The sequence below is a fragment of the Faecalibacillus sp. MSK20_93 genome (assembly GCF_020589945.1).
Lineage (GTDB): Bacteria > Bacillota_I > Bacilli_A > Erysipelotrichales > Coprobacillaceae > Faecalibacillus > Faecalibacillus intestinalis.
The window spans coordinates 1-57,671 of record NZ_JAJDKA010000011.1; the positions used below are offsets into that span (position 1 = coordinate 1).

The 57,671-nt window shown below is 28.2% G+C and carries 58 protein-coding genes and 1 other annotated feature (1 of these 59 running past the window's edge); of the genes, 10 read left to right on the plus strand and 48 right to left on the minus strand.

What is annotated here, in order from left to right; translation table 11 throughout:
- Positions 1-318 precede the first annotated feature (318 nt).
- On the plus strand, positions 319-1,956 hold the full coding sequence (locus LJD34_RS05020; RefSeq protein ID WP_227359321.1) for an aryl-sulfate sulfotransferase: 1,638 nt from the start codon (positions 319-321) through the stop codon (positions 1,954-1,956).
- Positions 1,957-1,985: 29 nt separating this feature from the next.
- Here LJD34_RS05020 and LJD34_RS05025 read toward each other — a convergent pair whose 3' ends face one another.
- From LJD34_RS05025 to LJD34_RS05035, 3 genes are all read right to left on the minus strand, one after another.
- Complete coding sequence (locus LJD34_RS05025; RefSeq protein WP_143712318.1) at positions 1,986-2,690, minus strand: hypothetical protein; 705 nt, start codon at positions 2,688-2,690, stop codon at positions 1,986-1,988.
- A gap of 22 nt (positions 2,691-2,712) precedes the next feature.
- Positions 2,713-3,471, minus strand: a complete 759-nt coding sequence (locus LJD34_RS05030) for a hypothetical protein (RefSeq protein WP_175301892.1) — start codon at positions 3,469-3,471, stop codon at positions 2,713-2,715.
- A 230-nt stretch (positions 3,472-3,701) separates the two neighbouring features.
- On the minus strand, positions 3,702-5,243 hold the full coding sequence (locus LJD34_RS05035) for a prolyl oligopeptidase family serine peptidase (RefSeq protein WP_227359322.1): 1,542 nt from the start codon (positions 5,241-5,243) through the stop codon (positions 3,702-3,704).
- 239 nt (positions 5,244-5,482) lie between these two features.
- Between LJD34_RS05035 and LJD34_RS05040 the strand changes: the two genes are divergently transcribed.
- Positions 5,483-6,052: a histidine phosphatase family protein gene (locus tag LJD34_RS05040; RefSeq protein WP_175301893.1), complete on the plus strand. Its 570-nt coding sequence runs from the start codon at positions 5,483-5,485 to the stop codon at positions 6,050-6,052.
- 9 nt (positions 6,053-6,061) lie between these two features.
- Positions 6,062-7,420 carry an MATE family efflux transporter gene (locus LJD34_RS05045; RefSeq protein WP_227359323.1) on the plus strand — a complete coding sequence of 453 codons (1,359 nt, stop codon included), beginning with the start codon at positions 6,062-6,064 and terminating at the stop codon, positions 7,418-7,420.
- A gap of 39 nt (positions 7,421-7,459) precedes the next feature.
- Here LJD34_RS05045 and LJD34_RS05050 read toward each other — a convergent pair whose 3' ends face one another.
- Together LJD34_RS05050 and LJD34_RS05055 are read right to left on the minus strand one after the other, a co-directional pair.
- Positions 7,460-8,926, minus strand: a complete 1,467-nt coding sequence (locus LJD34_RS05050) for a glycoside hydrolase family 1 protein (RefSeq protein WP_318532712.1) — start codon at positions 8,924-8,926, stop codon at positions 7,460-7,462.
- 86 nt (positions 8,927-9,012) lie between these two features.
- Positions 9,013-10,107: an MBL fold metallo-hydrolase gene (locus LJD34_RS05055; protein ID WP_227359325.1), complete on the minus strand. Its 1,095-nt coding sequence runs from the start codon at positions 10,105-10,107 to the stop codon at positions 9,013-9,015.
- 111 nt (positions 10,108-10,218) lie between these two features.
- Between LJD34_RS05055 and LJD34_RS05060 the strand changes: the two genes are divergently transcribed.
- Genes LJD34_RS05060 through LJD34_RS05070 form a run of 3 tightly spaced genes read left to right on the plus strand, consistent with a single transcriptional unit; the run spans position 10,219 to position 11,353 of the window.
- Complete coding sequence (locus LJD34_RS05060; RefSeq protein WP_227359326.1) at positions 10,219-10,662, plus strand: MerR family transcriptional regulator; 444 nt, start codon at positions 10,219-10,221, stop codon at positions 10,660-10,662.
- Complete coding sequence (locus LJD34_RS05065; protein WP_227359327.1) at positions 10,656-10,799, plus strand: hypothetical protein; 144 nt, start codon at positions 10,656-10,658, stop codon at positions 10,797-10,799. The genes LJD34_RS05060 and LJD34_RS05065 overlap by 7 nt, the downstream gene beginning before the upstream one ends.
- Before the next feature lie 50 nt (positions 10,800-10,849).
- A complete protein-coding gene (locus tag LJD34_RS05070) occupies positions 10,850-11,353 on the plus strand; it encodes an alpha/beta fold hydrolase (RefSeq protein WP_227359359.1) in 504 nt (167 codons plus the stop codon).
- On the opposite strand, the gene LJD34_RS05075 is transcribed toward LJD34_RS05070, so the two are convergent.
- The 6 genes from LJD34_RS05075 to LJD34_RS05100 all read right to left on the minus strand — a co-directional run bounded on the left by LJD34_RS05075 (position 11,350) and on the right by LJD34_RS05100 (position 15,778).
- Positions 11,350-12,375, minus strand: coding sequence for a MerR family transcriptional regulator (locus LJD34_RS05075; RefSeq protein ID WP_227359328.1), 1,026 nt, complete (start codon positions 12,373-12,375; stop codon positions 11,350-11,352). The two genes, LJD34_RS05070 and LJD34_RS05075, sit on opposite strands and share 4 nt — an antisense overlap.
- Positions 12,376-12,426: 51 nt before the next feature.
- On the minus strand, positions 12,427-12,687 hold the full coding sequence (locus tag LJD34_RS05080; RefSeq protein WP_032091219.1) for a hypothetical protein: 261 nt from the start codon (positions 12,685-12,687) through the stop codon (positions 12,427-12,429).
- A 105-nt stretch (positions 12,688-12,792) separates the two neighbouring features.
- Positions 12,793-13,974 (minus strand): iron-containing alcohol dehydrogenase, encoded by a 1,182-nt coding sequence (locus tag LJD34_RS05085; protein ID WP_227359329.1) that lies wholly within the window; start codon positions 13,972-13,974, stop codon positions 12,793-12,795.
- Position 13,975: 1 nt separating this feature from the next.
- Positions 13,976-14,488, minus strand: a complete 513-nt coding sequence (locus tag LJD34_RS05090; protein ID WP_227359330.1) for a flavodoxin — start codon at positions 14,486-14,488, stop codon at positions 13,976-13,978.
- Positions 14,481-14,672: an NAD(P)H-dependent oxidoreductase gene (locus LJD34_RS05095; protein ID WP_227359331.1), complete on the minus strand. Its 192-nt coding sequence runs from the start codon at positions 14,670-14,672 to the stop codon at positions 14,481-14,483. The genes LJD34_RS05090 and LJD34_RS05095 overlap by 8 nt, the downstream gene beginning before the upstream one ends.
- Positions 14,673-14,905: 233 nt before the next feature.
- Entirely contained in the window at positions 14,906-15,778 is an 873-nt protein-coding gene (locus LJD34_RS05100) for a LysR family transcriptional regulator (protein ID WP_227359332.1), read from the minus strand.
- 105 nt (positions 15,779-15,883) lie between these two features.
- Between LJD34_RS05100 and LJD34_RS05105 the strand changes: the two genes are divergently transcribed.
- On the plus strand, positions 15,884-16,510 hold the full coding sequence (locus LJD34_RS05105) for a DUF5052 family protein (protein WP_227359333.1): 627 nt from the start codon (positions 15,884-15,886) through the stop codon (positions 16,508-16,510).
- Between the two features lie 19 nt (positions 16,511-16,529).
- On the opposite strand, the gene LJD34_RS05110 is transcribed toward LJD34_RS05105, so the two are convergent.
- Genes LJD34_RS05110 through LJD34_RS05120 form a run of 3 tightly spaced genes read right to left on the minus strand, consistent with a single transcriptional unit; the run spans position 16,530 to position 22,020 of the window.
- Positions 16,530-19,742 carry a DEAD/DEAH box helicase gene (locus LJD34_RS05110; protein ID WP_227359334.1) on the minus strand — a complete coding sequence of 1,071 codons (3,213 nt, stop codon included), beginning with the start codon at positions 19,740-19,742 and terminating at the stop codon, positions 16,530-16,532.
- A complete protein-coding gene (locus tag LJD34_RS05115; protein WP_227359335.1) occupies positions 19,726-21,144 on the minus strand; it encodes an SWIM zinc finger family protein in 1,419 nt (472 codons plus the stop codon). Before LJD34_RS05115 ends, LJD34_RS05110 begins: the two co-directional genes overlap by 17 nt.
- A gap of 57 nt (positions 21,145-21,201) precedes the next feature.
- Positions 21,202-22,020, minus strand: coding sequence for a Cof-type HAD-IIB family hydrolase (locus tag LJD34_RS05120; RefSeq protein ID WP_227359336.1), 819 nt, complete (start codon positions 22,018-22,020; stop codon positions 21,202-21,204).
- Between the two features lie 109 nt (positions 22,021-22,129).
- On the opposite strand from LJD34_RS05120, the gene LJD34_RS05125 reads away from it, so the two are divergent.
- Entirely contained in the window at positions 22,130-22,324 is a 195-nt protein-coding gene (locus tag LJD34_RS05125) for a hypothetical protein (RefSeq protein ID WP_217498486.1), read from the plus strand.
- Between the two features lie 247 nt (positions 22,325-22,571).
- Positions 22,572-22,847 (plus strand): potassium channel family protein, encoded by a 276-nt coding sequence (locus LJD34_RS05130; RefSeq protein WP_227359337.1) that lies wholly within the window; start codon positions 22,572-22,574, stop codon positions 22,845-22,847.
- A gap of 2 nt (positions 22,848-22,849) precedes the next feature.
- On the opposite strand, the gene LJD34_RS05135 is transcribed toward LJD34_RS05130, so the two are convergent.
- The 15 genes from LJD34_RS05135 to LJD34_RS05205 form a co-directional block, all read right to left on the minus strand.
- Entirely contained in the window at positions 22,850-23,554 is a 705-nt protein-coding gene (locus LJD34_RS05135; protein WP_147579754.1) for a hypothetical protein, read from the minus strand.
- Positions 23,555-23,657: 103 nt separating this feature from the next.
- Complete coding sequence (locus LJD34_RS05140) at positions 23,658-24,290, minus strand: hypothetical protein (protein ID WP_227359338.1); 633 nt, start codon at positions 24,288-24,290, stop codon at positions 23,658-23,660.
- Entirely contained in the window at positions 24,280-24,762 is a 483-nt protein-coding gene (locus tag LJD34_RS05145; RefSeq protein WP_227359339.1) for an RNA polymerase sigma factor, read from the minus strand. The genes LJD34_RS05140 and LJD34_RS05145 overlap by 11 nt, the downstream gene beginning before the upstream one ends.
- Positions 24,763-24,853: 91 nt before the next feature.
- The gene (locus LJD34_RS05150; protein ID WP_175301747.1) at positions 24,854-26,422 is read right to left on the minus strand and encodes a sensor histidine kinase; all 1,569 of its coding nucleotides are present in this window, start codon (positions 26,420-26,422) and stop codon (positions 24,854-24,856) included.
- Positions 26,415-27,083, minus strand: a complete 669-nt coding sequence (locus LJD34_RS05155; RefSeq protein WP_175301748.1) for a response regulator transcription factor — start codon at positions 27,081-27,083, stop codon at positions 26,415-26,417. The genes LJD34_RS05150 and LJD34_RS05155 overlap by 8 nt, the downstream gene beginning before the upstream one ends.
- Positions 27,084-27,241: 158 nt before the next feature.
- Positions 27,242-27,634, minus strand: a complete 393-nt coding sequence (locus LJD34_RS05160; RefSeq protein WP_227359340.1) for a metalloprotease family protein — start codon at positions 27,632-27,634, stop codon at positions 27,242-27,244.
- A 26-nt stretch (positions 27,635-27,660) separates the two neighbouring features.
- Complete coding sequence (locus LJD34_RS05165) at positions 27,661-27,834, minus strand: hypothetical protein (protein ID WP_227359341.1); 174 nt, start codon at positions 27,832-27,834, stop codon at positions 27,661-27,663.
- Positions 27,835-27,952: 118 nt separating this feature from the next.
- Positions 27,953-29,071: an aldo/keto reductase gene (locus tag LJD34_RS05170; protein WP_227359342.1), complete on the minus strand. Its 1,119-nt coding sequence runs from the start codon at positions 29,069-29,071 to the stop codon at positions 27,953-27,955.
- Positions 29,072-29,397: 326 nt separating this feature from the next.
- Positions 29,398-29,676, minus strand: a complete 279-nt coding sequence (locus LJD34_RS05175) for an ATP-binding cassette domain-containing protein (protein ID WP_227359343.1) — start codon at positions 29,674-29,676, stop codon at positions 29,398-29,400.
- Between the two features lie 24 nt (positions 29,677-29,700).
- Positions 29,701-30,543 (minus strand): MerR family transcriptional regulator, encoded by an 843-nt coding sequence (locus LJD34_RS05180; protein ID WP_227359344.1) that lies wholly within the window; start codon positions 30,541-30,543, stop codon positions 29,701-29,703.
- A gap of 444 nt (positions 30,544-30,987) precedes the next feature.
- Positions 30,988-32,478 carry a lysine--tRNA ligase gene (lysS, locus tag LJD34_RS05185; protein ID WP_032091192.1) on the minus strand — a complete coding sequence of 497 codons (1,491 nt, stop codon included), beginning with the start codon at positions 32,476-32,478 and terminating at the stop codon, positions 30,988-30,990.
- Between the two features lie 33 nt (positions 32,479-32,511).
- Positions 32,512-32,744, minus strand: a binding site (T-box leader).
- Between the two features lie 90 nt (positions 32,745-32,834).
- A complete protein-coding gene (locus LJD34_RS05190) occupies positions 32,835-33,704 on the minus strand; it encodes an aldo/keto reductase (protein WP_227359345.1) in 870 nt (289 codons plus the stop codon).
- A gap of 117 nt (positions 33,705-33,821) precedes the next feature.
- Positions 33,822-34,178, minus strand: coding sequence for a DUF6465 family protein (locus LJD34_RS05195; protein WP_217498475.1), 357 nt, complete (start codon positions 34,176-34,178; stop codon positions 33,822-33,824).
- A gap of 203 nt (positions 34,179-34,381) precedes the next feature.
- Positions 34,382-35,953: a hypothetical protein gene (locus tag LJD34_RS05200; protein ID WP_032091190.1), complete on the minus strand. Its 1,572-nt coding sequence runs from the start codon at positions 35,951-35,953 to the stop codon at positions 34,382-34,384.
- 1 nt (position 35,954) lies between these two features.
- A complete protein-coding gene (locus LJD34_RS05205; RefSeq protein ID WP_227359346.1) occupies positions 35,955-38,048 on the minus strand; it encodes an efflux RND transporter permease subunit in 2,094 nt (697 codons plus the stop codon).
- Between the two features lie 153 nt (positions 38,049-38,201).
- On the opposite strand from LJD34_RS05205, the gene LJD34_RS05210 reads away from it, so the two are divergent.
- Positions 38,202-38,819, plus strand: a complete 618-nt coding sequence (locus LJD34_RS05210) for a TetR/AcrR family transcriptional regulator (RefSeq protein ID WP_032091188.1) — start codon at positions 38,202-38,204, stop codon at positions 38,817-38,819.
- A gap of 57 nt (positions 38,820-38,876) precedes the next feature.
- Here the strand turns inward: LJD34_RS05210 and dusB are convergent, their stop codons facing one another.
- The 19 genes from dusB to rplI form a co-directional block, all read right to left on the minus strand.
- Positions 38,877-39,854, minus strand: coding sequence for a tRNA dihydrouridine synthase DusB (gene dusB / locus LJD34_RS05215; RefSeq protein WP_032091187.1), 978 nt, complete (start codon positions 39,852-39,854; stop codon positions 38,877-38,879).
- A 141-nt stretch (positions 39,855-39,995) separates the two neighbouring features.
- A complete protein-coding gene (locus LJD34_RS05220; protein ID WP_032091186.1) occupies positions 39,996-40,487 on the minus strand; it encodes a DUF1307 domain-containing protein in 492 nt (163 codons plus the stop codon).
- Positions 40,488-40,523: 36 nt separating this feature from the next.
- Positions 40,524-41,393, minus strand: coding sequence for an Hsp33 family molecular chaperone HslO (hslO, locus tag LJD34_RS05225; RefSeq protein WP_022002389.1), 870 nt, complete (start codon positions 41,391-41,393; stop codon positions 40,524-40,526).
- A 135-nt stretch (positions 41,394-41,528) separates the two neighbouring features.
- On the minus strand, positions 41,529-43,478 hold the full coding sequence (gene ftsH / locus LJD34_RS05230; RefSeq protein WP_227359347.1) for an ATP-dependent zinc metalloprotease FtsH: 1,950 nt from the start codon (positions 43,476-43,478) through the stop codon (positions 41,529-41,531).
- Positions 43,479-43,490: 12 nt separating this feature from the next.
- Positions 43,491-44,024, minus strand: a complete 534-nt coding sequence (hpt, locus tag LJD34_RS05235) for a hypoxanthine phosphoribosyltransferase (RefSeq protein WP_022002391.1) — start codon at positions 44,022-44,024, stop codon at positions 43,491-43,493.
- A 10-nt stretch (positions 44,025-44,034) separates the two neighbouring features.
- Positions 44,035-45,279, minus strand: coding sequence for a tRNA lysidine(34) synthetase TilS (gene tilS / locus LJD34_RS05240; RefSeq protein WP_227359348.1), 1,245 nt, complete (start codon positions 45,277-45,279; stop codon positions 44,035-44,037).
- A gap of 29 nt (positions 45,280-45,308) precedes the next feature.
- A complete protein-coding gene (locus LJD34_RS05245; protein WP_227359349.1) occupies positions 45,309-47,489 on the minus strand; it encodes a SpoIIE family protein phosphatase in 2,181 nt (726 codons plus the stop codon).
- A gap of 153 nt (positions 47,490-47,642) precedes the next feature.
- Positions 47,643-48,140, minus strand: a complete 498-nt coding sequence (locus LJD34_RS05250) for a GNAT family N-acetyltransferase (RefSeq protein WP_227359350.1) — start codon at positions 48,138-48,140, stop codon at positions 47,643-47,645.
- A 1-nt stretch (position 48,141) separates the two neighbouring features.
- A complete protein-coding gene (prmC, locus tag LJD34_RS05255; RefSeq protein WP_227359351.1) occupies positions 48,142-48,999 on the minus strand; it encodes a peptide chain release factor N(5)-glutamine methyltransferase in 858 nt (285 codons plus the stop codon).
- Positions 48,999-50,075 (minus strand): peptide chain release factor 1, encoded by a 1,077-nt coding sequence (prfA, locus tag LJD34_RS05260; protein WP_022002396.1) that lies wholly within the window; start codon positions 50,073-50,075, stop codon positions 48,999-49,001. The genes prmC and prfA overlap by 1 nt, the downstream gene beginning before the upstream one ends.
- An 83-nt stretch (positions 50,076-50,158) precedes the next feature.
- Positions 50,159-50,947 (minus strand): YoaK family protein, encoded by a 789-nt coding sequence (locus LJD34_RS05265; RefSeq protein WP_081919032.1) that lies wholly within the window; start codon positions 50,945-50,947, stop codon positions 50,159-50,161.
- Between the two features lie 83 nt (positions 50,948-51,030).
- Positions 51,031-51,534 carry a hypothetical protein gene (locus LJD34_RS05270; RefSeq protein ID WP_227359352.1) on the minus strand — a complete coding sequence of 168 codons (504 nt, stop codon included), beginning with the start codon at positions 51,532-51,534 and terminating at the stop codon, positions 51,031-51,033.
- A gap of 6 nt (positions 51,535-51,540) precedes the next feature.
- On the minus strand, positions 51,541-52,716 hold the full coding sequence (locus LJD34_RS05275) for a DUF2812 domain-containing protein (RefSeq protein ID WP_227359353.1): 1,176 nt from the start codon (positions 52,714-52,716) through the stop codon (positions 51,541-51,543).
- 14 nt (positions 52,717-52,730) lie between these two features.
- Positions 52,731-53,888, minus strand: a complete 1,158-nt coding sequence (locus LJD34_RS05280; RefSeq protein WP_227359354.1) for a DUF2812 domain-containing protein — start codon at positions 53,886-53,888, stop codon at positions 52,731-52,733.
- 4 nt (positions 53,889-53,892) lie between these two features.
- Positions 53,893-54,201 carry a PadR family transcriptional regulator gene (locus tag LJD34_RS05285; RefSeq protein ID WP_032091177.1) on the minus strand — a complete coding sequence of 103 codons (309 nt, stop codon included), beginning with the start codon at positions 54,199-54,201 and terminating at the stop codon, positions 53,893-53,895.
- Positions 54,202-54,313: 112 nt separating this feature from the next.
- Positions 54,314-55,291, minus strand: coding sequence for an AEC family transporter (locus LJD34_RS05290; protein ID WP_227359355.1), 978 nt, complete (start codon positions 55,289-55,291; stop codon positions 54,314-54,316).
- 192 nt (positions 55,292-55,483) lie between these two features.
- The gene (locus LJD34_RS05295; RefSeq protein ID WP_032091176.1) at positions 55,484-56,098 is read right to left on the minus strand and encodes a thymidine kinase; all 615 of its coding nucleotides are present in this window, start codon (positions 56,096-56,098) and stop codon (positions 55,484-55,486) included.
- 11 nt (positions 56,099-56,109) lie between these two features.
- Entirely contained in the window at positions 56,110-57,483 is a 1,374-nt protein-coding gene (gene dnaB, locus LJD34_RS05300) for a replicative DNA helicase (protein WP_022001325.1), read from the minus strand.
- Positions 57,484-57,494: 11 nt separating this feature from the next.
- Positions 57,495-57,671: the final stretch of a 50S ribosomal protein L9 gene (rplI, locus tag LJD34_RS05305; RefSeq protein ID WP_022001324.1), read on the minus strand. The gene runs 270 nt beyond the window's last position; only the last 177 of its 447 coding nucleotides appear in the window; its start codon lies beyond the right edge, outside the window; the stop codon is at positions 57,495-57,497.

The following is a 57,671-nucleotide window of genomic DNA, read 5'->3' on the forward strand; positions in this document are numbered from 1 at the left end:
CTCTCCATTGTCCTTCTATCTCTTCAGACAACTTTGGTCTGTTTAGCTCTTTTTTTTAAACTTAATTGACGTTGTGTTTTATTCTTTCCTGTTCAGTTTTCAATGTCCTCTCACTCGTCTCTCTCGTCGAGTGCCCATTTATATTACCATCCTCTCTCCCTTTTGTAAAGCTTTTTCTTGTCCTTTTTTTATTTTTTTTAAATTATTATTTATATAAGCCATTTTTTCTTCTATAATCATTACTTTTTTATAATTATTTAAATAAATGCAACATTTTTTACATAATTCACATACATAATGGATGCGGAGGTAAAGATTATGCATAAATTAAAAAAATTAATTTTACTAATATTATCTATTTCTATAACTCCACTCTATCTCATGTTTTCTAACTCTACAGAAATAGAAGCTTCAAGTAATGATAATAATTCAATAAATTACTTAAAATTAAAAAATAAAAGTACATCCCTTTCTACTATTTATAGTGAAAAATATCAAACTCTTATACATAATCAAATTAATAAACAAAAGAAATTAAATAATTATACTTTTCAACATCCTTTATTAATAAGGAATCCATATGGAACAAATACAACAGCTGTTTATATGTATTTTAAAACCACAGAAGAATTACAAGCAAGTTACACAATTCGTTGTAATAATTACGCTGATTTTTCACAAACTTTGAATACTAATACATTAAGCGGTTATACAACAGAACATGAATATCTCTTAATTGGAGCAATTCCTAATCAAACAAATACGATTACAGTTACTCTAACAAATAAACAAGGTAAAGTTGTTGATACCTTATCATGGTCATATAATGCCCCTTCATTACAAGGCGGTGATCAATATCTTACAGTAGAATGCGATGATTCAAATACATCATCCTTATCTAACGGTCTTTATACTGTTCTTGGAAACGATGTTACTGAAGATAGTGAAGAACAAGCTTATATGAGACTTTATGATAATTACGGCATCATTCGTAGTGAAATTCCTATCGTTTCTTATAGAAGTCACCGTATTCTTTTTGAAAACAACACCATGTACTTTAGTATTTCTAGTACAAAAATAGTTGGTATGGAACAAACTGGTTATGTTTCTAAAATTTATGAAACAGGTAATTATAAATTACATCATGATTACATCTTTGATAGCAACAATAATATTCTTGTTCTTGCAAGTGAAAAAGAAGCAAAAACAAGCGAAGATAAAATTATTATGATTGAAAAAGATTCTGGTAACATAACAGAACTTGTAGATCTTATTGATTTATTACCTGATTATTATTCAACAACTTCATTACCTGATGGTGCAGAAGATCTTGATTGGATGCATATCAATTCACTGGCTCTTGTTGATAAAACAAGTTTAATTATTAGTTCAAGAGAAACATCCACAATTATTAAATTAGATAATATCTACTCAAATCCAACAATTGATTACATGATTGGTTCTGATAACTTTTGGCAAGAAAGTGGATATGATTCCTTACTCTTAAATAAAACAAGCGATTTTTCAATGCAATCTGGTCAACATTGTGTCACTTATGTAGATGATAACTCCCTACCTCAAGGTCAATATTATCTCTATCTTTATAATAATAACCTTGCGGTAAGTACAACACGTCCTGATTATGATTGGAAAAGTGATTCAAATTATTCAAATACTTACTATAACTTAAAAAAAGGAACATCTTATTACTATAAATATTTAGTAGATGAAAATAATCGTACTGTTGAACTTGTAAGTAGTATTCCTGTTGCTTATTCAGGATATGTAAGTAGTGTTCAAGAATTAGATGGAAATGTAATTATCGATAGTGGTATCGCAATATCTTGGAGTGAATACAGTCAGGATGGAACTTTATTAAGAACGTTTAAAACAACTGGTGGTAAATTTGTTTATCGCGTCTTTAAATATGATTATCTAGATTATTGGTTTCAATAATTAAAAAGGTGTAGTTTGTGCTACGCCTTTTATATTCCATTTTTATAAAGAATATATTGTACAAGATTTAAAAAGAATACTTGTAACTCATTCATACTTTTATCAAAGCTTTCTTGATTTATATTGTAGTTAAAATAAAGATGATTATCTTTAGGAGCAACTCCTATAAACCCAATTTTAGGTTTTATTTTCACATCTAAATAGTTAGCATTTTGATAAAAAACAGATCTATTTGTACAAAAATCATCATATGTTTCATGTAAACTTACAATAATAACCAAATCATCTTCTTTCAAGTGAAACTGATCAATAATTTCTTCTTCACTTCCAAGATAAACCGGTATCTCACAAGGATATCCTAAATATGTCAACGCTTTTTGACATAGTAACAATGCAAACCTATTTCCATCGCCTAATATAACAATTCTTTTACATACCATGATTTTTTTAAAAATTTGTGTTTGTATGTGAGGAAAATTATTTTTAATAACCTTTTTCATCTTTTTCATATCTACTTCCGCATGCATATATTCTTCGTACATAACATTTTTAAAATAAGAAAACTTATTAATATTAATATTTTTTAAATATCTGACCATCGAAGTCTTAGACACACCCACTTCTTCTATGAATCTATTTAATGTATAATCCTTAATATTACCTTTTAATTCCATTATTTTTTTACTAATTAAATATTCCACACTCTCTTTTGAACTACTATTTTGTATCATCATTATTTTTCCTATAATCATATTTTCATTCCTTTATATATAATTCATAGTATCTCGTTTTAATTAAATCAAATAGAAATAAAAAAACATAATGCATTTCATAATAATCATTATCCGTATCCATAGAAAAGCTGAAATCAATATATTCACTATTTATTTGAGATTTACTAAAAAGTATCTTTGTATTCTTTGTATCTAAAACAACTTCTTGAAATTTTGCATCACAACAGCCTAATAATCTTCCTGTTGCTGTAAAGAGACCAATAAGATCATTATTTTTTGGTACTAAAATTTTTCCATTATTTACTGAACTTAACAAAACCGTTTTATCAAATATTTTCATATCTACTTGAAAATCAAACAATAAATTTAAAAGTGTTGGTGACCCATAAGCTATAAATCTTTCATGTTCATTTATTTGTTTACAAATTTTATCTATTTCATCCATATTAATTAGATGATGTCTTAATTGACTCATAATTTGAATAATTTTATTTTTTTCAAAACTTTCATATCTATCTCTGATTTGTTTTAGTCTTACTATTCTTTCAAAAATAACCTCATCTTTAAACGCTGTATAATTTTTATATCCCAGTTGATTAAGATATGTTTTAAATTTAAGTTTTGATATATTTAAAATTGTTAAAATGTTTTCTAATGTATAGGTTGGTATTTTATTATAGTGTTCAAATATTTTTCTAGATATATATGTATCAATATTATCAAATTCTATATTATTAGATGCTTTTAAAATATATTCTATTTTTAAATTTGTTTTGCTCATAGATAGATCTCCTTATATAATCATACATATTTAATATATCATAAAAAACAATCCAAACAACTTATTTGTCACGTATTACATCGAATGTAACATTAGAAATATTTTATATAAAATTATACTCACTTTTTTATAAAAAAGAAACTTGCGATTAATTGGGTTATTAAAAAATATAAAGAAAAAGTTCAATTTTTTAGAAAACTGAACTTCTTTATGCTTTTTTTATTTTAATATTATTCAGCTGTTTTTTTAATAGCAGTATAAGCACCTGCTGCAAGTAACATCATAATAGCATATGAACTCATCACTGTGTTATCACCTGTTTTAACACTGTTAGTAGTTTTATCAGTTGTTGGTTGTGATGGTTTTTGTGTATTATCTGTTTTATCATCTGTTTTTGTAGATGTATCAGTTACATTGTAATTTGCAGCCCATTTCCAAATACTTGTTCCATCAGCAGATTCTGGATTATTATTTAATGTATAAATCCATGACCAGTGATTACTGAATTCTACAAGAGTTTTTACATCATCTTGATCAAAATCTTCACCAAATTGTAATTTACCTGCTTCAGTTGTATCATATAAAGAAATTTTATATTTACCATCTTTTGTTTCAGTTGTAGTGAAATCAGAATCTAATGCTTGTTCATGTCTTGATTCTACAAGTTCTTGTCCATCAGTTAATGCTTTGAATAAACGTTTTGAACAATCTTCTGTATTAACTGTTCCATCTGTTGCACCTTGAACTAACCAAATAGCTGTTGGAGAATTTTTTAATGATGCTAATTCTTCATCAGTTGGTGTTTCTCCACCACGTTTAGTAGCAACATCTAAAGCTGGACAGTTGATCATTGCAGCTTTAAATAAGTTTGGATATTTGATTAACATACGTGTTGTCATATATCCACCTGCAGAACATCCTGAAACATATACTTTTTTAGGATCGATTCCTTTTTTAGAAATAACTTCTTGAATTTCATTGTATGCTTTTTCTAATAAACCATCTTTTTGTGCATAGTACCATGTATCTGGTGCTTGGAAAGACATAACATGTGCTTTACCAAAAATTTCTTGAGCTTCATCTGTAGCCCATGCAACTGTTCCTCTGTTAGCTAATAATTGAGCAACGTTATTTTGAGAACCTTTATAATCTCCTTCACCATTCCCATGGAACCAAACGATTAATGAATCTGCATCACCTGCATCATAGTATTGGTAATTAATACCATTGTCTACTTTTACAGATGTAAATTTAGCAGTTTCTTCATCTTCAACTGTGTTAGTACATGAATAAACAAAAGTGTCTTCTCCTAAATCTGTTCCATCCATTGCACTTACTTTAACTGGAGTATTTTGAGTAACTGTGTATTCAATATCTACAGGAATATTTCTAGCACCAGTAGCTAAATATGATAATGTTCCAGCAGCTCCATCATTTTCATCAAAATAAATTTCAACTTTTGTTCCCTTTTCTTCTACACGAACAATAGTTCTATCTTGATCTTTATCTCCATATGCTGTTTCATCAGCTGGTCTTTTCCCTTCTGTACTTGTTTTTGCATGTACAGTATATGTATCTTTATCTACTCCTGATACTTTAACATTTCCATAATCTAATACCATTTTATAAATTGCTTGCCCATTATCTTCGATACGTCCATAAAGTTGAGCAACAACTGTTCCAGCAGCTGAAACTGGAACCATACATAATGTTGCTAGTAATGTAAATACAGCAACAAACATCGCAAATGCTTTTTTCATTATTTTCATCATTCTTTTCCTCCCTTTCGCACTTTCATACTATCACCTCCGCTTATTGTAAGCGATTACAATATTATATCTATTGTTTCTTATTTTTTTACTACATATTAATATTTTGTATTTGGTATTTTTTTATGGTACTTTTTAAATCCTATTTTTACTATTATTTTTAATTATAGTAGATTGCTATTTAGGTATTGTACTTTTATAATATTATTGATTAAAGTAAACTTGGGGGGGGGAGATTTATCATGAAAAAAACACTCTATTTAATGAGACATGGACAGACTTTGTTCAATCTACAACATAAAATACAAGGTTGGTGTGATGCACCTCTTACACCTTTAGGAATTAAACAAGCACAAATGGCAAAAGAATACTTTACAAATATTACTCTTGATCACGCTTATGCTTCTACTTCTGAAAGAGCATCGGATACTTTAGAAATCATTACAGATATGCCTTATACAAGATTAAAAGGTTTAAAAGAATGGAATTTTGGTGCTTTTGAAGGAAAAGATGAATGTTTAAATCCTAAACTACCTTATGGGGATTTCTTTAAACAATTCGGTGGTGAAGGTGAACTTGAGCTTAGAGAACGTATGAATAAAACATTAACCGAAATCATGAGCAAGGATGATCATCAAGTAGTTTTAGCAGTTTCTCATGGAGCAGCATGTGCTCAGTTCTATCGTGCATGGGAAGAACATGCAAAAGTAAAGAAAACCGAAAGATTTTATAATTGTTGTATTCAAAAATATGAATATGAGGATGGAATCTTTACACTTGTAGAAATTTTTAATCGAAATATTACAGAATAGGAGAAGAATATGGATTCGATAAAACGTAAATCATTTAATGCAAATGTTGATTTGATTCATGGACCTATCTTTAAATCATTGATCATTTTTGCATTACCACTATTTATATCAAATATCTTCCAACAACTTTATAACACCGTTGATACCATGATTGTTGGAAACTTTTTAGGAGACGCTTCTTTAGCAGCCATTGGATCATGTACCTCTATTTATGACTTGCTTGTAGGTTTTGCCTTAGGTATTGGAAATGGTCTTGCTATTGTTACTGCAAGAAGTTTTGGCTCTAAAGATGAAAAATTATTGAAGAAATCAGTTGCTAGTTCTTTAGTCATTGGTATTGTTGTTTCAATTGGACTAACACTTATTGGTTTAATTTTCTTACAACCACTTCTTCATTTATTAAATACGCCTGCAAACATTATTGATGAAGCTTATAGTTATATTTTCTTTATTGTTTTATTTATTATTGTTATGTTTGCTTATAACTTATGTGCTGGATTAATGAGAGCCATTGGTAATAGTGTTATGCCTCTCGTTTTCTTGGTTGTTTCATCTGTTTTAAATATTATTTTAGATTTAGTATTTATTACTCAATTAAATATGGGAGTTCAAGGTGCTGCAGTCGCAACTGTTATTTCTCAAGGAACTTCCGTTATTTTGTGTATCATTTATATGTTTAAAAAGACACCTTTGTTACTGCCTAAAAAAGAACATTTTGAAGTTGATAAAGATCTTTATAAAGAATTATTAGGACAAGGGTTCTCAATGGGATTTATGAATTGTATTGTTTCTGCTGGTTCTGTCATCTTACAATATGGTATTAATAATTTAGGTTATTTAATTATTGCTGGACATACAGCTGCAAGAAAGCTTTATATGTTCTTTAATATGCCTTTTACAGCAATGGCTCTTGCTATTTCAACTTTTGTTTCTCAAAATAAAGGGGCTAATCAAAAAGATAGAATTAAACAAGCACTTCGTTATGCTTATATCTATGACATTGTTGGTGCTATGATTGTAACTTGTATTATCTTATTATTTGGTTCTTCTTTAGTGAAATTAATATCAGGCTCAAGTAAAGAAGTTGTTTTACATAATGGAACACTTTATCTTACAATTGTTGGTCCTTTCTATGCCGTGCTTGGAATATTGATGCAAACACGTTATGCACTTCAAGGAATTGGTCAAAAACTTCTTCCTTTAATTTCAAGTGTGATTGAATTCTTTGGAAAGATTATCTTTGTTATCTTCTTAATTCCACGTTTTCAATATATGGCTGTTATCTTCTGTGAACCAGTTATCTGGTGTGTAATGACAGTTCAACTTGTTTATTCTTTCTATCATAATCCTTATATTAAAAATAATTAAAAAAATTGGACGGTGCCAAAGCATCGTCCTTTTATTATATTAAATTTCTTCACCATTAGATTCACAAACTTTTTTATACCAATAGAATGAATCTTTTTTGCTTCTAGAGAAATCTCCAGTTCCATCATCATGTCTATCTACATAAATGAATCCATAACGTTTAGCATATTGTCCTGTTCCAGCTGATACTAAATCAATTGGTCCCCATGTTGTATATCCAATTAATGGTACACCATCTTCAATAGATTCTTTCATTGCATGAATATGTCCTTTGAAGTAATCAATACGATAATCATCATGAATTGATCCATCTTCTTCTACTGTATCAAATGCTCCAAAACCATTTTCAACAATCATTAATGGAGTATGTGGATAACGATCATGTAATAAGTTTAATGTATATCTTAATCCATCTGGATCGATTTGCCATCCCCAATCAGATGCTTTTAAGTATGGGTTTTTAGCACCTTTTGACATATTACCTGCTGTTGTTTCTGCATTTTCATCTACTGTTACACAGTTTGACATGTAATATGAGAATGTATAGAAGTCAACTGTACCTTCTTTAATGATTTTTTTATCTTCTTCTGTAATATAAGAAGTATCAATATTATGTTCTTTAAAATATCTGAAGATAAATGATGGATATTCTCCACGTACTTGTACATCTCCACAGAAATTATTTTTAAAGTTATCTTCATCAAATGCAGCTAAGATATCTTTTGGATTTGGTGTTAGTGGATATAATGTTGTATGTGCAATCATGTTACCAATCATGAAATCTGGATTGATCTTATGACCTTCAATAACTGTTCTTGCACTTGCTACAAATTCATTGTGTAATGCTTCAAACATAATTTGTTCATTTGATTTTAATTCATTTAATGGAATTCTACGATCTGCATTAACATCTTCTGGATCCATTAATCCAAGTCCATAAAGGTTACCAATTCCACCTTCACCCATACATGCAATATTTATTTCGTTGAATGTTAACCAATATTTAACTTTGTCTTTATAACGTTTCATACAAGTTGTAGCGTATTTAACGAACATATCAATAACTCTATGATCTGAGAATCCATTATATTTTGTGACAATGTTCCAAGGAATTTCATAGTGACATAAAGTAACTAATGGTTCCATACCATGTTTATGACATTCATCAAATACTTTGTCATAAAAAGCTAAACCTGCTTCATTTGGTTCTTCATCATCCCCATTTGGGAAAATACGTCCCCAGTTAATTGATAATCTGAATACTTTCCATCCCATTTCAGCAAATAAAGCAATATCTTCTTTATAATGATGATAGAAATCTACTGCTTCATGACTAGGATAAAAAGCTTCTGGATCTGTTTTTGGTAAAAATGTTCTTGGTGTATTAACATCCCCACCTAATAACATATCTGGTACTGATAAACCTTTACCATCTTCTAAATAAGCTCCTTCGCATTGGTTGGCAGCTACTGCTCCACCCCATAAAAATCCTTTAGGAAATCCCATTTTCATTACCTCCTTGTTTCCATTTGATTTTTTCTATAAACATTATAAAGGAAAATTATTAAAATTTCTTTCATAATATGAAAAAACTATTCAACATTTTCCCACCAATGTTCTTGATAAGTTTCTATATGACGATAATCGACAATTTCCCCAATCTTTGGTGTCGCCACATTTAAGTTTTCCTTTTGTGATCTTGTGGTAATTTGTTTAATCGGATCATCCCAGGCATGATTACAAATACAAAAAGCACCCCAATGAACAGGAACTGTCCATTTAGCATGTAGGTCTTTCATTGCTTGAATATCATCTTTTGGTAACATATGAATGTTAGACCAAGACTTGTCATATTGTCCATCTTCAATCATTAAGAAATCAATGGCACCAAACTTTTCATAAACTTCTTTGAAATGATTTCCATAACCGGTATCTCCTGTAAAATAAGTTGTATATTTATCATTTTTAAAAACATAACCACTCCACAATGTTGTATTGTTTTTCCAAGGAACACGTCCGGTAAAATGTCTACCTGGTGTTGAAGTAATCGTTAGTCCGTCTATTTTTACTTCATCCCACCAATTCATAACGTGAATTTTCTTTTCATTGACTCCCCAACGAAGAAGATGTTTTTCGACGCCTAAAGGAACACAATACTCTTTAACTTTTTTTTCTATTTGTTTAATTGTTTGATAATCTAAATGATCATAGTGATCATGTGAGATGGCAAGAACATCAATACTTGGCATATTTTCTATATCTATCGGTAACTTAGAAAAACGCTTTGGTCCAATAAAAGGAACTGGCGAACTATAGTTTGAAAAAACAGGATCCAGTAAGACATTCTTTCCTTCTATTTGAAGCAATGAACTTGAATGTCCAAACCAAATCCACTTAAGTTCATCTTTCTTCGCTTTTTCTATTTTCTTCAACTTATAAACAGGTATTTCACCCTTAGGAACTTTTTCTTCATTTTTATATTCACTCTTTTGTCCTGTCATTAATTGAATTTCAGGATTTCCATGAAATATTCCTTTTTTATATAATGAATTTCTCGCTTTATATTCTTTTTGATCTTCATCTGTTACACTTCCACCTAAGCTTGGCCAAAATTCAATAAATAACACAGCCACAATAGCGATACTTACTATCACAATACCTATAATTTTTAATATCTTTTTTATCATTTCTATTTATTCACTTCCTTCTATCATAGATTTGAATATTCATTCATTCCATGTTACATTTATCATAACATCTAAACTTAACTTTAGGTCAAGCATCAAGGAGGAAATCATATGTATTCTATTGGTGAAATCTCAAAAATGTTTCAATTACCTATTTCAACTCTTCGTTATTATGATAAAGAAGGATTATTTCCTCATTTAAAAAGAGTGAATGGTGTAAGACAGTTTAGTGAAAGTGAAATTGAAACATTACGTGTTATTGATTGTTTAAAAAAATCCGGCTTAGAAATTAAAGATATAAAAGAATATATGGCTTTATGTTCTTTAGGAAATACCACGTTAAAACAAAGAAAAGAAATCTTTGAAAAACAAAAGGAAGAAGTTTTACAAGAAATGGAAAAACTTCAAAAAGTCCTTTCTATGCTCAACTATAAATGTAGGTATTATGATCAAGCTATTGAAAAAAATGATGAAGCTTACGTTCAAGCTCTTTCATTTAATCAATTTCCACCACAAATCCAACAATACTATAAACATAGTCATGAGGATTGTTAGAAGTGAAAAAGAAAATACTAATTACCTTATCAATTATTCTCATTCTTTGTGTTGGTGGTTTTGGTTTTTACGTCAATGATTATTATCACGCACAAGGTGATGCTTTAGAAATCTTAAACCATCAAGAAAACAAGTAAATTCTAATCTTATTACTTTAACTCCTCAAAAGACAAGTGATGTAGGTATTATTTTCTATCCTGGAGCTAAAGTAGAAAATACAGCTTATCTTCCTTTACTTGAACAACTAGAAAAGAAAGGTTATAACTGTTATTTAGTTAATATGCCTTTTAAGATGGCTATTTTTAATAAAAATGCTGCTAATAAAATTATTGATAAATATTCAAATATAAAACATTGGTATCTTTGTGGACATTCTATGGGTGGTGCCATGGCTTCTTCTTATGTTTCTAAAAATAAAGATAAAGTTGATGGTTTGATTCTTTTAGGTTCGTATATTTATGGCGATGTTTCCGCTCAAGATACACTTACCATCTATGGCTCTTTAAATACCAGCGTAAAAAAGAAAATAGACTATAAAAAGAATATTGTTGTTATTCAAGGTGGTAACCATGCTAACTTTGGAAACTACGGGCATCAAAAAGGAGATGCCAAAGCGACTATTTCTCGTAAAAGCCAACAAAATCAAACAATTAAAGCAATAGATCAATTTATTAAAAAAAGACTGAATTAATCTTCAGTCTTTTTCATATAGTCATTTAAATGAATACCATTTTTTAAAGCTTCAATGACATGATCTTTATCAATCACATTTTCTACCTTTTCATCTAAAATCATTCCAATAAAACGTGCATCATCATCAATTGTAAAAGGCCAATAGAAGTAGAAGTGATTTCCATCTTTAAATTCAAAACGATAATCAAGAACATACCAATCTCTCGCAATCGGTGTTCCATAACTTTCATAACGATGTTTTAAAAGAAGTTCTACACTTTGAATATCTTCATATTTATATTCATTCATAAACTTAGCTTCTTTTCCAAATAAAACAGAATAAAAATATTTTACATTATCTATATAACCTTTAAATTGATAATAACGAATACGATCATTTAAAAACTCTACTGATTGATTTCTTGTTTGATCAAGTGGTAATCTTAACCATAATTGTGAAAACTGGAAATCAGCTGCAATCAAACCATTTGTAAATACAAATGAAATCACTAATACTGAAAGTACTCTTGTTAAAATATCTTGCTCATTTACAGCACTAAAGAATAAAACAATTAAAAATGTAGGAATAAATTTATATAAGAATTTTCTTAATGCAAGTTTCTTTGTAAGTCTTCTTCCAAGAGATACAATATCTGTTGTTTTTTGATAACCTAATTTATAATTCTTCACTTCTCTTTGGATTTGTTGTAAAGCTGGTAACATTGGTAGATCTTTTCTTACATACATTTCTATATTTTCTTGAATTTCTTCTAAGCTTTTAATTTGTTTTTCTAAATGAATCTGATTGATTTCTAAACATTCTTTAAAATCAAGTTCATTGTTTAAGATTGCTTTTACATCATCAATCGAAATATTTAAATTACGTAAGAACTTTACCATGATGAGTTTTTGTAAATCATCTTGGCTATAACTACGATAACCATTTTCATCTCTTTGTGGTGTAACGATCCCTTCTTTTTCATAATAGAAGATTGTATGCTTTGAAATCCCTAATTCCTTTTCTAATTCGTGTGTTTTCATAAATAACACCCCTTCCTTAACTTTATCTAACACTATAGAGTGGCTTTATAGTCAAGGCTTTTTATCAAATTTTGAATGAATTGTAAGAAATCCTGGTTGATATTTATTTTCTTGAACATAAATCCAATGATTTTTTAAATAGCCATTAATAACTTCTAAAATCTTATCTGTAGGATAACTTTTCCCTTCTTGTCTAAGTTCTAAACCACAACATGTACATCCACCAACACCATGAATCGAATATTCTATATTATTTTGTTTAAGTAATTGATTGATTTCGAGAATCATATTAAAGTGTACAACATTATTCATAGTATCACCTCTTTTATTTATTATAGCATATTCGCTCTTATGTAAAAAAAGAAACACAATGTGTTTCTTAATAAAAAAGGCCTCAGAAATCTGAGGTCTTATCTTTTATAAACACATTTTATAAATATTTAAACAATCTTCTTGGCTTAATGATCGATAAGCTCTTGGTAAAGAATCTTGGCCATAACACGCTTTAACTTTTAATTCATCAAATTTTTCATCTGTAATATTCATTTCACTAAGTGTTGTAGGTAAATGAAGTTCATCTTTGATGAAGTTTTGTAAAGCTTCAATTCCTGCTTTTGCATTAGCCATGTCATTACCTTGATCTTGAATACCCATCACATTTAAACCAAAACGAGCAAAGTCTCCTGCAACAGTTTCATCTTTGTTTAATAAATAAGTCATCCATTTAGGAGTAATGATTGCAAGAACTAAACCATGAGTCATATCATAAGTTGATGAGAATTGTTCAAGCGCATGAAGTTGAGCTTGTGTTTTATATCCTGATGTACAGAAACTATTTAAAGCCCATGAAGCAGCCCATAACATTGTTGCTCTTGCTGAATAGTTTTCTGGTTCTTCCACCGCAATTGGTAATTGTTGGCGAACTGTTCTTAATAATGTTTCTACTACATTGAATTGTAATGGATATTTATCGCTATTTACAAAATAGTTCATATCGAATAAGTGAGCCATGATATCAAATCCACCACAAGCTGTTTGCTTAGGTGAAACACTAAATGTATTTGTAGGATCTAAGAAAGATGCTCTTGGTCTTAAGATATCTCCATTGATTCCACTTTTAACACCTTTTTCTACATTAGCAATGACACATGATTTATCCATTTCACTTCCTGTTGAAGCAATTGTAGGCATAGCAAGTACAGGTAAAGCATCATGCCAAGCTACTTTCTTTTCTACTAAATCCCAAATATTATCTGTATCGGCAAGAGTTAAAGCAGCGATGGCTTTAGAAGCATCAATAGTAGATCCTCCCCCAATCCCTAAAACAGCTGTAATATTGTTTTCTTTACAAATTTTTGCACCTTTATTGACAGTTGTATGTCTTGGATTTGGTTCTACACCAGCAAGTTCATAAACTTCTATATTATTATCTTTTAATTCTTTCATGACTTTATCATAAAGTCCATTTTTTTTAATTGAACCGCCACCATAAACAACAAGGACGCTCTTTCCATATTTTAAAACTTCTTCATGTAAATGACCTAATTGATCTTTGCCAAAATACACTTTTGTTGTGTTATGAAATTGAAAATCATTCATTTTATTTTCCTCCTACCCATCTTTCTAATTGTTGTCTACATTCACCTACATGACTTCCATGAATGCTTAACCCTTTATGAACGATACTGTTTGGACAAAGTTTTTTAAGATTACTTTCACTTCTACCCATACCACTTCCTTCATGTGAACAAATAGGATAAATATGTTTATTTGTAAAGTCATAGCTTTCTAAGAATGTCATAACAATCGTTGGCATTGTTGACCACCAGTTTGGATAACCTAAATAAATCGTATCGTATTCATCAATACTTTCTAATGGATCTAATATTTGTGGACGGGCATTATTTTTAAGTTCTTCACTTGCACGTGATGTACATTCATGATAATCAAAGGGATATGCATCCACTTCTTTAATTTGATAAACATCTGCATCAATCATTGTTGATAATGTTTCAGCAATGACTTGTACATTTCCTTTCTCTAAATTAACAATATTTCCCGAGAAATAATTTTCTTTATTATGTGAAAAATAAACTATTAAACTCTTACTCATTGATCTTTATCTCCTTTGCCATGTTATATGCTTTTTCTAGTGCATATGTTTTTTCAATTATGAATGTACGATCAATTAATAACTTCATTGAACCATTAAATGTGTAAAAATACACAAGTAAAGCAAAGATAATTATGTTTGCTTCTATCATCTTTTTGTACAAATTGTTTTGTTTTTTTGACATACATTACATCCTAAACAAGGTTTAATATTTTGATAGTTGACGTAGACCTTTTCTGTGGTATACCTATTTTCTTCTATGCCTTTTATAAAAGCATTTGCTAGACGTGCGGTATTTCCATTTTTTCTTGCATTAATATAAGAACTTGTGTAGTAGTGTTTTCTTCTTTTTCCACCTATATAATAAAAAAAATTAGGACTTGAAACAATTTCAATTCCTAATCATCTTCATAAGTTTTACTTATTTAAAAGCTCTTTATACATTTTCACAAATTCTTCAATATAATAATTGGTATTTTCTTTAGACCAACATGCAAAATAATTTCTTTGGATTGGTTTTCCTTTATAATGCAAGGTAATTCTTTCAATACCTTCCATTGGTTTGGGTAACCAACCAATTTGGTCAATTGGTAAGTATCCTCTTTGACTTACTACCATTAAACGTGCTTGTTCTAATGAATCCGCATATAAAAAACGTCTTGAAAGATTAAGAGATTTTTCATAGAACTCTCTTTCTGAATCTTCTCTATCTTTAGAAACAACAAGAATACAAGACATATTTTTTAAATCATCCGTTGTAAGAACGTCTTTTTGAGATAGTGGATTCATTGAAGATATTTCTACAAAACATTCGCTATGTTTTAATTCATAATTGTAATAATCTTCATTAAATGTTCTTCTTTGTTCGCTGATTTTAACATCAATATGATGTTGGACTAAAAGTTCGAATAATTCTTCATGCGTACCACTTACCACCGAAATATTAACTTCTGGATAAATACGATTAAATTCAACAATGGCTTGATGAAGTTCACTGGTACTAAAGTTTTTAGGATAACCAATTGTTAGATTCAATTCTTGATCTTCTCCTCTACGAATCGTTTCTTCTTTAAAATCTTCAATTTCATCTAAAATTACTTTTCCATGACGATAAAAGTATTCTCCAGCTGGTGTCAATGAAAATTGTCTTTTATTTCTTTCAAATAAACGAATTCCTAATTCTTTTTCTAAAGCTTTGATTTGTTGAGAAATTGCTGATTGTGAAATAAAGCATTGTTCTGCCGCTTCTGTAAAGCTATGACAATCCACAATAGTGATAAAATATTTCATTTACTTTAGTAGCATGATCTTCACCTCTTTTTTTATTTTACCTTATTTTATTCATTCTTTGTATCAAAATTTGTTATAATTTGTATAAATAGAGGGAGTGAAAAAATGAAAAAGAAAATATTAAGTTTATTAATTATTGGTGTCATGGCACTGAATTTAACAGGATGTGCGATGTTTGAATCAGAAATCAATGATATTAAAGGAAATCTTGTAGGAAATGGCTATACTATTGATACTTTCGATAACTATGGAAAAAGAGTCATGACAACAACTGGAGATAAAATCAATATTCAAGGAAATCCCGTAGAAACAACTTCTTATGATAGTGATGGAAGTATTATTACAGGTTATGAATTATCTTCTGTTATTACTATTACTATTGATGGGCAAGAAATTGAATCTTGTGGAGATACTTGTATCTTTACACAAAAAGGTTTAGAACCAAATGTTGATTTTACCCAAGAAGATATTGAAAGTAATGATAATGGAAAACTTTCAAATAATACATATATTGCGAATATTATCAATAAGTATAAAAATAAGTTTGGTAAATCAAGAGTGGTTGTGATTAAATCTCAATTAGGGCAACCAATTACGGCTTATTCAGGGGATAAGGTTTATTGGACTGTTCCTAAAAAATTACCGAAGATGACAAAATTAATGATTGATGGTAAAGCTCTTTATATTCATCGTGCAAATTATCAAATTATTGATACATCATTACTAAATTAAAAGACGGGGAGCCCGTCTTTTACATTGTGAATAAACTTAAAATATCTTCTTTGGACATTTGTGATAAACCACCACTATTGTTTTCAACAAACATGTCAGCTAATTCCTTTTTGCGTTTTTGTAATTCAATGATCTTTTCTTCAACACTATCTTTCATCACAAGATTAAAGACTTGAACATTATTCTTTTGTCCTATACGATAAGCACGGTCTGTCGCTTGATTTTGAGCAGAAACATTCCACCATGGATCAAAATGAATAACGGCTTCGGCAGATGTTAAGTTCAAACCTGTTCCTCCTGCTTTAAGGGAAATCAAGAATACTGTTGTATCATCTTTTTGGAATCTTGAAACAAGTTCTCTTCTATCTTCTTTATTGGTGCTTCCAGTAAGCATATAATATGTAATTCCTGCTTTTTGACATTCTTCAGCAATTAAATCCAAAACAGAAGTAAAGGATGAAAAGAGTAATACTTTTTGTTTATTTTCTTGCATCGTTTTAATAAGTTCCATACAAGCTTTTAATTTAGAAGAAGGTTGATCAATATTATCATATACAAGACGTGGTTCTAAGCAAAGCTGTCTTAATCTTGTAAGTAGCTTTAAGATTTGCATCTTATCAGAGCCTTCTAAATCGTAAAGTTCTTGTAATTCTTTATTTGCTTTAGCAAGATTAGCTACATAAAGTTTTTCTTCTTCATCATTGAATGGAAGAATGATATTTTGTTCAATTTTATCTGGCAATTCTGTTAAAACTTCTTTTTTATTTCTTCTTAAAATAAATGGTGTAACTAATTTTTTAAGCTGTTTTGTTTTTTCTTCATCATTGTTTTTAACGATGTCATTTTCATATTGTTTTTGGAAATAATGATAATTAAATAAATATTGTGGCATCAAGAAATCAAAGATTGACCATAATTCTGCTAAACTATTTTCAATTGGTGTTCCCGTTAAAGCTAATTTATGTCTTGTTTTTAAGGTTTTAACTGATTGGGCATTTTTGGTTTTTTGGTTTTTGATATATTGTGCTTCATCTAAGATAACATATTCAAATTCAATTTCTTGATAAAGTTCAAAATCTCTACGCATATAATCATAAGAAGTTACATATAATCCTTGTTTAATCTCTTTAATTAATTCACTTCTTATTTGTATATTTCCTGTAATACATGTAACTGGTAATTTATTAGAAAATTTATGGACTTCATCTTCCCAGTTATAAATAAGTGAAGAAGGACAAACTACCAAACTTGGTCGAGGCGTTTCTAATGAATCTAATAACGTAATGATTTGTAAAGTTTTCCCTAACCCCATATCATCTGCCAAAATCCCATTAAATCCATAATCTTTTAAAGTATGAAGCCACACATAACCTTCTTTTTGATAATCTCTTAAAATAGTATTATATTCTTTAGCGATAGGATATTCTTTTTGAGTTGCTGATTTAAAACGATCCAATGTCTCTACAAAAGATTCTTCTCTATCTAGTTCAACATATTCAAAATCATTTTCTTCATCAATAGCAAGCATTCTTTGTTTATTCATCGAGAATTCACCATCATCAATATCTTTGACATCAATATGATAATCATCCATAAATTGACTTAATTCTTCTAAATCTGGTGAATCTAAATAAAGAATTTCTCCATTTTTTAGACGATAGAATTTCTTCTTACGACGGTATTGATTTAAAACCTCTTGTAGTTCTTTCTTTGGTATTTCATGCGAAGAAATATCAAATTTTAAAAGATCATTTTCAATACGGACACCTACATGTAAATTATAAGATATCTTCTTTCCTACTCTTTTTAAAGCTTCTGATACATAAACATCCCCATATTGTTTTAAATAATCTAAACCTTCAAAAATAAATTCATAGGTTGTTTGACTATTTGTATCAAAATAGGCACGATGTTTTTTTGTATCGATGAATGAAGCATAACGTTCAATATATTTTTCTACCAAATCTTGTTGATAAGTTGTCATCAATTGATCATTAAATCCATACACTCTATTTTGATTTTCATCCACATAGACCGGTTGAAAATAAATCATTTGATCATCATCAATATCTCCATAGATTTTAATTTCATCATAAGTTGGTATTTCTTCTTGGCTTTGATCAAAGACTTCAAAATAAGAAAGAATTGGTAATAAGACGTACTTATAGAAATCATGATATTGTTCCTCTAAAACAATCAGTTGTCCTTCATTTTCAATAATACTTTCTAAAAAACGGGCAATATTCCCCTCTTCATCAAGAACGATACGTTCCATATAAAACTTTCCATTATTCATTTCATAGCGATAACCATGTTTATTTCCAATAAACATTTCTTGATTGATACTTACTCTAATGACATAAAAATCTTCTTCTTTATTAATATATAAACGTAGCTCTGGTTCTACTTCACCAAAAGAAAGATTCTCTTTATTGATTTCATAAAGCTCATCAAGTAAACGTTTATCAATAGGGATGTTTCTTTTAATGGGTTCATAGTAATAGTTATAGTCTTCTATATCTTGACTTCTAAAGGAGATTGCTTTTTTCATGAAATCTATTTGTTTTAAGGCGTTTTCTGTAAAATTCTTTTCACTGTGTACAAATTCTAAAGATTTTCCATATTTATAATTTTCTTGATGATTGATTCGATCAATAAATTCTGTAATATTTTTGACTACATACTTCTTTTCATTTCCAACTCTATAGTCAACATTTATCTCATCATCTTGAAGATAAATAAAAGGTGTTAAATCATATTTTTCATTATTAATAGATAGTTGTAGTTCTGTTTGATAATGATTTTTATTAAGATCAATGAGACGTGAGGATGTATGTGCCAGTTGTCTAAGTTGAGCTTTTCTTCTTTGTCTTTGATTTTCTTTTTCAATCTCTTTCATTTTTTCTAATTTTTCACTTTGATACTCAAAAGGAAAATCATTGATTTCTAATTCATTAAGTTTCATAATAACTGCCCCTAAATGACCACACATAGAATCTTGATCATTAAATGGACACGCACATTTATAAGAAACGACTTTATTATCTTTAATTTCTAATGAACATTTTTGTATGTGATTAAAAACTGAAACGACAGCATCAATATGATAAAGATCATCTTTTAAAGTAATATACATACTTTCTACATTATCATAGTGATGATATCTTCTGGCAATCTCTAAGTTATTTTTACTTTTTACAACATTTAAATTAATATTAAATTTCAATTTCATCACCTTCTTCTAAACATTCATCTAACATTTCATGTATTTTCTTTTTTCTTGGATATTCTTTTTTGATCATATCGACAAACTCTATTTTTGATATTTTATCTAAATCAAGAAATAACTCATAAACATAATTTTTAAAATAATAATTTGAATTTCCTTTTTTAATATAATTTTTTAAACATTCAACATAAACCATTAAATACATTTCTAAACTATATTCTTTAATGATTTCTTTTGTTTGTTCAAAAAGTGTCATATTTGGTCTTTGAAGTAAAACATAGATCAAATATTTAACATCTTGACTTTGTTTAAACATTAAAGCTAAATCATAATCATCATAGATAGGTTTAATCGCATCCATAAAATCTAGTAAATAATCTTCAAACTTAATTCCATAAAATTGTTTTAAATCTACGTAATAAACAGGAATATGCGATGAATTATAATAATCTAATTTAGAATAAATATAATTCAAGTAGGCATCTTCATGTTCAGGATCAAGCAATGAATCGAGTTTTGCCTTGGTTTCTTTTTTTCTAATATTTCGTTCATGTTTTTTATAGTAAAGACGAGCAAGTCCTACTTGTTGGTGATCAACATAATAATGTATCATTTCTGTGATATAATCTTCATTGTTATTATAAATTTGAATATCATCTAAATATTTTTTCATATCTAAATGATGATCATTGATAATTTTAAAGTATGTATTTAGTAAAGAAACTTTTCTTTTCGTTAAAAGCATTTCTCTAATAATATCTATTTGATCATTGACATCTAATTTATAGATAATCATCATAATATAGCTAAATGCATTTTCATATCTTTGATATTTCATATTTTCTTTTAACCAGCGCGTTGTAAGTTCTTTATTATGTTCACTTGTAAGTAACTTACTATAACCTTGAAACATGATTTGAAGTATTTCATGACGATAATCGTTAGGATAATTAGAATTTAAAAATTCATCAATGACTTGTTGATAATTGGTAATATGAAAACTTCCTTGTTCATTTAATTGAATAATACGTTTTAAATATTTTTTAAATTCTTGATTGAATTCACGTTTTAACATAAAACTACTATGTGTTCTTCTACGAACATCTTTTAATAAAGCATTGATATCAATATATTGTTGTTCATCTTTAGGAAGTCGATCTTCAATCGCAAAATAAAGTGCCGCTTCATGTTTACAATGATTTCCTTCTTTAGCATAAGGACAATCACACGTAGCTGACATGACATCATAATGTTCATCTAAAGTGATTTTAGTATGATAAGCTTCATTTCCTAAAATAATTCCTGTATAGGTTTGGTTATCATATTGATTTACAGAAAAAACTCTATTTTGTTCAAAATATGTTTTTCCTCTTTTTAATATTGTCTCTGTAAAAAATGATTTCATAGGCTTCCTCTTTTCATATTCACTTCATTATACCAAGAAAGAAAAAAAGCACAAAACTTAATTTGTGCCTAAAATATGTTTATTGATAACTTCTGCAATCGCTCCTCGATTATTTGTTGCCTTGGTAATAATATCACATTCTTTTTTCATTTCTTCAACTGTATTTTGGACACCTACCCCAAGGCCTGCTACTTTGATCATTGATAAATCATTAAAATTATCACCTATTGCAATTGTATCTTTAATATCTACATGTAATAACTCTGCAAGTTTCTTTAAACCTTGTCCTTTATTAACTCCTTGATGATTAAATTCAATATAACGATTCGATGAATAACTTACATCCAAATCACTTGTTATCTCTTTTAAATCATTTTCAATTCCTTTTAAATATTGGTAATCTGTATTCATATATAAGACTTTTACAATTTCTTGACCCTTTAAAAAATCAATATTATCATCAAAAATTTCTGTAACTTCCATTCTTCCTGCCAAATAATCTTTTTCTTCTTGGACATACTTATAAGCATAGACCATATCTTTTGTATAAACATGGATACAAACATCATAATCTAAACCTCTTTTGTAAAGTTCACTCGCTTTTTCAAAAGAAATTCCTTCGAAATGAAGTAACTTACTTCCTTTATTTTCAGTAATGGCTCCACCATTATAAGAAATCACATATTCATTTTCTAAATCATACAATCCTAAATCTTTTAAAGTTCCACCAACGGTATTAAAGCCTCTTCCGGTTGCTGGAACAAACTTCACACCTAACTCTTTTGCTTTTTGAATGGCTTCAATATTCTCTTTAGAAATCGTACGATCATCACTCAACAATGTTTCATCTAAATCACACGCTATAATTTTATACATAGTATCCCTCTTTTCTTACTTTTATCTTATCAAAAAGGAATTAATATTTTCGTAACTTTCATGATATGAAATAAATACTTTCTATGGTATGTTTAATAAGGATGATGTTATGAAAAAACGTATTTATGAAATTATAGAAGTATCTAAAGAAGATGACACAACAAGTCATATTTATGATCTTGTGATGATGTTTACAATATTTATGAGTATTATTCCTCTTGCTTTTAAACAAGAAACAAAGTTATTTACAACACTTGATTTAATTACAGTTATAATTTTTATTATTGATTATTTATTAAGATAGGCTACAGCTGATTTAAAATATGATGATCCTCGCTTTATTTCTTACATAAAATATCCATTTTCATTTATGGCAATTATTGATTTATTATCAATTCTTCCTTCAATCAATTATGATAAATAAAGGATTTAAAGTCCTTAAAACAATTCGTCTTATTCGTACCTTTCGTGTATTAAGAATCTTTAAAAGCTTTCGTTATTCAAAAAATATTCAAATCATTCTTTAGGTTGGAAAAAACTCAAAGAAGGCTTTGATTGCTGTTCTTTATTTAGCTATTGGTTATATTTTTGTTTGTGCCCTTATTATTTTTAATGTTGAACCAGATAGCTTTAATACTTTCTTTGATGTCATCTATTGGGCAACGATTTCTCTTACAACCGTTGGTTATGGCGATATTTATCCTATAACAACTTTGGGAAGAATAATTACAATGGTTTCTTCCTTTATGGGAATTGCGATTGTCGCTTTACCAGCTGGTATTATTACGGCAGGTTATATGAAAGAAATAGAATCAGATAAAATCTGATTCTATTTTAATGAGCTATTTATCATTGGCTTATCATCATCGTTTTTCATAATAAAGAAAGTATACATATGATAAGGACATTCCTTTAATCCAAATAACATTGCATAGATGTTTTCTTCTTCTGTTTCTATTTCCTTATAAGCATCCAAATATTTTTTATAACCTAATACTTTTTCTAAATCTTGGTAGATTTCTAAACTATATCTTCCATCTACAAATTTATGTTCTTGTTTGAGTTTGTTTTGTATATCTTTTAGATAAGCATTTTTCCATTCAAGTATTTTATCAAAATCTACTTCCACCCATTTTCTAATTACTTCATTTTCTACTATATGATCTATTTCTAAACAATAAAGCATTTGAAATAATTGATCTTCAACAAGATTATTTGTATAAGCTTTATGAAAATGAATATTAAGTTCCCCCTCTTTTTCTTCTAAAGCAATTTCTTCTTGTTTTTCCCATTTTTTTAAACATGCATAAATAAGAATAAATTCATCTTGAGGTAGTTCATTTATTAATGAAAGTAAATAGGTTGTATATTGTAAATCCTGTGGCTGTTTATTATTGGGATTTATTTTTTTATAGTTAAGTACATGTTTTTTATGATCTTGATACAAGATCGTTGGAAAATGTGTTTTAGGCCTTTTTTGATAAAAGTAATAAAGAACAATAAGAATCATAGCAAAAACAAATAGTAATTCCATAAGATCATCTCCTTTAATTTATTGTATCAAAAAATGGAGGAAAATGAAGTGACCCTCCTAAGTTTGTCCAACTTTTTCGGTTCACTTCAAAAATCCTCCATTTTTATTTAATTCTTACAAATCGATCTTTAATATCTTTGACCTTTACACCTTGTGTAACTGTCGCATTTTCATCACTATACTGTGATATAGTGCAATCGTCATCTATTTTATCTTCATAACTAATAACAAAATAAATATCTTTTTCACCATTATTGATTACTAAATAACATTCCTTTTCTTTATCAAACATCTTTGTTATATCAATCGCTTTATCTTGATAATAGAATAAACATTTATCTTCTTTTTCATCATAAACAATTTCACTATTATCATTCATACTTTCTGCAAGTTCATCACCACTCATTGGTTCTATTCCTGTAAGTGTTCCTTTTGATCCTGAGTGTGTTCCCATATCAATGACGTTACCATCCTCATCTGTCGTATAGAAATGATAAACATGATCTTCCACTTCTTCATATTGAACCATTCTTTTTTCTCCATGAAACCATACCTCTATCTTACTTTGTATACCCCCTATATCGAAAGCATAAGCTACGGTAAATGTGGAAAGTAATATAATAAATGAAGTGACAAAAGTAATAAGGGATTTAGGTATTCTTTTTTGATTTAAGTTAACTTCTTTTTGATAATGAACATGTTTAAACGCTTGTTTATACGCTTCTTTATTCTTCATCGTTCCAGTTCTCCTTGAGTTGTTTTTTTAATAATTGTCTTGCTCTAGAAAGTCTTACTTTGACATTTCCTTCATTTAATTTTAATTGTTGAGCAATTTCTTTAATTGAATAATCTTCATAATAATATAAGTGAATCACAATACTATACTTTGATGGCAAAGCCATCACTGCTTGAAATAATTCTTCATCCTGTGATCTATCAAATGGAATCGTTGCCATATAATCTTCCATAGATACTTGTTTTCTTTTCCAAAACTTTCTTTGAATATCTTTTGCTTTATTAATAGCTACTTTATATAACCAAGATTCTATATGTTCCTTTGATTCAAAATCTTTTTTATATGTATGATATCTAAGAAAAGTTTCTTGAACAACATCCTCAGCATCATCAGGATTTTTTAACATCGTTAATCCTATCGCAAAAATACGATCTTTATATGTTGCAATCACTTGTTCTGTATCTATCTTCATAACATCCTCCTCAAGAGCTCTTTCACTTATAATACGTTTTATATAGAAAAAAGGTAACAAAAAGTCTATGTATTTCTACATAAACTTTTTATTACTTATTCATCTCTATGATAAAATGAACTTCTTCGTCTTGTACAACTTTACAAGTATAGTTGTGTAAATCTAAAATATTTCTAACAATCGCTAATCCCATTCCTGTAGAATTTGTATCATTTCTGGATACATCTGCTTTATAGAGAGGTTCAAATATATGATTAATATCTTTATTTTCTATTTTTGATCCATCGTTACTTATAATTATTTTTTCTTGTCTATAAACAATATTTATTTTTTTATTTGCATATTTAAAAGCATTGTTGATTAGATTGTCAAAGACAATCATCATCAATTGTTGATCACATGAAATATTGATTTTAGGATCAATATCAATCGTAATGATTTTTGATTCTAAATCATAATGTTTTAATACTTCTTCAATCATTGGCGAAAGATTATAATTTTGTTTATGCAACTGATAAGACTTTGTCGTTCTTGTATATATCAACATTTGATTTAAAAGATTATTCATATGCTTAGATTCATCTTCGATCATTCTTAAGTATTTATGTTGTTTTTCAGGATTAACATTTTCTATCAACATTTCTGTACTATTTAAAATAACTGCGTTTGGTGTCTTCATTTCATGGGCCATTGCATTGATAAATAAGTTTCTTGTTTTATTTAATTCTTCTCTTTCATTTTCAAGATACGTATATATAAAATAAATACATGATAGAATAATTTGTACTAAACTAAACATTAAAATAAATCTATCTTTTAGACTATCTAAAACAATATTTGGGGTATCGATAAACATATTAAGTTTTATACTATTTTCTTTATTTACATAATGAACATATATCTTTGACTTATCAGAAGAAATAGCACATGTTTCTTGTTCTACTTTAATATCTTTTTCTTTTGGATTCTTTTCTAGTGTTTGTTTTGAATTAAAAAACATTAATTCAAAATCACCAAGTCTATTTTGATCGTTTGCTTTTTTATTTTGATATTTATACCATGAATAATAATTCATTGTTCCTTGTGAGTTACCGAGTTTATAAGTCATATGACTATTTTCATCATAAAAGACAATTTGATCTATGATGTATTGATTATCTTTTGAATGAAAACTCATCTTTTTTATAGTACAACCATCTTGATTTTGATTATAAAAGTCTAATAAATTATTTATCTCTTTTTTATTAAAAGATTTTTCTAGATTAAAAAGAGTATACTTATCATTTGTACTATCTTTAAAAAAGATAATAAAGTTTTTATTATTTAATTTATATTTATCTTTTACTTTATATTCAAAAGCTATATTTTGTTTAATATCAAAACCATTACCATCATAAATAGTAGATAGTACATCATGCATATTATTTTCAATATTTTTATCACTTTGCGTTATCATTTTATTCGTAACATCACTTGCTAGTGACCACATAACAGTATCCATTGTATTAAGATTACTCGTGTACATCTGCCTACCTATAATAAAAACAATAATTAACACACTTTCAATTAATAAAAATCTTTTAAATTTCTTATTTTTAAAGGCAAGATAAAACATGCCTAATAATAAAACAATACTTAACGCTCTTAAAAAATCAACCATTTTCAAACACCTTCGTTTCAAAACAATAACCTTGTTTAATCACTGTCTTTATTCCCTTTTGATAAGGTCCCAAGGCTTTTCTTAATATTTTAATATGTGTATCAACACTTCTTTCCTGTCCTTTATAATCAAATCCCCACACTTTTAATAAAATCTGTTCTCTAGATAAGATTTGATTTGGATTTTTTATAAAATATTCTAATATTTTATAATCTATTATTTTTAAATTCAAATTTTGATTATTAAGATATGCTTGTTTTTCTCTTGTATTTAACTTTAATATACCTTTTTCTAAAAATTGATAATGTTTTCTGTTTGTAATAGCTTTACATTTAGCAAGTAATACAGGTAAGGAAAATGGTTTAATAATATAATCATCACAACCTAATTCATAACCCTTTAATTGATCAACTTCTTGTACTTTGGCTGTAATAAAAAGTATCGGTGTTTCTTCTTTTTCACGTACCTTTTGACATAAAGTAAATCCATCCATCTTAGGCATCATTACATCTAATAAAATAAGATCAAAACTTTCTGTTAAAAAGCAATAATAAGCATCTTCTCCATTATCAAAACTTTTTACTTCATAGTCATTTTCTACTAAGTAATCTTCTAGTATTTCTCTTAAATGATCATGATCTTCAGCAAGTAGTATCTTCATAACAATACCTCCCTTCATCTTTAATATACTTTCTTCATTTGTAATCTTTGTGTAAGTTCTTTAATAATTTAATTTTATATTATGATATCTTAAAGATTCAACTCTATTCCATCATATTTCATATAAAAAAGAAACAGTATCATACTGTTTCCCTCGCCCTAGTTATTATTATCTTTTTTTGGTAAATACCAATAATTATTGAACTGATATAAGAATGTTTTTGAACCCGGTGGCATTTCTACAAATGCATGATATACATTCATGAAATCTACTGCTGAATTTGCAACAACAAACATAGCGGCCATTCCTAAAAAAAACTTACATTTTGTTAATGAAATATAATAAGGAACTAAACCAAATAAAATATCAGGAATAAGATTGATAGCTATATATTTTTTCTTTGTAAACTCTGTTGTATATACTCCTGCAAAACCAACACGTGGTATTTTAAACATATAAATTTCTTTATAGAAATAAAACTGACATAGTTTTGAAAGAACTAATAAAATATTTGCGAGTATAAAATAGCTAAAAAGATTTGATAAATCCATAGAATCAACATCTCTAAAAAGAACATTTAAATATTCTGGTACAAACATAATACATATAATAATAAAAGTAACAATACTTGTTTGTATATTCTGTTTTTTCTATCCGTTGGCTCATTAAATCGAATAGCCCCTTCTTTAAGCTTATTTGTTGGAAGTGGATTAGTTTCTGGATCTAATTTCCCCATATATTTTATTTTCATAAGTTGTCTCCTCGTATATCCTGTTTCACTTTTATCTATAAATACATCATACCATACATATAACTATTTATTTTACTAAAACATAATACAAAAAAAAGAATGACATAACGCCATTCTCTTATAAGTTCTTAATATCTTGAACTACTCGTTGTAAATCTTCTCTGATTTTAATTGATTGTGGACAAAGCTTTTCACATTTACCGCATTTCTTACAGAATTCAGCTTGTGCGTCCCCTAGATTTGTATAGCGTCTTTTAGCTGTATCTTTAAGACCTAACATACCATACTCATTCCATAACTTGAAGTTACCTGGAATATCAATTCCAAATGGACAAGGCATACAATAACGACATCCTGTACATCCATTTTTAGTTTTTGCTTTAATCATATTAGCTACTTTTTCTACAAGTTTTTCTTCATCTTGATCTAATGGTTTAAAGTCTTTAAAAGTTGCAAGGTTATCTTCTACTTGATCATAAGTAGACATACCACTTAAAACAACTTTAACATTTGGAAGTGAAGCTACAAAACGTAAAGCCCAACTTGAAATGCTAACATTTTGATTATAGTCAGTAAAGACTTTTTCAATATCATCTGAAAGGCTAGCAAGAGCTCCGCCTTTAATAGGTTCCATAATAACTAATGGTACATTCTTTTCTTCTGTAAGTTTGTATCCTTTCATTCCTGCTTGGATATCTGTATCAATGTAATTTAATTGAATTTGACAGAAATCCCAATCACGATAATTAATGATTTCTTCAAATACTTCATAATCATCATGGAATGAAAAACCAAAGTTTTTAATTCTTCCTTGTTTCTTTAATTCTTCACAATAAGGAATGATATTTAAATCAATAACTTTTTTCCATGTATCTTTATTTAAAGCATGTAATAAATAGAAATCAACATAATCGACATCAAGTCTTTTCATTTGTTCTTCAAAGATTTCTTTTGCTTGTTCCAATGAATCAATTTTAAACATTGGTAACTTTGTCGCAAGATAAAAATCTTCTCTTTTATATTTCTTTAAAACTCTACCTACAAATGGTTCACTTTCGCCATCATGATAAGGATAAGCTGTATCAATATAAGTCACACCACTTTCAATAGCATAATCTAACATTCTTTCTGCTTCTACCTCATCAATAGTGCCATCTTCCTTTTTAGGAAAACGCATGCAGCCAAATCCTAATAATGAAGGATTGACATTAAGTTTATCAATTTTACTATATTCCATCCTTTTATCCTCTCTAAATTAACCTACATTTATTGTAAACCCTAAAGCTTAGTTTATGTCAAGATAGATTTAAATCTCATCATAATTCATCTTATATTTACCCATTGTGTACAAAATATTAATTATTTATTTATAAACAAATTACTTCGATTATTTTTACAATTTCTCTTACAACATTACCTACGACTTATCTTGCGACTTTGTGACAGTGACTTTAATTTAATCACCTACATTTTCATTAAAATACTCTATTATAAATATTATTACATTAAACAAAAAAATAAAATATTACTTTTGATCGTCAACGATTCAAAAAGATTATAGTTTTAAAAGATAAAACCAATTCCTTCTTTTCTTAGATTTGCTTTTTCCTTTTCTGATAAAAGAAGTAAATCTTTTTGATTAAGAAGAATTTGTCCATGAGTTGCTTCATCAATCGTTGACAAGATATTAACCAGTGTTGTTTTCCCTGAACCAGAGGTTCCCATGATACAAATAAAATCTCCCTTTTCTACTTCAAAATTTAATCCATTTAAAGCTACCTTTGGATGAACACCATAAGGATTATAAACTTTCTTCAAATTTCTAATTTCCATGTAACTCATAATTTTGATTTCTTTTCTATTTTTTCACTTTTTTAAAATATTCTTATATTCATTTTTTAATTCTGATAATTGTTCCTTTATTGTTGGAACATCTTCATTTTTCGCAACTTTCAAAGATTCCATATATTCTTTGATAACGTTATTTTGTATTTCTAGATGATATTGCTTTTGCCATTTAGAAAAGTTTTTATTGACAGAATAATAAGCTTCTATATATTCTTTTTTCTCTTCAAAGAGTTTAATAAGTTCCATCGGATCATTGATAGTACAATTCAATGATTTTAAGTATTTAAAGAAATGCACTACTTGGCTATTATTCATTATTTGAATGGAATAAGTACCGTATATAGTATTAATATCAAGACAAATAAAATATAGATTATATATAATAAAATACTTATCTTTTTCACCTTTTGAACAACATAATGAAATATCAATAGATTGAACATCATCGACATTTATTTCATTTTTCCCATATTTCATCTTTTTCTTAGAATAACTAAAACGAATATAATCTTCCTCTAATTCAATTCCATTGTTACCAATTTCCACTTTTGTTCTTTTTGTATATTCTTTAATTTTTTCTTCTATTTTTTTTATCTTATTTTTTTCATTTTCTAAATAATTTTGTTTAGTATTAAGACAACTTCTTATTGACAGTTTTTCTGAAAAAACAAGCTTTATCTCATCGATAGAAATTTCAAAAGAACGTAACAATAAAATAACTTGAAGGATTTCTATGTCATTTTGAGTATATTGACGATAATTATTTTTGTCCCTTATAGGATTAATCAATCCTTCTTTTTCATAATAAATCAATGCTTGTTTAGTAATACCTAATTGTTCTTCTACATCATGTGTTTTCATAATTAAATCTCCCTTCCTTTGTCTTCATTAAACACTATATGCTAGGAATATAGTCAACATTTTTTTATTAAACATATAATATTAAAATGGAGTTTATCATTAAAAAATTTTTATACTTTATTAAATAATATCACTTTGCTACGAATCATATATATTTTTTATCGAACATGCCAAGTAATGTAACTAACTTCATTTTGTTACGGAAAATCATAGAAATTTAAATCAAAATAGTCATTTTTTACAAAAAAGTTGGATATTTTATGGTTACTTACCCCATTTTTAATGTTTTTACACCTTCTATGCAATAAAAAAAGCACATCTAATTAATGATTTTTATACCTAAATAAGTACTATTTTAAGTATATTTATCATCAATAGATGTGTCTTATTTTGATGTGTTAATCACAAATTTAAAATCCAAAAAACATTGATTTTATCAGTGTTTTATTTGTTTCTTGGCTTCATTTGAGGGAATAAGATAACTTCTTGAATAGATTCTTGTCCAGTTAATAACATAACTAATCTATCAATACCCATACCCATTCCACCTGTTGGTGGTAAACCGTATTCTAGAGCTTCTACGTAATCTAAATCCATTTCGTTTGCTTCATCATTTCCTAATTCTTTTTCTTTTAATTGATCAGCAAATCTTTCATATTGATCGATTGGATCATTTAATTCAGTAAATGCGTTAGCATATTCGTTTCCACAGATGAATAATTCAAAACGTTGTGTGAAACGTGGGTCTTCTAAATTCTTTTTAGCAAGTGGTGAGATTTCAATTGGATGACCATATACAAATGTTGGTTCAACAATTGTTTCTTCTACATATTTTTCAAAGAATTCATTGATAATATGTCCATAACCAAAGTGAGCTTCTACTTCAATACCATGTTCTTCAGCTAATTTTTTAGCATCTTCAAATGACATATGTTCATTGAAATCAATACCAGTCTTTTCTTTAATAGCTTCTGTCATAGAAACACGTTTAAACCCTGGAGCTAAAGAAATATGATGTCCTTTATAATCTAATTCATAAGTTCCATTAACTTCCATAGCTGCATTAGAAATAATACCTTCAGTTAAATCCATCATTCCTTCAAGATCACTAAATGCTTTATAAACTTCAATTGTAGTAAATTCAGGGTTATGAGTTCTATCCATACCTTCATTTCTAAATAAACGTCCGATTTCATAAACAGCATCCATACCACCAACAATTAATCTCTTTAAAGATAATTCAGTCGCAATACGTAAATAGAAATCAGTATCTAATGTATTATGATGAGTAACGAATGGTCTTGCAGCTGCTCCACCTAAGATTGGATTTAATACAGGTGTTTCAACTTCTACATAGTTTTTACTATCTAAATAATGTTGAATTGAACGAATGATTCTTGGTCTTGTAAACGCAATTTTTTTAGCATCTTCATTCATGATTAAGTCAACATATCTTCTTCTATATCTTTCTTCAATATCACTTAAACCATGGAATTTTTCTGGTAAAGGACGTAATGCTTTTGTTAAGTGTGTATATTCACTTACTTTAATTGAACATTCTCCAGTATTTGTCATAAATACTGTACCTTTAACCCCAATGATATCTCCAATATCACCTTTTTTAACGATTTCATAAGCATCTTCACCAATAGTATCTTTTCTTACATATAATTGGATTTGTCCATCTCTATCTTGAATATGCATGAAACATACTTTACCTTTACGACGTTTAGTCATAATTCTACCAGCTACAGATACTTCTACAGCCATTTCTTCTAATTCTTCATGAGTTTTTTCACCATATTGTTCTTTAATACCTTTTGAATAAGCAGTTACATCAAATCTTTGACCAAAAGGATCAATCCCTTTATCAATAAGTTCTTGCATTTTTTCTCTACGAACAAGTTCTTGTTCACTAAATTTTCTTTCTTCCATAATTTCCTCCTAAAATATAAAAAACTCTCCATCCCATGGGACGAGAGCTAAATCGTGTTACCACCCAAATTCATCAATAGGTCACCCTATTAACCTCAATAACTATCTATTAATAGTCTTGCCTATAACGTGGCTTACGTCATCTTATCAAAACATCCAAGATGCAGCTCCTAGTCTTTATTCATAATAGTTTCATTATCTTTTCCACCAACCAAGACTCTCTTTGAATGAAGGACTATTATTACTTGTCTATTCATTGCCTTTATTTCTACTTCGTTATCTTAACTTAATTCAAATTTATTGTCAATATAAGCGATAAAATTAGTTTTAATAATGAAAAAATGCACGTAAGTGCATTAATCATGAATCTTATTATTTAAAACCATTCTTACAAAATCAGGTTCAAAATGTTTAGCTCTTGATCCTGAATAACCCATATCTAATGATGAGATTTGTTTCATTTCTTCTTCATTTAATTCAAAATCAAAGATATCTATATTTTCTTTAATTCTTTCTACATGTGTTGATTTTGGAATAACAACGACTCCTCTTTGTACATTCCATCTTAGAATTACTTGTCCTACAGACTTATTATATTTAGCTGCAATTCCTTTTAACATCTCATCTTCAAATGGATTATATCTTCCTCCACCTAGTGGTGCCCATGCTTCAGGAATAACTTCATAATATTTCATTGTTTCTAATGCCTTTTCTTGAGTGTAATATGGATGGAGTTCTACTTGATTGACTACTGGTTTTACTTTAACAACTTCACAGAAGTTTGTAAGAATATTTGGATAGAAGTTAGAAACACCGATTGCTTTTAATTTACCTTCTTGATAAGCAGTTTCCATGGCTCTCCAAGCACTGAAATAATCACCACAAGCTTGATGTAATAAATATAAATCAAAATATTCTAAACCACTTTTTTCTAAAGAAGCTTCAATTCCTTTTTGGGCACTTTCGTAATCCATCATATCTTGTACCCATAATTTAGAAGTAATAAATAAATCTTCTCTTGTACAAAGACCATCAGCAATTGCTCTTTTTACAGCAGCTCCTACAGCATCTTCATTATAATAAGCAGCAGCTGTATCAATTAAACGATATCCCACTTTAATTGCTTGATAAACTGATTCTTCACATTCTTTTTTATCTGGTACTCTAAAAACACCAAAACCTACCATTGGCATTTTTAAACCATTATTTAATGTAACATATTCCATTATATGATCCCCCTTTTGCTTATATTTTAAATCATCTATATAAATCTTCAAATACTTATTAACTATCATCTATCATACATTTAAAGCATAAAAAAAGAACCTCTCGGTTCTCCTCTATTATTTTTTAGTAGTTTTTTTAGCAGTTGTTGCTTTTTTAACAACTGGTTTAGCTTCTTTAGCAGCTACAGCTTTAGCTGGTGCTTTTTTAGCTGGTGCTTTTTTTGCAGCTGTTTTTTTAACAACTTCTGGATATTCAGGCATAGCATTAACATCTAATTCACCTTTTAATTCAGAACCATCTTTTTTAATTGCTACAAAGAAAACTTTAGCAGTTTCAGGTAAGTAATAAATATTTAAAGTTTCAACTTCTGTTGTTTTTACACCTTGTTCTTTTAAAGTTTCTTTAACGTATTTATCTAAATCACCATTTTTAACATTCTTTTCTTGGTATTGTACTTCGATCATTGTTTTCATATTCTCTCACTTCAAAACCTCAGTTTTTACTTCCTCCTTGGTAAGTATTCTATACCATTTTTTTTATTTGTAAAGTGTTTTTCTTAAGAAAAAGCGCATGAAATCAACGTTTTTCTCTAATTACTTATCATAAGAATAAAATATTGTTTTATCTTCAAACCTTTTATCTTAATTTGTAAAAAAATAGAATTGGAAACCCAATTCTATTTCTTAGATTTTGAATCAATAATCATGATAAACTTAGTTTTAGCTTCTACACCATCTTTACTATCTGCAAATGTTTTATAATCATTAGCTAAATCAACAAGTTCTTGTGTTGTATCTACATCTTTTTTCACTGTATCATTTAAAACACTAGAAATCTTATCTAAACCTTTACTTTTAAATAAAGTTAAACCATCAACTAAAGCATCACTACCTTGAGCTAATTGATTTGATGCCGTTTTTAATTGACTACTTGCTTGTACTAAAGTATTAGATCCATCACTTAATGAAGATAATCCTTCACTTAATTGTTTAGAACCATCAACAGCACTCTTAGCTCCTTCTTTTAATTGAGCAACTCCATCTGTATAACTTTGTAATCCTTGATAGAATTTGTTATATGAATCTAATTGTGCTAAAGCTGTTTTGATTGATGGTTGATTTTCTGCTGGTAATTTTGCCATTAAACCATTTAAAACTGTTTGATAATTATCAATTGTCAATTCAATAGACATTCCTGTAGCAGCCAATTGATTATTAATTTGTGTTTGTGTTGTTGTTAATAAAGTATTAAATACTTGTTTTGCTCCACCAACTAATGTTGCACTTTGTCCATCTAAAGTAATTAATCCATTATAAAGTGTTTCGATACCTGTTGTTAATTTTTGTGATCCTACAAGAGCAGAAGCTGCACCCGTTTTTAAAGATCCTACACCTTGATCAAATTCACTGTATTTAGAAGCATATTGTTTTAAGCCTGATTGTAATGTTTGCCCACCAGCAATAATTTGATCAAATGATGAATTTAATGTATCTACACTATCATAAACATCATTTAAATCATCAAAATTAATATCTGTTTCAGATAATAATGATGGTGTTGCTACTGACATTAAACTATTTAATTTAAACTTTGTTGTATCATATTTAATTGTTACAGAATTTAATTTTTCTAAATCTTTATTATTATCATAGCTCTTTGATAATCCTGGAGCAGCAATTGCCATAATGATATTAGAAGAACCATTACTAATTACTTTACCATTTGTAACTTCAATATTAGAATTTGTTTTTGTTGGTAACATTGTTCCTGTTGTAACGACAAAAGGAACATAAAGTTCTTTACCATCAACAGTTTGTTTTTCATTATTTGTATAATCAATTTGAATTTCTACTTTACCCTTTTTACCAAGCATATCTTTTAACTTCGTTTTCTTACCATCCAATTTATAAGTTACTTTCATTGAAACAGGTAATGAATTTGTTGTTTTACCTTGGTAATAAATATCTTGTCCATCTGTTGTTTGCCATACCAAACTAGAACCATCTTGTTTAAATGTTTCTTTACCATTAACATTTTTAATATTTTTTAATGATGATTGATCATCTAATGATGTTTCATTTTGATCATTGATAAGATGTTCAGAAACAACTGTTGTTTTTTCTGAACCATTTGTTTTTAACTTACTATAAACTGTTTCTTCTTTTGAATAGGCAAAGGCAGGAACAATTGAGCTCATGACCATTGTCATTACAACTGCTGAAGAAGTGATTAATTTTGCTTTTTTCATCTTAACATTCCCCTTTTACATTATTTTTTAATTGTTTAAAACCGATAGAAGTATGAATAATAACTTTATCAAATACAAGTAAGATTGCTGGAATAACACAAATAACAATAAACATTGAAATAAGTGCTCCTCTTGACATTAAATTACATAATGATCCAATCATATTCAATTTAGAAATCATTCCTACTCCAAATGTTGCTGCAAAGAATGACATTCCAGAAACAAAGATTGAACCTGCAGAATTACTAATTGCATTATCCATTGCTTTAATCTTATCAATACCATTTTTTCTATTTTCCAAATATTTTGTTGTAAGTAAAATAGCATAATCAATTGTTGCTCCAAGTTGAATTGTTCCAATAACAATAGAGGCAACAAATGGTAAAACATCACCTGTGTAATAACTGATTGCCATATTGATAAAGATAGCAAGTTCAATTCCAGAAACTAACAATACTGGAAGTGAAACTGATTTTAAAACAAATAACATAATGATAAAAATAATTCCAATAGATGCAATACTTACATTCTTAAAGTCTTCATCTGCTATATTAACCAAATCCTTCATGCATGGACCTTCCCCTGCCATTATAGCATTTTTATCATATTTTTTGATAATATGATCAATTTCATCAATTACTTTATTTAATTTATTGGTTGCAATCTCTTCAGTAGAATTGACAAATATCATTTTATAACGATCACTTTCAAAGATACCTTTTACATCATCCGGGATCATTTCATCAGGAATTGCTAGATTTGATAACTCTGATGGTGATAAAACAAGATTAACAGATTCAACATTTTCTATTTCATTAACCATTTTATTTAAATCATTTTCTTTAATATCTTTATTTACTAAAATAACTTGTGAAGCAACTAAATCAAATTCATCACTTAATTCACTATTAGCGACACAACTTTTTAAATCTTGTGGTAAATCTTTTGTTAAATTGTAATAACTTTTAACATGTGCATTTCCATAATAAGCTGGATAAGCAATAACTAATGCAACTAATAAAATAATTTTATAATGTTTAACAACAAAATTTTTAACAACATTAAATGATGGAATAATTGGTTTATGTTTTGTCTTAAAGACAAGTTTATCAAATACTAATAAAAATGCTGGGAAAATTGTAACTGTTGAAAGAACCCCAATAAAGACACCTTTTGCCATTACAATACCAATATCTGAACCTAATGTTAATTGCATTGTACATAACGCTAAAAAACCAGCAATAGTTGTAAGTGAGCTACCTGCAATAGAAACAAGTGTATCACCAATGGCTAATGTCATGGCTTCATCATTTGTCTTCACTTTCAATTTAGCTTGTTCATATTTATGATATAAGAAAATTGAAAAATCTGTTGTAACTCCTAATTGTAAAACAGCAGCAATTGCCTTTGTAATATATGAAATTTGACCTAAGAAAATATTAGATCCCATATTATAAAGAATTGCTAGTCCGATGTTTCCTAATAATAGAAATGGAACAACATAACTATCTAACGATGCCATTAAAACAATTAAAACTAAAATAACAGCAACAATAACATAAGTAATAATTTCACTATCAGCAACAATACTTGTATCTAAAGTAGAAGCTGACATTCCACCAATACGAACAACTTTATCACTGGTGATTTCTCTCATTTGTGTAATTGCATCAATGGCTACTGTACTATCTTTAAAAGTAACCAACATCAATTCACTATTACCTTTTTTAAATTGTTTTGTTACATCACTTGGTAACATTTCTTTAGGAATTGTTGTTCCAATCATATCATTGGCTGATACAACTTTGACAACTCCCTCAATATCTTTATATTTTTCTTCTAAATCTAAGACATCTTTTGATGACATATTTTCGACAACACACATCGCAAAAGATCCCATATCAAAATCCTCAGCTAATATATCTTGTCCTTTCATCGTATCAATATCTTCTGGTAGATAAACAAGAATATCATAATTGATATCTGTATTGATGTATCCAAATAATGATGGAATACATAGAAGAATTGATGCAATAACAATTAGTATTCTATGTTTTACAACAAATTTACCAATTGCTTCTCCTAGCTTTTTCATAGTTCACCCTCCTAAATGACCTTTGGTCAGTTATGATAGTAGCATTTAAATGACCATCGGTCAATATATAAATGACTAAAAGTCATTTTTTTATATTTTTATTTGACTTTTCAAATTTTAGAACATAAAATATTTCTAAAAGGATGTGTTAAAATGGCAATTCAAGATATAAAATCAAAGATAAATGATAATAAACAAGAAAAAGAACGTAAGCTTTTAAATACCGCTTTACATTTATTTACTGAAAAAGGAATTAAAAAAACATCTATTCAAGATATTGTTCATGAAGCAGGAATTGCTAAAGGAACTTTTTATTTGTATTTTAAAGATAAATATGAACTTCAAGATGTTTTACTTGCAAAGACTTCTCATGAATTCTTTGCGAATGCTTGTAAAAAAGCCAATCAACATCACTTTGATCGTTTAGATGATAAAATTGTTTTTATTATAGATTCTATTATTAATGAATTAATTGATCGTCCTAACATTCTTAAGTTTATTCAAAAGAACTTGTCTTTAGGACTTTATAGTGAAAAGTTAACTGATTTATTAGATAGTGAAGAATTAGGAATTAAGGAATTATTTATAAGAGAAGTAAAAGAAAAGGATATTCCTTTAGAATATCCTGAAATGACTTTATTTATGATTATTGAACTTGTCAGTTCAACTGTTTTTACTTCAATTGTTGAAAAACAACCACTTCCAATAGATGAATTTAAACCTCATCTCTATAAAACGATTCGTTTACTTATCAATGAAAAGATAGATTAATTTCTATCTTTTTTTATTTGTTCATAAAAAGCTCTTGCTACTCTACTAAGTTGCTTTTTATAATGTATCTAAAAATTGTTCATAATCTTTAAGAATTTTTTCTAATTCTTCATACGTATTTACTTTTGAAAGTTCATTTTTAACAGCAGACGAATTTTTTAAACCTTTGATATACCAAGGAGCATGTCCTCTCATTTGTGACATAGCAATTCTTTCAGGTTCAATCGTCATCAACCTTTTAGCATGTGTTAAACACCATGCTATTTTTTCTTTATAAGTTGGTTCAGGTATATCTGTTCCATGTTCTAAACTTTCTACAACTTGTTTAATAAGCCATGGATTTCCAAGTGCTGCACGACCAATCATAATTGCATCACAGCCTGTTTCTTCAAGCATTCTTCTAGCATCTTCTACACTTCTAATATCACCATTTCCAATAACAGGAATACTAACTGCTTCTTTAACCTCTTTAATAATTGACCAATCAGCATGACCTTCATACATTTGTGAACGTGTTCTACCATGAACAGCAATGGCACTAGCTCCTGCTTTTTCAATTAATTTAGCTACTTCTACCGCATTAATATGTTCCTTATCAAAACCACTTCTAATTTTAACAGTTACTGGTTTACTTACGTTTTTGACAATATTACTGACAATATCATAAATTAATTGAGGATTTTGAAGAAGTTTACTTCCCGCATTTGCCTTTAAAACCTTATTAACAGGACATCCACAGTTTATATCAATAATGTCACAATTAGAATGTTGATCAATAAATTTTGCCGCTTGTACCATACTTTCTACTTCACCACCAAATAATTGAATACTTACAGGATGTTCTCCTTCATCTACTTGTAACATTTCAATTGTTTTTTGGTTTCCATAACAAATTGCTTTATCACTGACCATTTCAGAATAAACAAGACCTGCCCCAAATTCTTTCACAATTTTACGGAAAGCCATATTAGTAATACCAGCCATTGGTGCCATAATTACGGGATTTTTGATTTCTATATCTCTAATTTTCAAAATTTAATTCCTCCTGTATATAATTTAAACAATTGTACATAATATAAACAGATAACTTATATATTCCCTCTATTTTCCTCCCCTAAATAGATATAAGTTATCTTAATAAGAGTTGATTTCCTAGAAAAATAAAGGCATGAGCCTTTATTTTTCTTTACACGTTAAACCAGCATTTTCTTGATTTTTTAATGTATCTTGTAAAGAGATATACTCTATATCCTTATAACTTCCATTAGTACTTACAAGTCCTGCTTCTACTAAATCCTTCATATAATCACTATCGTATTGAATATCAACTGTATAAATCACTTTATTTCCTTTAACTTTTAAAGAAGCTTTAACACCATTTATATCTTTATAAAACTTATTACTATTTTTTATATAATCTTTGTAGTAAGAAATAGGATACATATCTGAAACATAATCACTGTAATCATATGTAACTTGTGTTTTTGTTTCTTTAACTTTTTCATCACTAGAAATGACTTCCACTTCTTCCGTTGTAATCATATCTAGTTTTCCTTTACAAATCGTTGTTTTCGTTAAATGACTTGTTAGATAGAAAACAAGTCCACCTACTAAGATAATAAGTATAATTCCTATTACTAAAGCTATTAATTTCTTCTTGTTTTCCATTTTTTCTCCTTTAAAAAATCACATTTTTCAATGTGATTATAAACGATTTATTAAATTTTGCAATTCTTCTTCACTAAATTGATATTTTGTATTACAGAATTGACATGTAATTTCACAACCATGATCTTCATCAATCATACTTTGAAGTTCTTGTTTTCCAATAGTTGATAAAGCATTGATCATCTTTTCTCTTGAACAATCACAAGTAAAGAATAAATCTTGTCGATCTGTAATTTCAACATCATCAAAAATCATTTTTAAGATTTCTTCTGGTGTTTTTCCTTCATGAATCAATGAAGAAACAGCAGGGAAATCTTTTATTTTTTCTTCAATATAAGAAATATCTTCTTCAGTAGCTTCTGGTAATAATTGAATAATAAAACCACCTGAAGATAAGATTTCATTTGTTTCATCAACTAAAACACCTACAGAAACAACTGATGGAGTTTGTTCACTTGCCATGAAATAATAAGAAAAATCATCACCAATTTCACCTGTTTGAAGTGGTACTGTTCCACAGAAGGGTTCTTTTAACCCCATATCTCTAATCACTTGTAACGTTCCTTGTGTTCCAACAGCCACACCTACTGCTAAATGTCCAGTATCATTATAAGTATAATGAACATGTGGATCACCTACAAAACCTTTAATATGTCCATCACCACGCGTAACAGCCATCATCGTACCAATTGGTCCTCCACCATTAATTGTGACAGTCATTTTTTCATTATTTTTATTCATTGCAGCCATCATAAGAGTGGCTGACATCATTCTTCCAAGAGCAGCAGATGCTGTTGGCCATAAATCATGTTCTTGTCTTGCTTTTTCTAATAAATTCGTTGTTTGGCAAGCAAACACACGACAATTTTTACTATTGACTAATCCTCTTACTAAATAATCTTTCATTTTTCTTTTCTATAAAAAGAACACGGAAGAAAATATCGGAATAATCATGCTTAAAGCGATTAAGATGATTACAATTCTCTTTGTTCGTGTACTCATATTTATCCCCTTTCTAAATGAAAAAAAGCGAAATTCGCTTTATTTCATTTCATCTAATAAATCATCTTGATCATCAATTGATGGTTTTTCTTCTTTAACTTCTTGAACAGGTTCTTCAGTTAAAGTTCCATCATGATGTTCTAACATTTTACCTGTATTGTATAAAGATTCAATATCTTCACCAGATAATGTTTCTTGTTCAAGTAATGCTTCTGCAATACAAATAAGTTTTTCTTTATTTTGTTCAATAATATTTGTTGCTTCTTGATAACAAGCATCAATAATTTTACGTACTTGAACATCAATTTCATAAGCAATTTGTCCGGAATGTGTATTACTTCTTTGTGTATAATCTCTACCTAAGAAAACTTGTCCATTTTCAGAATCATATTGAATAGGTCCAAGTTCAGACATACCTAATTCAGTAACCATCATTCTTGCAATTCGAGTTGCTTGTTCAATATCGTTGTGTGCTCCTGAACTTACATCTCCAAAGAAGACTTCTTCAGCCACACGTCCACCCATATATCCTGAAATAGTTGCTTTTAATTGACTCTTAGTTTGGAAATATGTTTCTTCTTTAGGTGTCATTAAGTTATAACCACCTGCTTGTCCACGAGGAACAATTGTAACTTTTTGTACTTTATTGGCATCTTCTAAAGTTAAACCTATTAAAGCATGTCCTGCTTCATGGTAAGCAACTAAGCGTCTTTCTCTTTCCGTATATTTACGTGATTTCTTAGCAGGTCCACCCATAACACGGTCCACCGCTTCATCAATATCAGCCATTGTAATTAAATCATGATTTTGTCTTACAGCAAGTAAGGCAGCTTCATTTAAAACGTTTGAAAGTTCAGCCCCAGAGAACCCTGGTGTACGTTGAGCGATGTTATCAAAATTAACATCTGGTGTAAAACGTTTATTTCTTGCATGAACTTTTAAGATTTGACTACGTGCACGTTTATCTGGATTAGCTACTTGGATTTGTCTATCGAAACGACCTGGTCTAAGTAAAGCTGGATCTAAGACATCTGCACGGTTTGTAGCTGCTAAAACGATAATTCCTTCATTTCCAGAGAAACCATCCATTTCAACTAATAATTGGTTAAGGGTTTGTTCACGTTCATCGTGTCCTCCACCCATACCAGTACCTCTTTGACGACCAACTGCATCAATTTCGTCAATGAAGATAATACATGGTGCTGTTTGTTTTGCTTTTTTGAACATGTCTCTTACACGTCCAGCCCCAACACCAACGAACATTTCTACGAATTCAGAACCTGAAATTGAGTAGAATGGAACGTTTGCTTCACCTGCTACCGCTCTAGCAAGTAATGTTTTCCCTGTCCCTGGTGGACCTACAAGTAAAACACCACGTGGAATCTTAGCACCCATATCAGCAAATTTTTTTGGTGTTTTTAAGAAGTCAACTAATTCTCTAACTTCTTCTTTTTCTTCATCCATTCCAGCAACATCACTAAAATGTGTTTTAGAATTTTTTTCTAGTTTAGCTCTTGAATTACCAAATTCAAAGGCTTTATTATTACCACCAGCAGTATTTGACATCATCTTCAAGAAGAAGAACATTCCTCCAAATAAGATCAAGTATGGTAATAAGCTTACAATGAAGTTCAATAATTGATTTCTTTCAGCATCATTGACAACATTGATTTTTGTACCATTTTCATCTAACAAGCTAATTAAAGAATCTAATTCTGTTTCTGTTCTTGGAATAACAACAGAGAATTTAGTATCTTCTTTTTTACCATTGCTTGCTTTTTTAGAATATGTTCCACTCACATCAATGACTAATGATTTAGGAACGATTTCTACATCTTTTACTTTTTCTTTTTGAACTATCTCTATAAACTTATCATATCTAATTTCTGACGATTCACTTTGATTAAAGAAAGGAATTGCCACAGAAATAACCATCAGTACAATAAGCCATGGTAGGATAGACTTCAACAATCCTTTTTTATTTCCCATAAAATCTCCTAACTATTTTTTATAACAATCTTCTTTTAAAATACCTATATAAGGTAATTGACGATAACGTTCATTAAAATCAAGACCATATCCTACAACAAAGGCATTAGGAATTTTAAATCCTGAATAATCAGCTTTCATATCAAAAACACGACCTTCTTCTTTATCTAATAAAGTCACGATTTTAACACTCTTAGCATGTCTTTTTTCTAACATTTCTTTAACGTTATATAAAGTCTTTCCAGTATCTAAAATATCTTCTACGATTAAAACATTCTTACCACGAATATCTTCTTTAATATCTTGTCTAACAACTAATGTTTTAGATTCAACACCACTATAACTACTTACTGACATAAAGTCGAACTTAACATCACTTTTTAAATGTTTAGCAAGTTCTGCCATAAATGGAACTGAACCTTTTAATAAACCAACTAATAAAATTTCTTGACCAGCATAATCTTGATCAATTTGTTTTGCTAATTCATCACATTTAGCCTTAATTTCTTCTTCTGTATATAATATTTCTTTTATATCCTTGTGCATACCTTACACCTCACTTACATGTGTCATATTTTATCACAAAAACATTTGGTTTTGTATATAAATACTTGATATTTTTGGCGATATGTGGGATCAAAATGATCTCACCATGGCAATTTTCAACGATTGGCCATATTTTACGCTCATCTCTAGGAATTTTACGATCTATAAATAGCCTAGAGACCTTTTTTGTTCCTCCAGATGTTTTGATTGTATCACCATTTTTAAAACATCTGATAACTATTGGAAAGTCTTCTTTTGAAAGAAAAACACCATCGTGAAGATGTCCTTGATCTGTTAAAAAATAATGTAATTGTTGATCTTTATAAAAAGATTCATACTTTACATAATAAGTATCGTCAATTTCTTTTTTTCTAACGGCTATATTATTATACTTTTTTATGAACACAAAATTAACAGGTAATGATATTTCAATATTTGGTTTTTGTGAATGAATTTGTTTAATAATTTCTTGTACTAAGTTTTCTGTTATAAGTGGTGGATAGATATCTTTTTTTAACATATAATAAATGATTTGATCTAATGATTCTGTTGGTAACTTATCTAAATACAAGAAATGATTTTGATCATATTCTTGATAAACTTGTTGGAGATTAGCTTGTTGTTTTTTGTATTGTTTATTATGTTTACTTGCCTTTTCTAATAATTCTTGTTCACTATATTTTTTTAAATCGATATGTCTTACATGATTACGTGTATAACGTGTATCATAGTTTGTATAGTCTTCATGATATTCAAGATGATTTTTAGTACAATAATCTATAAGTTGTTGTTTTTTTAACTTTAATAGGGGTCTTACAACATGCATATTTTTAACATAAGATTGTTCTTTTATACCCAAATATCCCTTTGTATTATGTCTTTGTAATTGCATAACGATCGTTTCTAAATGATCATTTAAATGATGCCCTAAAATAATCGTATCAATTCCATTTAAATCACCTATTTCTTTATAAAAAGCATATCTTTTTTCTCTTGCTAACATTTCAAAATTACCTTTTTGATATTCTTTTTTATCTCCTTGTCTTACATAAAAAGGAAGATGATGATTTTGACAATAACTACGTACGAGATTTTCATCAAGATCACTATCTTCTCTAAAATGATAATTATAATGTACAACAATGACATTGTATGCTTTTTTAACCAACATATCTAATAAAGCCATCGAATCGACGCCACCTGATACACCTACAAGATATTTTCTATTTTTATCTAACAAACTTTCATCTAACATAATCTCACCGCTTGTATTATAGCATATCTCTAATTTCTATTGACCACTTTAATAACAATAATACTCATATCATCTAGATCTTTCTTTTGAAAAGATTTTTGAAAAAGAAAGGAAACAATTTCATAAACTGACATCTTTTCAATTTCTTCTTGATATTTTTTTAATAAATCAAAGAAATGTTCTCCTACTCCATCACTTGTAAGAATCAATATATCATTTTCTTTGATTTTCATATCATAAGAAACCATCTTCATTGTAGAAGCCATTCCTACTGGTAAAGAATGTGAATGTAAAACATCTATTTGATGATTTCTTATTAAATAACTTTCATAAGCTCCATATTTAATTACTTTTAATCTTGAATTCATTAAATTAAAATCAAATAAATCTAATGTCGTATACATATCTCCTTGATTCTTTATCTTTAATAACGTATTTAAAGTATTCAATGTATCTCTTAATTGAATGCCATTTTTAAGCAATTGACTTAAGACATCTAATGTCAATTTACTTTCCTTATAAGCAATATAACCTTGTCCCATACCATCAGATAAAGCTACATAATGATGTTCATCTAAACCAAAAGTAAGAATACTATCTCCACATTGTTGATCTAAAGCATATTGTTTTTTCGCAAGTTGTAATGTATATTTAAGTTCATGTTTTAATAAAATTGAAGTATAACCTATTTGAAGATGTTGTTTTTTAATAGAGACAAGATCTAATGATTCATTTAAATAATTTTCTAAAATAGGAATAAGTTCTTCTGTTACAGTTTTTTCATCTATATCTTCTATTCCTATTTCTAACATATAATTTTCATAATCTTTTTTTATTTTCTTTAAATAATACACTTCAAAATGATACGCTTTTAAATGTTCTAAGATTTTCTTTTCATTATCTTGTTCATCTATCTTTTTAGAAAAGTTTTGAAAAACATGCCCCATGATTGAAAACTCTTGAAATAAATCTTTTTTTAAATGATCATGTGCATGATTAACTTTTAACATCTTAAAATAACCTTTTTGATGATTCTTTAAACTCTTTAAATAATCATCCGGCTTTAAACAATGTTGATAAATATAATTATAATCATCTACCTCTAAATCTTTTTGAATCCCCTTAGAAATCAACTTACCTAAACGACTCATTCCTTCTTGACTATAAAAACAATATTTTTTAGAAGAACAATGATGACACACATCCTCATAAACATATCCCACATATTCAGATAAATGGGTTTCTTGATTTTCTTCTTTAAAAACTTCTGTGAGTTGATGAAATAAAGATGCAAAAGCATCTGCTTTACTTTTAAGTTGTTCTTGATAACTTATTTCTATAAATTCTGGATTGATCTTTATTTTTTTATTTTTAAATTGTGGAGAAATCATAAATAAAAAAACTGGAACAAGAATCACAAAGGCATAATAGAAGTAATTGTAATTAATAAAAAATGGTAGTGTAATATGTGATAATAAGAAAATAGACATGAATAGATATTTGTTTTTAGGTTGTATCATAAAAAAGAAACTCATTGGTAATATTAAGGATAAGACATCATCTTTTAATGAAGGAGCAATGAGCATTAAAAGAATAGAAAGATATAAAATAATAGGCATGATTTTTTCAATTGATAAATAGTAAATAGAAATCAATAAGAAATATCTTAAAAAAATCATTGTATATGTTGTATTAAAAGGAATAAAGCTAATAAATAATGTACAGACAACAACAATTAAAGCTTGTAATCTTTTTATATTTAAAACATTTTTATTTTGATGAATAATTAAAGGAATAATTTCTTGATCAAGATAACAATTAAATAACGTTAACATGACTAGAACTGTTGTTTGTAAGATGTTGTAATGATTCGCATAAAAAAATGGAATCAAAATTGCTGTCATAATAAAAGAAATATACTTTGTTCTTAATAGATGTGTAAAGTTAAGAAGATAAATTGTCAGTAATAAAGTAATGATGACAACAATTGTAAATGTATCTTGATTAATAATCGATATTCCTATAATCGCTGTTAAAAAGCATATAAGATACAGATATCCACTATAAAACGATACAATAAATAAAGGTAATAAAAAAGGCAAGGCTGTTTCTTGTATTTTAGCATAGCTTAAAATAATGGTACTAAAAAATATAATGCTTGGTAAAATATAGTGCACGTGTTTTTGTTTATTGACGATAACTAAATCCATTTTATTTCCACCTCGTAATCATTATATAGAGTTTATTTTAAATATTTTGTCACTAAAAAAAAGACATCTTTAAATTGATGCCTTTTATTTTGATTTGTCTGCTTAGCAAGACCACACTCATTTTAAGAAAAAATATGAATAATTCTATTTTCTCTATTTATTTAACATTTTACGATAAAGTACATCTTGGTAAAACCAAGATTTATGGATTTTATCAAATCCATTTCTTTCTAATAGTTTAATTGATTTTATATTATCTTCATATACATGACATAAACATATTTTAAAAGAATATGTTTCATGCATTTCCTTAAATACACTCTTTAATGCTTCACTTGCATATCCTTTAGACCAGTAAACACTATCTAAAGTATATCCTAAAGTAAAAGTTGTATGCCCATCTATTTCAATAAAAATATCTCCAATAAGCCGATTGTTTTCTTTTAAATAAAGACCAAATTGGTAGTTACCAATTTGTCCATGAAATGGATGTTTTTGACAATATTCAATACGGTTAATAGCCTTATTTAAAGGATATTCATCCCATGATTGATACATTGCAACTTCTTCTTTATCACGATATTCACTAAAACGTCTGGCATCATCTAATGTAAGTGGCTTGATTATGAGTCTTTCTGTTTCTATATTCATATTATTTTAAATTATAATAGATAAATAACATTCTATCTTTTCCATTAATATCTTTAATAATTTCAAAAGGGTAATCTCCAAAGAATTCCTTGATTGCTGTTTCCATCAATTCTCTTTGATCAAATCCCATTTCAAAAGCTAATAAAGCTCGATCATTTAATAAAGGTTTTACTTCTTTAAAAATCTTACGATAGAAATAAAGACCATCATTTCCTCCAAATAATGCTACATGAGGTTCATTGTCTTTAACCATTGCTTCAATATCTTGATCATTAGGAATATAAGGTGGATTAGAAACAAAGATATCTACTTTTTCATGTGTATCTAATAAAGGTTGTAACATATCTCCATTTCTAAATTCAACATTCGCCCCTAATGTTTTCGCATTATCTTGAGCAACAACTAAAGCTTCTTTAGAAATATCTGTCGCAATGACTTTTAAACGTGGTTCTTCTAAAGCAAGAGTAATCGCAATAGCACCACTTCCTGTCCCTACATCACATAAATGAATTTCTTTATAATCATTAAAGTAATCATCAATACGATATAAGATATTTTCTACCAATTCTTCTGTTTCATAACGAGGAATCAATACATCTTCATTCACTTTAAAATCTCTACCAAAGAAACTTTCACAACCTTTAATATATTGAATAGGTTTTCCTTGATAATATTCTTCCATTCCTGCAAGAAAAGCTTTTTCTAATTCAGGTTCTACTTCTTCAATCATCATTAAATAAAGCTCATGAGGTTCTTTTTTAGCAAGATGATAAAATAAGACTTTTGCGACATTGACATCTTTATGTTCATCATCCAATTTACTTTCGGCTTCTTTAATTAATTCTCTAACTGTTTTCATTATTTTTGTCCTTCTAATTTAAGACGTTGATCTTCATTTATTAATGCTGTAATAATATCATCTAATTTACCTTCAATAATACGATCTAATTGTTGAATTGTAAGTCCAATACGATGATCTGTTACACGGTTTTGAGGATAGTTATAAGTTCTGATCTTTTCAGCACGATCTCCTGTACCAACTTTCGATTTTCTTTCACTATCAATTGCTTCTGTTTGTTGAGATTGGAAGTAATCATAAACACGTGCTACTAAAGCTTTCATTGCTTTATCACGGTTATCATGTTGAGAACGTCCATCTTGGCTTGTTGCCACAATTCCTGTTGGTAAGTGAGTAATACGAACAGCTGAATCTGTTTTATTGATATGTTGTCCTCCGGCACCACTTGCACGATAAGTATCAATTCTTAAATCACTTTTATTGATTTGTACATCAACTTCTTCCATTTCTGGCATAACTAAAACTGTCGCAGTTGAAGTATGCACACGTCCTTGTGTTTCAGTCTTAGGAACACGTTGAACACGGTGTGATCCAGATTCATATTTTAATTTACCATAAACACCATCGCCAATCACATTGAATGAAATAAGTGAGAAACCACCAGCTTCTGATTCTTCAGCTTCCATAACTTCTACTTTCCATCCTTGGCTTTCAGCATATTTTACATACATTCTATATAAATCACCTGCAAAGATATTTCCTTCATCTCCACCAGCAGCCCCACGGATTTCCATAATAACGTTTTTATTATCATTTGGATCTTTAGGAATTAATTCTAATTCTAATTTTTTAATAATATCTGGCATTCTTTCTTCTAATTCATCTAATTCCATTTTTGCCATTTCTTTAATTTCAGGATCATTTTCCTTCATTAATTCTTTAGCACCATCAATACCATCTTTTACTTCTTTATATTCTTGAAACAAATCATAAGCAGCTTGTAAAGAAGCTTGTTCTTTTGTAACATCTGTCATTTTTTTAATATCAGTACCAATATCTGGATCCATCAACATATGACCTAATTCTTCATATCTATTTTCCATAGATACTAATCTATCTAACATACTTTCATTCATAGCTTTTACCTCCATTAATTTTTTATACTCATAGCACAATAATAATACATGAAATATACGATTTAAACAAGAAAAAATGGGCGTTAATGCCCATTTGGAACTTGATCTAATAATTCTTTTTCTTTAACTAAATCAGCATATAATAAGTCCCCTTGTAAAATAACTAAGAAAATAAGGGCACCCCAAATTGCACGATCTTTAAAATAAGCACATAAAACAGTTGAAAAAATTGCTCCAGCTATAAAACATAAAATCATACATAAATGTCTTAAAGAACGATTTAAATATTTCTTTTCATGTCTTTTTCTTAACCAACGAACAAAGAAACTTCCTGTTTGTCTGATATGATTTGTGACAAAAGTTGTTGCCATCCCAACCTTTTCTGCTTGTCTAAAAGTATTAAACTGCATAGCACAGATAAAGTTAATCGTTACTTGAAAGACTTGATCTGGAACACTACTTGGTAACAATCCAAGAATAATAACCGTAATAATTTCAATACCAATTAAAATAGTATCCCATCTTAATTTTCTATATTTCTTTATTTTTAAAGCTAAATATTCAGAAACCATGGTTCCAATAAAATAAGAACTAATAGGAATCAATAAATAAGCTGCCCTCGACCAATCCATATTTCCTAAAGCCATCCCAAACAAAACAATATTAGCCGTTTGGGCATTACAGAAAACGCCACCTTTAACTGAAAAAGTATAAGCACCAAAGAATCCACCTACAGTAATCAATAATAAAAAACAACGCCAACGTTCACACTCTAGAAAGCCTTCTTCTTCTTGTTCAAGCTCTTCCTCTACCTCTTCTAATTCATTTTCTAATTGTTCAACATTCTGTTCTACTTCGTCATAATCTTTCATATTTCTCACCGCGAATATTATAATCCTATGATAAATTGTTATCAAGATGGAATTCTATTAAAAAAGACACATTTCCATGTGCCTTAATCATAATTTTCATACTTTGTATCACTCATCAAATATTCATATTCCGATTCATGTTCTTCATCTCTACCAGCAGTATATTCATAACTAAAAATAATGACTTTATTTTTAGTCGCAAATGTTCCATAAACAAGTCCGCCTGCTTTTTTATTATTTTTATTTTTAAATTCATATCTATAACCTGGCTTATCTGTATTATCTGATTGATAACTTCTTTTTTTAACATTTTCTTCTGTATGATATGTTTGATATATTTCATTTTTTAAAAATGCATAAGCCTCTTTTCTTTTAGACATACTTTCAACATCTATTGCTTTTAAAGTAATTTTATTATTTTTATCTAGTTGATAACAATGATAATAGTCATTTGATTCATTACTTTGTTTATATTTTAAAGGAAACATGTAGGGAATTTTATCTATTTCGTAGTGATTCATTTCAACTTTTTTAATACCGCACCCTGTTAGTAAAACAACTAATATTAATAATATTATCTTTTTCATTTTTTATCACCTTGATCCTATATAAGTTGTTTTAATATTATTTTTTGTTACCACAATTTGATAATCTTTATTTGTATAAGTATTTCCTTTTTTCTTAAAAGATTTTATAGCTTGATCATATTTTTTATAATGTATTTTATTTGTATCAAATTGATAAGTATGATCATCATTTAAAAAATCCATATAAGCCTCATTTTCTCTTGTTTCATAATCTGTAAGAATAACAATAAACTTAAATATTCCTTTTTTATATAAATCCTTTTTAATCGTGATATTTCTTTCATAATAAACAATCTCTTGACCTTTTAATTCTTTAACATAATCTATGGTTTTTGTTTTAACTGTTTCACTTTCATAAATATCATCTATTTGTTCTAAAGTTTCATATTGATTTTTACTTTGATTCGTATTTATAAACAAAGATAATGTAAGAATGGCCATAAAAAGATATCTCATTTGTTTTGTATTAAATGTTGGACTTAATTTTTGTAATATACCAATGATAATAACTGGTATAAACATCATATAAAAAGCATTAGCACTTAATAAAGAAGTAACGATAATACCTATCAAATAAATAATAGAAATAGCAAAGATCAAATAATCTTTTATACCATTTAATTTCTTTAATATCCTTAAACTTTTATCATATTTTAAAGCATATAAAATGGACAAATTCAAAATAGATGACAACAAAATACCTATAGCTACAGTAAAAATCATTAATACAATAAAATATTTAGTAAATCCTTCATAATAAACAATTGGAAAACCAATTTCAAAGAAATCAATCATCAATAACTTACCAATACCAAATAAGAAATAAGCTAAAATTGGATAAATAAAATAGCGAATCTTTTTAAATTGATTGATTTTATTATTTTTATCAAAAACAAATTCTGTATTTAAATCAGGTGCATCTTCATCTTCATTTTCTAAAACTCTAAAATCATATAAAGCATTTTCTACTTCATGATAACCCATTTCTTTTAAAAGCTCTTGATATTCACTAGATACAGGCGTGTAATCTATTTGATACTTATAAACATGTTCATCTTTACTAAAACGATAGTAATAACCTATAAAGTCTAAACGCCATCCTTTTTTAGACATCTCATTAAAATAATCTTGTAATTCTTCATCTAAATACAAACTATTTCTTAAAACATATTTGTGTTTCATCGTCTTATCCTCCCTTATTGCTTGTATCTTGTAATAATTCTATTTTTTAATACTTTGATTACATATGTTCCATTGTCATATGTATTTCCTTTTTTATTAAAGGACTGAATAGCTTTTTCATAATGAACATATTGTGTTTTATTACTGTCCCATGAGACATTAGATTTTGTATTTACTGCTTTTTCAAAATTTTGATTATCTCTTGTATCATGTTCTGTTTTGATAATGATGTATTTAAAGATTTCATCTTTATACTTATCTTTTTTAATCAAGACATCTAATTGTGGATAGGTACATGTTGTATCTTTTATATCTTTTTCATAATTTGTGATTTTTGTTTTAACAGTGCTACTTTCAAATAATGAATCATCCATTTGTACCTGAGGAAAAATAAGTCCACAAATAGCAATAGCAACAAAAGCAGCAATGGCACTGTTATATTTATTATTTTTAATAATACGTGATAAAACTACTCCTATAATACATGTAAGTAAAAGATAAACAATGACTTTTAAATCTAATGTTATAAATGATTTTAATAAGTAAAAAACACCACTTATTACTAACAAAATATAAAATAGAATACTTAAATGATCTTTAATACTGTTTAGTTTCTTTAAACTTTTTAAATCTTTATCATTTTTTAATGCATATAAAATAGAAAAATTTAAAATTGTCACAAATAAGAGTACAAATGATAAAACAATAAAAACAATACCCATCAACAATGAACCAAATCCTTCATAATAAAGAACAGGTTTACCTATCTCTACAATATCTTTTATAAAAACCTTACCTAACCAAAATAAGAAATAAGCTAAAATTGGATAAATAAAATAGTGAATATTTTTAAATTGTTTCATTTTATTATTTTTATCAAAAACAAATTCTGTATTTAAATCAGGTGCATCAACATTTTCATTTTCTAAAACTCTAAAATCATCAAATGAATTTCTTACTTCGTGATACCCCATTCCCTTTAAAATATCTTGATATTCACTAGATATAGGGGTGTAATCTATTTGATACTTATAAACATGTTCATCTTTTATAAATCGATAATAATAACCAACAAAATCTAAACGCCATCCTTTTTTAGACATTTCATTAAAATAATCTTGTAACTCTTCATCTAAATACAAACTATTTCTTAAGACATCTTTGTATTTCATATCTTTATCCTCCTATTTGATCTAATAATGAAATTTGTTTAAGCATCCTTTCTTTTTCTTTTTGTAATTTCTTTTTTCCTAGATTTGTAATTTGATAGATTTTTTTATTATTTTCTACTTTCACTAATTTGATATAACATTCTTTTTCAAACTTTGGTAATAAAGTATATAAAGAACCTGCTCCTACAGTGATTTCACCATTAGTAATCCGAGTAATTTCATTCATAATTTCATAGCCATGCATTGGTTGATGTAAAACAAGTAATACATAATACATTTGTGGGGTCAATACTTCCATTTCTCTTTTTGGCATTTATTTCATCTCCTATATCGTTTAACGATACTTTCTTCATTTTTATTATATATCGTTAAACGATATATAGCAACAAAAAAAGAACAATGTTTCCATTGTCCTTATAAGGGGGCTATACAGTTTGTAACTTTCTACTTAATTTCATACGTTTTTTAGCTTCACGTTTCTTTGAAGTCATATGTCTTACTACTAACGATAAACCAAAGTTAATAATAAAGTAAATTCCTACCATATAAACAAAGATAAACATAATTTGATCTGCTTGGAAAAAATGAGCCATTAAACGTCTACCTTGATACATAAAGTCAACTACACCAATTTTACTTAAATAAGAAGAAGCTTTAAATATTGTAATAATTGTTTGTAACAATTGAGGAATAACTAATTTAATCGTTTGGGATAAAATAATATATATGATTGTTTGAACAAAAGTAAAGCCTTGAGACTCAGCTGCTTCATATTGTCCACGAGAAACAGACTCAATCCCACTTCTAACAACTTCACTAATATAAGCTCCATGATATAAAGAAATAATAATCATTGCAATTATTGTAGAATCTAAATTAAATCCTAAATAAGGTAAACCAATATAAACAGCAATAATACATGGATGAAATACAACTTTTTTGATCATATTTTTAGAATCTGTTTGTGTAAATAATGATAAACCCGCACTCCACATAAAGATTCTTTGCGGTATTAAAGCAATTGAAGCATATAATAAACCAGTTTGCCCATAAATACTTTCTACAATTGATAATCCCATAAATCCTGTATTAGAAACAATAGTCGCATATTTTAAAATAATTGCTTTTGAATCATCAAAGCGATTATAAAAAATACGATTAAATACACTATAAGAAAGTTGAATAACAAAAGAAACAATAAAAATAATTACCGTATCTCTTATAATCTCTGGTGTTAATTTCATCATAAATGATTTAATAATAGCACAAGGCAATATAAGATCAATAACGATATCTGTTAATTTTTTTCTAACTTCTTTAGTAATAATTCCCTTTCTAGCAAATATGTATCCTATAATAATGATGATGATGAATATCTCTAGTTGTAAAGATATTATTTTCAAATTACCACTTTCCCTCTAGTAGTTATTAGAATAGTACACTATTTAAGTTTATAAATCATTTTTTATTACATTGATAATTATTTATTAGATGATATAAAAAAGAACACATGTTATCTCAACATGTGCCTTTTCTTTGTTTATATTAAGGGGAGGTTTTCTTTTACACCCTTATAATAATGGATCTATGTTAATTTATTGTGAACTTTTAGTTCTTCTTTTAATTTTTATAGGTTTGTTGACAACTTCATGACAATGTCTGCATCTTGGTTCATAATGATCAACTGCTCCTACTAAAACAACAGGATCATCAAAAGATGCTGGCTTACCATCTACAAGTCTTTGTGTACGTGTAGCCGGTGAGCCACATTTTGCACAAACAGCTGTAAGCTTTGTCACAAATTCTCCTTTTGTAAGAAGTTCAGGCATTACACCAAATGCTTCACCTCTAAAGTCTTTATCTAAACCTGCAACCATGACACGAACGCCTTTATCAGCAAGATATTCACAAACATCTACGATCTTTGAATTAAAAAATTGAACTTCATCAATAGCGACAACCTGTACATCATCTGTCACTTTATCTAAGATTTCTTCTGGATCATCAATTGCAAAACAAGGGACTTTTCTTCCTGAATGTGATGCAATTTCTATTTCTGAATAGCGATCATCTATTTTAGGTTTAAATACTAATATTTTTTGTTTCGCATAAGATAAAACATTGATTCGTCTAATCAATTCTTCTGTTTTTCCTGCAAACATACATCCACATATAACTTCTATATATCCTTCTCGATATTGGTGATACATTCTTTCTTCTCCTAACCTCTTACATCTCTTACACCCGCACTACTTCCATCAGGACCAATAGGTGCTAAATCTGTAAATCTACTAAAATTCTTTTCAAAAGCAAGGTTAACTTCACCTGTTGCTCCATTTCTGTGTTTAGCGATAATAATTTCTGTTAAACCATTATCTTCCTCTTCTTTTCCTTCACTTGCTTTATAATATCCTTCTCGATAAATAAAGGTAACGATATCGGCATCTTGTTCGATGGCTCCTGATTCACGCAAGTCAGACATCATTGGACGTTTATTTGGTCTTTGTTCAACTGAACGTGATAACTGTGATAAAGCAATAACAGGAACATCTAATTCTCTGGCCAACATTTTTAATTGTCTTGAAATATCTGAGACTTCTTGTTGTCTTGATTCTCGATTATTGGAACTTCCAGTAATTAATTGAAGATAATCGATAACAATTAATTTTAAACCATGTTCTTGCTTTAATTTTCGACATTTAGCGACAATTTCATTGATTTTAACTCCTGGCGTATCATCTATGTATAAATTACATTTACTGACTCTTTCAGCTGCCGCATAGTATTTATTTGCATTTGTTTTCAAGATTTCACCTGTTCTCATGGTAGAACCTTCAATTCCACCCATGGAACAAATAATTCTTTGTACTAATTGACTCGCAGGCATTTCTAATGAAAAAATAGCTACTGGATCTTCTGATTTAAAAGCAACATTATGAGCAATATTTAAGGCAAAAGCTGTTTTTCCCATTGCTGGACGTGCCGCTAAAATAATCAAGTCTCCTTTTTGAAGTCCTGATGTTATTTTATCCAAATCTCTAAAATTTGTACGAATACCTGAAATATTACCATCAATACTTTGTAATTTATTTAAACGATCCGTTACTTCTCTAATAACTTTTTTTACGTCAACAAACTCTCCAGCATTACGATCTCTCGTAATGGCCAACATTGTTTTTTCACTTTCATCAATAAAGCCATCAATATCTTCAATATCTCCAAAAGCATTTTCAGCTATTTTTGTTGTTTCATTGATGATTTTTCTTAAAATCGATTTATTATGAATAATCTTTAAATAATATTCACTATGAGCTAAAGTTGGAACTGAATCACTTAATTGTCTTAAGTATTCTACTCCACCTACTTTATCTAATTGGCTATGATCTAATAGATAAGAAGTAATCGTTGTAACATCAACAGGTATATTTTGTCTCGAAAGTTCACTCATTGCATTGAATAATACTTTATGTGATTCTTCATAAAAATCTCTATCTTCACACTTATTCAAAATATCTTGGCAAGCTTCTTTTGATATAAGCATAGATCCTAGTAAAGAACGTTCTGCCTCTAAATCATGTGGGAAAACTCTTGGCATAAATCTCCCTCCTATTTTTCAGATAAGTGAACTCTAATAGTAGCGATAACTCCTTTATATAGTTCAACTTTTAAGTTTGAATATCCTAATGCTCCAATTGGATGTGCATTGATAAATTTTCTTTTATCGACTCTAATATCATATTTTTCTCTTAATTGTTCAACGATATGTTTTGTTGAAACACTTCC

What these genes read in the sequence shown, in the direction of transcription:
- LJD34_RS05020 (WP_227359321.1), top strand. Translation starts at nt 319, where the DNA reads ATGCATAAATTAAAAAAATTAATTTTACTAATATTATCTATTTCTATA.
- LJD34_RS05025 (WP_143712318.1), bottom strand. Translation starts at nt 2,690, where the DNA reads ATGATGATACAAAATAGTAGTTCAAAAGAGAGTGTGGAATATTTAATT.
- LJD34_RS05030 (WP_175301892.1), bottom strand. Translation starts at nt 3,471, where the DNA reads ATGAGCAAAACAAATTTAAAAATAGAATATATTTTAAAAGCATCTAAT.
- LJD34_RS05035 (WP_227359322.1), bottom strand. Translation starts at nt 5,243, where the DNA reads ATGATGAAAATAATGAAAAAAGCATTTGCGATGTTTGTTGCTGTATTT.
- LJD34_RS05040 (WP_175301893.1), top strand. Translation starts at nt 5,483, where the DNA reads ATGAAAAAAACACTCTATTTAATGAGACATGGACAGACTTTGTTCAAT.
- LJD34_RS05045 (WP_227359323.1), top strand. Translation starts at nt 6,062, where the DNA reads ATGGATTCGATAAAACGTAAATCATTTAATGCAAATGTTGATTTGATT.
- LJD34_RS05050 (WP_318532712.1), bottom strand. Translation starts at nt 8,926, where the DNA reads ATGGGATTTCCTAAAGGATTTTTATGGGGTGGAGCAGTAGCTGCCAAC.
- LJD34_RS05055 (WP_227359325.1), bottom strand. Translation starts at nt 10,107, where the DNA reads ATGATAAAAAAGATATTAAAAATTATAGGTATTGTGATAGTAAGTATC.
- LJD34_RS05060 (WP_227359326.1), top strand. Translation starts at nt 10,219, where the DNA reads ATGTATTCTATTGGTGAAATCTCAAAAATGTTTCAATTACCTATTTCA.
- LJD34_RS05075 (WP_227359328.1), bottom strand. Translation starts at nt 12,375, where the DNA reads ATGAAAACACACGAATTAGAAAAGGAATTAGGGATTTCAAAGCATACA.
- LJD34_RS05080 (WP_032091219.1), bottom strand. Translation starts at nt 12,687, where the DNA reads ATGAATAATGTTGTACACTTTAATATGATTCTCGAAATCAATCAATTA.
- LJD34_RS05085 (WP_227359329.1), bottom strand. Translation starts at nt 13,974, where the DNA reads ATGAATGATTTTCAATTTCATAACACAACAAAAGTGTATTTTGGCAAA.
- LJD34_RS05090 (WP_227359330.1), bottom strand. Translation starts at nt 14,488, where the DNA reads ATGAGTAAGAGTTTAATAGTTTATTTTTCACATAATAAAGAAAATTAT.
- LJD34_RS05095 (WP_227359331.1), bottom strand. Translation starts at nt 14,672, where the DNA reads ATGTCAAAAAAACAAAACAATTTGTACAAAAAGATGATAGAAGCAAAC.
- LJD34_RS05100 (WP_227359332.1), bottom strand. Translation starts at nt 15,778, where the DNA reads ATGAAATATTTTATCACTATTGTGGATTGTCATAGCTTTACAGAAGCG.
- LJD34_RS05105 (WP_227359333.1), top strand. Translation starts at nt 15,884, where the DNA reads ATGAAAAAGAAAATATTAAGTTTATTAATTATTGGTGTCATGGCACTG.
- LJD34_RS05110 (WP_227359334.1), bottom strand. Translation starts at nt 19,742, where the DNA reads ATGAAATTGAAATTTAATATTAATTTAAATGTTGTAAAAAGTAAAAAT.
- LJD34_RS05115 (WP_227359335.1), bottom strand. Translation starts at nt 21,144, where the DNA reads ATGAAATCATTTTTTACAGAGACAATATTAAAAAGAGGAAAAACATAT.
- LJD34_RS05120 (WP_227359336.1), bottom strand. Translation starts at nt 22,020, where the DNA reads ATGTATAAAATTATAGCGTGTGATTTAGATGAAACATTGTTGAGTGAT.
- LJD34_RS05125 (WP_217498486.1), top strand. Translation starts at nt 22,130, where the DNA reads ATGAAAAAACGTATTTATGAAATTATAGAAGTATCTAAAGAAGATGAC.
- LJD34_RS05135 (WP_147579754.1), bottom strand. Translation starts at nt 23,554, where the DNA reads ATGGAATTACTATTTGTTTTTGCTATGATTCTTATTGTTCTTTATTAC.
- LJD34_RS05140 (WP_227359338.1), bottom strand. Translation starts at nt 24,290, where the DNA reads ATGAAGAATAAAGAAGCGTATAAACAAGCGTTTAAACATGTTCATTAT.
- LJD34_RS05145 (WP_227359339.1), bottom strand. Translation starts at nt 24,762, where the DNA reads ATGAAGATAGATACAGAACAAGTGATTGCAACATATAAAGATCGTATT.
- LJD34_RS05150 (WP_175301747.1), bottom strand. Translation starts at nt 26,422, where the DNA reads ATGGTTGATTTTTTAAGAGCGTTAAGTATTGTTTTATTATTAGGCATG.
- LJD34_RS05155 (WP_175301748.1), bottom strand. Translation starts at nt 27,083, where the DNA reads ATGAAGATACTACTTGCTGAAGATCATGATCATTTAAGAGAAATACTA.
- LJD34_RS05160 (WP_227359340.1), bottom strand. Translation starts at nt 27,634, where the DNA reads ATGGATTTATCAAATCTTTTTAGCTATTTTATACTCGCAAATATTTTA.
- LJD34_RS05165 (WP_227359341.1), bottom strand. Translation starts at nt 27,834, where the DNA reads ATGAAAATAAAATATATGGGGAAATTAGATCCAGAAACTAATCCACTT.
- LJD34_RS05170 (WP_227359342.1), bottom strand. Translation starts at nt 29,071, where the DNA reads ATGGAATATAGTAAAATTGATAAACTTAATGTCAATCCTTCATTATTA.
- LJD34_RS05175 (WP_227359343.1), bottom strand. Translation starts at nt 29,676, where the DNA reads ATGAGTTACATGGAAATTAGAAATTTGAAGAAAGTTTATAATCCTTAT.
- LJD34_RS05180 (WP_227359344.1), bottom strand. Translation starts at nt 30,543, where the DNA reads ATGAAAACACATGATGTAGAAGAACAATTAGGTATTACTAAACAAGCA.
- lysS (WP_032091192.1), bottom strand. Translation starts at nt 32,478, where the DNA reads ATGGAAGAAAGAAAATTTAGTGAACAAGAACTTGTTCGTAGAGAAAAA.
- LJD34_RS05190 (WP_227359345.1), bottom strand. Translation starts at nt 33,704, where the DNA reads ATGGAATATGTTACATTAAATAATGGTTTAAAAATGCCAATGGTAGGT.
- LJD34_RS05195 (WP_217498475.1), bottom strand. Translation starts at nt 34,178, where the DNA reads ATGAAAACAATGATCGAAGTACAATACCAAGAAAAGAATGTTAAAAAT.
- LJD34_RS05200 (WP_032091190.1), bottom strand. Translation starts at nt 35,953, where the DNA reads ATGAAAAAAGCAAAATTAATCACTTCTTCAGCAGTTGTAATGACAATG.
- LJD34_RS05205 (WP_227359346.1), bottom strand. Translation starts at nt 38,048, where the DNA reads ATGAAAAAGCTAGGAGAAGCAATTGGTAAATTTGTTGTAAAACATAGA.
- LJD34_RS05210 (WP_032091188.1), top strand. Translation starts at nt 38,202, where the DNA reads ATGGCAATTCAAGATATAAAATCAAAGATAAATGATAATAAACAAGAA.
- LJD34_RS05220 (WP_032091186.1), bottom strand. Translation starts at nt 40,487, where the DNA reads ATGGAAAACAAGAAGAAATTAATAGCTTTAGTAATAGGAATTATACTT.
- hslO (WP_022002389.1), bottom strand. Translation starts at nt 41,393, where the DNA reads ATGAAAGATTATTTAGTAAGAGGATTAGTCAATAGTAAAAATTGTCGT.
- ftsH (WP_227359347.1), bottom strand. Translation starts at nt 43,478, where the DNA reads ATGGGAAATAAAAAAGGATTGTTGAAGTCTATCCTACCATGGCTTATT.
- hpt (WP_022002391.1), bottom strand. Translation starts at nt 44,024, where the DNA reads ATGCACAAGGATATAAAAGAAATATTATATACAGAAGAAGAAATTAAG.
- tilS (WP_227359348.1), bottom strand. Translation starts at nt 45,279, where the DNA reads ATGTTAGATGAAAGTTTGTTAGATAAAAATAGAAAATATCTTGTAGGT.
- LJD34_RS05245 (WP_227359349.1), bottom strand. Translation starts at nt 47,489, where the DNA reads ATGGATTTAGTTATCGTCAATAAACAAAAACACGTGCACTATATTTTA.
- LJD34_RS05250 (WP_227359350.1), bottom strand. Translation starts at nt 48,140, where the DNA reads ATGAATATAGAAACAGAAAGACTCATAATCAAGCCACTTACATTAGAT.
- prmC (WP_227359351.1), bottom strand. Translation starts at nt 48,999, where the DNA reads ATGAAAACAGTTAGAGAATTAATTAAAGAAGCCGAAAGTAAATTGGAT.
- prfA (WP_022002396.1), bottom strand. Translation starts at nt 50,075, where the DNA reads ATGAATGAAAGTATGTTAGATAGATTAGTATCTATGGAAAATAGATAT.
- LJD34_RS05265 (WP_081919032.1), bottom strand. Translation starts at nt 50,947, where the DNA reads ATGAAAGATTATGACGAAGTAGAACAGAATGTTGAACAATTAGAAAAT.
- LJD34_RS05270 (WP_227359352.1), bottom strand. Translation starts at nt 51,534, where the DNA reads ATGAAAAAGATAATATTATTAATATTAGTTGTTTTACTAACAGGGTGC.
- LJD34_RS05275 (WP_227359353.1), bottom strand. Translation starts at nt 52,716, where the DNA reads ATGAAACACAAATATGTTTTAAGAAATAGTTTGTATTTAGATGAAGAA.
- LJD34_RS05280 (WP_227359354.1), bottom strand. Translation starts at nt 53,888, where the DNA reads ATGAAATACAAAGATGTCTTAAGAAATAGTTTGTATTTAGATGAAGAG.
- LJD34_RS05285 (WP_032091177.1), bottom strand. Translation starts at nt 54,201, where the DNA reads ATGCCAAAAAGAGAAATGGAAGTATTGACCCCACAAATGTATTATGTA.
- LJD34_RS05295 (WP_032091176.1), bottom strand. Translation starts at nt 56,098, where the DNA reads ATGTATCACCAATATCGAGAAGGATATATAGAAGTTATATGTGGATGT.
- dnaB (WP_022001325.1), bottom strand. Translation starts at nt 57,483, where the DNA reads ATGCCAAGAGTTTTCCCACATGATTTAGAGGCAGAACGTTCTTTACTA.